Here is a 56981-nt window from a genome sequence, read left to right as displayed (position 1 = left end):
ATGCGCTCGCGGCCGATGCCGCGCGCCGCATAGGCCTCGATCAGCGCCCGCGCCTTGCCGAGCGTCGCCTCGGTGTCGAAGGAGAGGTCCGCGTCGACCTCCGTCGAAACGCGGCCGGGCACGATGCCGGCGAGCTCGGCGCCGAAATTCACCGCTAGCCGGTCGCAGGTCGCGGCCGTCACCGCCGCCGGCGTGCCGGACTGCCGCCGGCCCCAGGCGATGGCCTCGTCGACCAGCGCCGCATAGGCGGGCGTCTCGGTCGCCTTCAGCAGCAGGGTCGGGTTGGTGGTGCAGTCCTGCGGGCGCAGGCGCCGCACCGCCTCGATATCGCCGGTGTCGGCGACGACGACGGTCATGGCGCGCAGCTGGTCGAGCTTGGAAGGCATGATTCAGGTCTTTCTCAACACGTTCGGGCGCGTGCGGGCTCCCCCGGGCTGGGCAGCGGGCGCGGATCGCTCGGTGCCACAATAGACGCGCCCGGCAAGGGGACAAGCCCCGCGCGCCGCTGCGGGTTCCCTCGCGTCGCCGCCATGGGCTTTTGACAAACGGACAGGTGACGGGAGCCCGCTCGCTGGACTACGATGGCAGCGCAGGGCCCAGGATGGATTTCTCGATGGATGTGTCTCGAATCGCGATCCCGCGAACCGAGCCGGATCGGCGCGAGCGTGCAACGCCGCGCCTGTTGATGTACAGCCACGACACCTATGGTCTCGGGCATATCCGCCGCACGCGCGCCATCGCCAACGCGCTGGTGGCCGCCGACAGCGCGCTCTCCATCCTCATCGTCTCCGGCTCGTCGCTGGCCGGCAGCTTCAATTTCGGCAGCGGCATCGATTTCGTCCACGTCCCCGGCGTCGCCAAGAACGAGGGCGGCGACTACACCAGCGCCAATCTGCGGCTCGGCATCGGCGAGGTGACGGAGATCCGCGAGGCGCTGATCCGCCAGACCGCCGAGGCCTTCCGCCCCGACATCTTCATCGCCGACAAGGAGCCGGCCGGGTTCCGCGGCGAATTGCTGCCCACGCTCAAGCTGATGGGCGCCATGGGCACGCGCCGCATCATCGGTATCCGCGACGTGCTGGACGATCCCGAATCGCTGCGCGGCGAGTGGCACGACAAGGGCGCCATCCGCACCCTGACCGACCATTACGACGACGTGCTGGTCTACGGCCCGGAGCCGTTCTACCGCCCGCTCGACGGCATCCCCATGCCCGCCGACATGCGCTCGCGCATCGTCTACACCGGCTATCTGCGCCGCTCGGTGCCGGGCGGCGTCGCCACCATGCGCTACCCGCGCGCCACCAAGGGCCCGTTCATCCTCGTCACCACCGGCGGCGGCGCGGACGGGGCCGGGCTGATCGACTGGGTGATCTCCGCCTATGAGGCCGATCCGACCATCCCGCTGCCGGCGGTGATCGTGTTCGGCCCGTTCCTCTCCTCCACCCAGCGCCTCGCCTTCATGGAGCGGATCGAGCGGCTGCCGCGCGTCGACGCCATCTCGTTCGACACCAAGCTGGAACGGCTGATGAGCCGGGCCACCGCGGTGGTGGCGATGGGCGGCTACAACACCTTCTGCGAGGTGCTCTCCTTCGACAAGCCGACGCTGCTGGTGCCGCGCTCGCGCCCGCGCCTCGAGCAGACCATCCGCGCCCGCCGCGCCCATGAGCTCGGGCTGGTGCGGATGCTGGCCGATCCGGCCGAGGCCGGCGGCACCCGCGATCCCGCCGAGATGTCCGGCGCCCTGCGCGCCCTCGCCGACCAGCCGCCGCCCTCGCGCGCCGCCATGCCCGGCCTGCTCGACGGGCTGAACGCCATCTCCCGCCACCTCGCGCCCTATCTCTCCGTGCCCGCGCGCAAGGCGGGCTCGGCCGCGACCGCCGGGGGCTGAGTTGGCCGAGCCATCGAGCGGTCCGCAGGACGGACCCGACGGCGCGCCGCCCCGGCGGCTGGCGGTCGTCCTCAAGGGCTATCCGCGCCTGTCCGAGACCTTCATCGCCCAGGAACTGCTGGCGCTGGAGCGACGCGGCCACGCGCTCGACATCTGGTCGCTGCGCCGGCCCACCGACCGCCTCACCCACCCGATGCACGATCAGATCGGCGCGCGCCTGTTCTACCTGCCCGAATATCTCAAGGACGACCCCCGCCGTGTGCTGCGCGGCGCGCTCCACGCCTTCCGGCTGAACCTGTCGGCGCTGCTGCCGGTCTTCCTGCGCGACCTCGCGCGCGATCCCACCGCCAACCGGATGCGCCGGCTCGGCCAGGCCTTCGTGCTGGCGCGCGAGATCGATCCGGCCGCCGCGCATCTGCACGTGCATTTCCTGCACACGCCCGGCTCCGTCGCCCGCTACACCGCGCTGCTCACCGGGCGCGGCTTCTCCTTCTCCGCCCACGCCAAGGACATCTGGACCACGCCGGACTGGGAGCGGGCGGAGAAGATCGCCGACGCCGACTGGGGCGTCACCTGCACCCGCGACGGCTGGAACGAGCTCGCCCGCGTCGCCGCCCCCGCCCATCGCGGGCGGCTTCAACTCGTCTATCACGGCCTCGACCTCGACCGCTTCCCGGACCCGCCCGCGACCCGTCCGGCGACCGACGGCCGCGATCCCGCCGCGCCCGTCACCATCGTCGCGGTCGGCCGCGCGGTGGCGAAGAAGGGGTTCGAGGATCTCCTCGACGCGCTCGCGCGCCTGCCGGCGGATCTCCACTGGCGCCTCGTCCATATCGGCTCCGGCGAATTGCGCGTGCCGCTGCAGCGCCAGGCCGAGCGGCTCGGCCTCGCCGACCGCATCGACTGGCGCGGCAGCCGGGCGCAGGGCGAGGTGATCGAAGCGCTGCGCGCGGCCGATCTCTTCGTGCTGCCCTCGAAGCCCGGCGCGGACGGCGACCGCGACGGCCTGCCCAACGTCATCATGGAGGCCGCCACCCAGGCGCTGCCGATCGTCTCCACCCGCTTCGCCGGCGTGCCCGAATTCGTCGCGGACGGCGTCAGCGGCCTGCTGGTGCCGCCCGGCGACGCTGCGGCCCTCGCTGCCGCGCTGGAGGCGCTCGCCCGCGATCCCGCCCGTCGCCGCGCGCTCGGCGCGGCCGCGCTGGCGCGGGTGCGCGCCGACTTCTCGTTCGAGGCCGGCATCGCCCGGCTCGACACGTTGCTGCGGGCGAGCGGCGCCGGCCCCGCGCTGCGGCCGGCCGTGGTGGAAGCTCGCCCCGACGCCGAGGCCCTGTCCGGCGTCGAGCCGCGCCCGGCTGCCGGCGCGCCTTCGGGAGCGGCGCCCTAGCCGATGCGCGTCCTCTTCCTCGCCCCGCTCAAGCCGCCGGACGATCCCGTCCCCTCCGGCGACCGCACCATGGCGCGCCTGTTCGCGCGCCTGCTCGGCCGGCTCGGCTATGAGGTCGAGCTCGCCACCCGCCTGCGCGCCCATGTGCCGGTGCCCACGCCCGAGCGCTGGGCGGGCCTCACCGCCGCCGCCGCCGCCGAGACGGCCCGCCTGCTCGCTGCCGAGCGCGGGCGCACGCCGCCCGCCTGCGTCTTCACCTATCACAACTACTACAAGGCGCCGGACCTGGTCGGACCGGCGCTCGCCGCCGCACTCGGCGTGCCCTATGTCATCGCCGAGGCGGCGCGCAAGCCGAGCCGGGCGCAGGGCGCCTTTGCCGAGGGCCATCACCTCGCCGACGCCGCCATCGCCCGCGCCCGCCTGCTGCTGCTGCTCACCGCCCGCGACCGCGAGATGCTGGAGCCGGTCGCCCCGCCCGGCCAGCGTCTGGTCGATCTCAAGCCCTTCATCGATCCCGGCGACTGGCCCGGCGCCGGCGCGCCGGCGGCGACCGGCGAGGGCGCGCCGCGCCTCGTCACCGTGGCGATGATGCGCCGGGGCGACAAGCTCGCCTCCTACCGCCAGCTCGGCACGGCGCTGGCCCAGGTCGCGCACCCGGACTGGCGGCTCGACGTCGTCGGCGACGGGCCGGCCCGCGAAGAGGTCGCCGCCATCCTCGCCCCCTTCGGCGACCGGGTGCGCCTGCTCGGCGAGATGTCCGACCGCGCCGCGCTGGGGAGCCTGCTGCGTGCGGCGCGGCTGTTCGTCTGGCCCGGTGTCAACGAGGCCTTCGGCGCCGTGTTCCTCGAGGCCGCCGCGCACGGCCTGCCCAGCGTCGCCGCCGCCTATGGCGGCATTCCCGAAGTGGTGCAGCACGGCGTCACCGGTCTCTTGACGCCCGAGGGCGATACCGGGGCGCTGGCCGGCGCCATTGACCGGCTGCTCGCCGACGAGACCACCCGCGCGACCATGGCCGCCGCCGCGGCCGGCTTCGTCGCCCGCGAGCGCTCGCTCGAGGCCGCCGCGAGTATCGTCGCCGCCGCCTTCGCCGCCACCGGCATCCCCCGGCCGGATCAGGGACGGGGGAAGGCCCTCGACCTCGGGAACGACGCGGCATGAGTGCGCCGTCCCCGCTCCCGGCCGCGCCGCGGGTTATGCTGGTCGTCACCCATCTGCTCGGGATCGGCCACCTCGCCCGCATGGCCGCGGTCGGGCGGGCGCTGGCGGCTGAGGGCTGGCCGGTGACGCTGGTGTCCGGCGGCCGGCCGGCGCCGACCGTCGATGCCGGCGGCTGCGCGGTGATCCAGTTGCCGCCGGTGCATTGCCTCGGCACCGATTTCACCACCTTCCACACGCCGGAGGGGCTGGCGGACGCCGCCTATCTCGACCGTCGCCGGGCGGCGCTGCGGGCGGCGTTCGACGCCGTCGCGCCGGATGTGCTGGTCACCGAATTGTTTCCGTTCGGCCGCCGCGCGCTGGCCGCCGAGTTCGAGGCGCTGCTCGCCCATGCCGCCGCCCGCCGGCCGCGCCCGCTGGTGCTGGCCTCGATCCGCGACGTGCTGAACCCGTCCTCGCGCCCGGATCGCATCGCGGAGGCCGAGGCGCGCCTCGCCGCCCATTATGACGGCGTGCTGTTCCACGGCGATTCCGCGCTGGTGCCGCTCGCCGCCTCCTGGCCGGTCGGCCCCTCGCTGGCGCGCCGGCTGATCGAGACCGGCTACGTCCATGACGGCGCCCGCGCGCTGGAGGCCGGCGGCACCGTGGGGGCGGACGAGATCATCGTCTCGGGCGGCGGCTCGGCCGCGGGCCTGCCGCTCTGCCATGCTGCGCTGGAGGCCGCCGCGCGACTGCCCGGGCACCGCTGGCGGCTGCTGGTCGGTCATGGCGTGGCGGCCGAGGCGTTCGCGGCGCTGCTTGCCGCGGCGCCGGCCAATATGGTGGTCGAGCGCGCCCGGCCGGATTTCCCCGCTTTGCTCGCGCGCGCCGCGCTCTCGGTCAGCCAGGCCGGCTACAACACGGTGCTGGACCTCGCCGCCGCCGGCGCCCGCGCGGTGCTGGTGCCCTTCGCGGCGGGCAAGGAACAGGAGCAGGGCATCCGCGCCGCCGAACTCGCCCGGCGCGGCCTCGCGCGCGTGCTGGACGAGGCGGCACTGGACGGGCCGGCGCTGGCGGCGCAGGTCGCGGCCGGGCTGGCGCTGCCCCCGCCGGACTGGAGCGCCGTGCGCCGCGAGGGCGCGGCGCGCACCGCCCCGCTGATCCGCGCCGGGCTCGAACGGCGGGCCGATCGCGATGCCGCATGGCGCGAACTCGACGCCGCGCTGGGAGAGGCCGAGGTGGCGGGCCGCACGGTCGACCTGTGGTGGCGCGACGACGACGCCATCGCCCCGACCCCGGCGCTCGACCGGCTGCTGGCCCGCGCCGCCCGCTTCGGCGTGCCGCTGGCGCTCGCCACCATTCCGTCGCGTGCCGGCTCCGCGCTCGCGGACCGGCTCGACGGCGCGCCCGATGTCGACCTGCTGGTGCATGGCTGGGCGCATGCCGACCACGCGCCGGCCGGCGCCAAGAAGGCCGAGTTCGACCACCGGCCGGTGCCGGCGATGCTGGAGGAGGCGCGCGAGGGGCTGGCGCGGGGCCGGACGCTGTTCGGGGACCGGCTACTGCCGGTGTTCGTGCCGCCGTGGAACCGGATCGGGCGCCCGCTCGCCGCCCGGCTGGGGGAGGTGGGCTATCGCGGCCTGTCGACCTTCGGCCCGCGCGGGCGAGGGGCGCAGGGGCGAGCGAAGGAGGGCCCGCTCGCGCCGGGACTGATCGAGGCGGATACCCATCTCGACCCGATCGCCTGGCGGGCGGGCGGCGGGCTCGACGAGGAGGCCATGCTGGTCCGCCGCCTCGTCGGTCTGATCGGCCCGACCGGTCCGATCGTCCACCCGATCGAACCGGATTCCGCACCGATCGGTCCGATCGGCCTGCTCACCCATCACCTCGTCCACGACGCCTTCGTGGATGCCTTCCTCGACCGGCTGCTGGCGCGTCTTTGCGCCTCGCCGGCGATCCGCTGGCGCGCGGCGCGAGCGATCTTCGCGTCGCGCGAGGAGGGGCCAACTGCCTGAAAGCGCGGGTTATTCCGGCTTGCGGTAGAGGAAGTAACGGTCCTTCGGCGCGCCCTCCGGCAGCGCCAGCACCTCGAACCCGTCGAGCGTCAGCGGCAGGTCGGACATGACGATGCCGCCCGGCGCCATCAGCGGCGGGATCACCCGCGAGGCCATCTGCGCGGCCAGGCGGTTGGAGTCCTTGTTGAAAGAGCCGATGTCCGAATTCGCCAGCACCACCTTCCCGCCGAGCTTTTCGTAAAGCGGGGGAAGGGTTTGCTCGATCTCGCCGAGGACGAGATAGGCCGGATCGGGCTGGCAGTCGGCATAGGCGTCGTTCGCCCGGTCGAACACCCAGATCTCGCGCTCCGGCAGGTGCCGGCGCAGATGGTCGAAGGTGCGGCCATGGCCGAGGCCGAGCTCCGCCACCGGGCCCGGCCGGTTGGCGATGTAGTCGAACGCATAGGCGAGGCAGGCATGCTGCGCCTGCAGCCGGAACAGGGTTTTCTCGAGCCGGGACAGGCTGTTGGCGGGCGTCGACATGAAACCTCGAAGGCGGGGGACGGGAAGGGGCGCAGCGCGAGGGGCGCGCCGCGCCGTCTCAATGGTACGGATCGGCCGCGTCGCGCAACCCGTCGCCGAGGAAATTGAAGGCGAGGATGACGAGGATCACCGGCACCACCGGCAGGATCAGCCACGGGTACAGCACCACGATATTGATGTTCTGCGCCTCGTTCAGCATCACGCCCCAGGAGGTGATGGGCGGGCGCAGGCCGAGGCCGAGGAAGGAGAGCGCGGTCTCGCCGAGGATCATCGAGGGGATGGTGATGGTCGCCGAGGCGATGAGATGGCTCATGAAGCCGGGCACGAGGTGACGGAACACGATGCGCGGCGTGCGCGCGCCCATCAGCTGCGCCGCGACGACATAATCGTCCTCGCGCAGCGACAGGAGCTTGGAGCGCACCGCCCGCGCCAGCCCGGTCCAGTCCATCAGGCCGAGGATCACCGTGATGCCGAAATAGACCAGGAGCGGGCTCCAGGTCGGCGGCAGGATCGCGGAGAGCGCCAGCCATAGCGGGATATGGGGCAGCGACTGGATCACCTCGATCGCCCGCTGCACCAGCAGGTCGAAGATGCCGCCGTAATAGCCGGCCAGCCCGCCGATGACGATGCCGAGCGCGAAGCTGATCGAGATGCCGATCAGGCCGATGGTGAGCGAGATGCGGGCGCCGTAGATGAGGCGCGAGAGCATGTCGCGCCCGAGCCGGTCGGTGCCGAGCAGGAAGGCGGTGCCCCCCTCCGCGGCGCAGAACAGGTGGCGGTCACCCTCGATCAGGCCCCAGAACATGTAGCTGTCGCCGCGGCAGAAGAAGCGCAGCGGCTGGATCACCGCCGTGTTCTCGCTGTAGTCGCGGTGCAGGTTGGTCATGTCGAGCTTGTAGTTCGTTCCGTAGACGAACGGCCCGACGAAACGCCCCTCATGGAACAGGTGCAGGCTCTGGGGCGGCATGCGGATGAAATCCGTGTGCCGCGTCTGGTAATTGTAGGGCGCCAGGAACTCGCAGAACAGGATCGCGACGTAGGCGCACAGCAGGAAGATGCCGGAGGCCAGCGCCAGCCGGTGACGCTTGAACTTCCACCACATCAGCGTGAGCTGCGAGGCGAGATAGACCTTTTTCTGCGCTTCGGTCAGGGCCTCCGCCGTATAGGGATCGAACGGCGCGGCCGAGACGTAATGGGCGAGGCTGGCGCCCGACGGCGGCAGGGTGAGCGTGTGAGTCTCCTGCGTCATTTCGTGCTCCCGCCCTGAAGCCGGATGCGGGGATCGAGGAAGCCCAGCGCGATGTCGGACAGCAGCACGCCGATCACCGTCAGGCAGGAGAGGAACAGCAGGAACGAGCCGGCGAGATACATGTCCTGGCTCTGCAGGGCCCGGAGCAGCAGCGGCCCGGTGGTCTGCAGCGACAGCACCACGGCGGTGAGCTCGGAGCCGGAGACGATGGAGGGCAGCACGTCGCCGATATGCGAGACGAAGAAATTCAGCGACATCCGCAGCGGATATTTGCGCAGCGCCTTGCCGGGCGGCAGGCCCTTGGCCTTGGCGGTCACGTAGTACTGCCTGCGCAGTTCGTCGAGCAGGTTGGCGCGGATCGAGCGCACCATCGAGCCCGTGCCGCCGGCGCCGATGATGAGCACGGGGATCCACAGATGGGCGAGGATCGACTGCGCCTTCGCCCAGCTCATCGGCTGGTTGAAGTACACCGGATCCATCAGGCCGCCGATCGAGAGCCCGAACCAGACATTGGCGAAATACATCATCACCAGCGCCAGCAGGAAGTGCGGTATGGCGATGCCGATCAGGCCGATGAAGGTCAGCCCGTAGTCGCCCCAGCTGTACTGATGGGTGGCGCAGTAGATGCCGATCGGGAAGGCGACCAGCCAGGTCACGATGATGGTGGTGAACGAGACCAGCACGGTGAGGCCGAGGCGCTCGCCCACCACCTCGTTGACCGGCATCTCATACTCGAAGGAATAGCCGAAATCGCCGCGCACGAAGCCGCTGACCCACAGCCAGTAGCGCTCGATCACCGGCTTGTCGAAGCCGTATTCCTTCTTCAGGAATTCGACCCGGCTCATGTCGGCCTTCTCGCCCTGCGCCGCCATCTCGGCGACATAGGTCTCGAAATAGTCGCTGGGCGGCAGCTGCATCACGGTGAAGATGAGGGCGCTGGTGACGAGCAGCGTCGGCACCATGATCGCGATGCGCCGCAGGATATAGCGCAGCATGCTCAGTTCCCCTGCCCGGCATTGTCGAACCAGAACGTATCCGGGTTGTAGATGCCGAAATAGGCGCCCGGTTCATAGCTGTAGATGCCCACGGGGGGCACGTTGTGGAGGTGGTTGGAGACCACGACCGGCTGCGCCGTGCGGTTGATGATGCCGATGGTGAACACCTGATCGGCGTTGATCTCCAGCATCTGCCGCCAGATGTCGGCGCGTTCCTCGGTCGTGGTCGAGCGGCGCCATTGCTCGTGCAGCTTGGTGAGCGCGGCCGCCTCCGGCGTGCCCGGCGCCTCGCCCTCGCGCCCGCCGCTGTCGACATACTGGCCCCACATCGGCCACTGGAACTGCATCGAGTTCATCGGCGCGAGTTGGCCGGGGTCCATGTCCGGGCCGGGCGTCGCATTGTCGAGCCCCATGGCGACCGACATCATCACCGTGCCTGCCGCCACGCCGCGGCGCAGGATGCCGGTCTGGGTCGCCCGGGGGTAGAGCGCGACGCCGATCTTGCGCCAGTCGAACGCGACCAATTCGAGGATGTCGGTCTCCTCGGTGCTCTCGCCGGCGGTCTCGACGGTGATCTCCATCCGCCGCCCGTCGGGCAGCAGGCGGATGCCGTCATGGTCGCGCTTGCTCAGCCCGGCCTCGTCGAGCAGCCTGTTGGCGAGCGCGGGGTCGTACTGCGCCCATGCCGTGTCGTACTCGGACTTGTAGAGCGGGCTGCCGGGAATGACGGTGTTGGCGCCCTCATGGGCCAGGCCGAAGAAGATCACCTGGTTGATGTCGTGGCGATTGAGACCGACCGACAAGGCGCGGCGCACGCGCACGTCCCGCAGCACCGCGCGCCAGCCGGGATCCGCCGCGTTGAGATTGGGCACGATCGAGACATAGGCGCCCTCGCCGCGCTCCCACAGGCGCACCGTGTAGTTCTGGCGTTGCTCGGCCGCCTTCAGGAAGGTGTAGTTGTCGAACCGCAGATAGCGGGCCTGCAGATCCGACCCGCCGGCCCCGACCTTGGCGGGAACGAGCGAGGAGGTGCCGATCGACAGCGTCAGCCGGTCGATATAGGGCAGCTGGCGCCCATCCTCGTCGACCCGGTGGAAATAGGGATTGCGCTCGAACACGAACAGCTCGGCCGGCGGCTTGGTCATCGGCCGCCACGGCCCGAGCGTCGGCAAATCAGGGTTTTCAGGGCGATAGGCGCGGGCGCGGCGGTCGTGCAGGGCACCCCAGTCCTTCACCTTCGCCTCCTTCACCAGCTTGGCGAGCTGGTCCGGATCGGCATAGCGCTTGTGGAACTGCTTGAGATAATGCGCCGGCATCATGATCTCGAGCGGCTGCGTCGCCGCGATCGCCGGCAGGAAGCCCGGATTGGGCGCATCCCAGGAGAAGCGGACCGTGGTCGGGTCGACCACCTCCATCTTCGGCGGCTTGCCGTCGACCATCAGCTGCGGGGGCAGGCCGCTGGGGCTCAGGCGCTCATTGTTGGCGATGTCGTCCCACCAGTAGCGGAAATCCTCGCTGGTGAAGGGATGTCCGTCCGACCAGCGGTGACCCTCGCGCAGCTTGAGCGTGAAGATGCGGCCTTCCTCGACATCGACGCGCTCGAGGATGTCGGGCACCAGCTCGCCCTTGAGGTTGAACACCATCAGCCGCGTGTAGCCGTAGATGGTCACCATGCGGATGTCGCGCTGGTCGCCCATCAGCATGCGCCAGGTGCCGCCATACTGGCCCGGTTCGCCGCCGGCCGCGCGCACATCGATCACCCGCGGCTGCTGCGGCAGGCGCTCGGCGAGCGGGGGAAGGGTGCCCGCCTTCACCGCCGCGGCGAGGGACGGAGCCTGGCGCGCGCTCTCCGGCACGTCGGCCTGCGCCGCGAAGCTCAGGCCGAGGAAGGACAGGAATGCCAGGGCCTTGAGCTTGAGCATGGCGGGTCTATGCCGTGAGTTCGCGGACGGTGCAGGATGCCGCAGCCAGCACGATATGGCCACCGCCGAGGTCGATGGGTGCGAGGCCGCCCGGCGCCCCGGGACGGAAGACCTCCGGCCAGGTGGCGGGATCGGACGCCCCGCCGCCGGAGACCGCGATGTCGAAGTCGAGCGGCCGGTCGAGGTCGGGCAGCGGCACCGCCCGCAGCAGCGCCCGCGTGTAGGGATGCGCCGGGGTGCGGAACAGCGCATTCCGCGGCGCGATCTCGACGATGCGCCCGCGCGCCATCACCGCGATGCGGTCGGCCATGTAGTGGACCACCGCGAGGTTGTGCGAGATGAACAGGTAGGTGAGCCCGAGCTCGGCCTGAAGATCCTTGAGCAGGTTCAGGATCTGCGCCTGCACCGAGACGTCGAGCGCCGAGACCGGCTCGTCGCAGATGATGATGTCCGGGTTCAGCGCGAGCGCGCGGGCAATGCCGATGCGCTGGCGCTGGCCGCCGGAGAAGCTGTGCGGGTAGCGGCCGAGGAACCGCGGGTCGAGCCCGACGCAGTTCATCAGCTCGACCGCGCGCTCCTTCTGTTCCTCGGGCGTGCCGCGGTTCTGGATGATCATCGGCTCGCGGATGATGTCGAGCACGGTCATGCGCGGGGACAGCGAGGAGACCGGATCCTGGAAGATCATCTGCATGCGCGGGCGGAAGGCGCGCAGCTCGCTCTTGCCGAGCGCCAGCACGTCGACCGGCCCCTCGGCGCCGTTGAAGACCACCGATCCGGCATCGGCGGCGCGGGCGCGCATGATCAGGTTGCCGACCGTGGTCTTGCCCGAGCCGGATTCGCCCACGAGCCCGAGGCACTCCCCGCGCGCGATGTCGAAGCTGACATTGTCGACGGCGACGAGGCCGAGGCCGGACTTGCGGCTGCCATAGGTCTTCAGCAGGTTGCGGGCGACGAGGATGGGCTCCCCGCCCGGCGCCGGGGCCGGCGCGACCGCCACCGGCGCGCGCGTCGGCGCGATGGCGCGCAGCGCCACCAGCCGTTCGCCCTCGGCCATGTCGAAATCCGGCGAGGCCTTGAGCAGGGCCTTGAGATAGGGATGCTGGGGCCGGCGGAAGATGTCCGCCACCGTGCCCATCTCCATCACCTCGCCCTGATAGACCACCACCACCTCGTCGGCGACATTGGCGACCACGCCGAGATCGTGGGTGATCATCAGGATGGCCATGCCGAATTCGCGCTGCAGGTCCTTCATCAGCTTGAGGACCTGCGCCTGGATGGTCACGTCGAGCGCGGTGGTGGGCTCGTCGGCGATCAGCAGCGCCGGATGGCAGATCATCGCCATGGCCAGCATCGCCCGCTGGCGCAGGCCGCCCGACAGCTCGAACGGGTAGCGGTCATAGGCGGAGTGCGGGTCGCGGAAGCCGACCAGCCCGAGCATGGTCTCGGTGGTCGCCCGGCCTTCGGCGCGCTTGTCCGGCCGGTGCAGCCGCAGCGCCTCCTCGATCTGGTTGCCGATCGTATGGACCGGGGAGAGCGAGGACATCGGCTCCTGGAAGATCATGCCGATGCGGCCGCCGCGCAGGCTGCGGATCGCCGCGCCGTCGCGCGGCAGCGGCACGATGTCGATGGCATCGCCGGATTTCGCCGGGTCGTTGAACAGGATCCGCCCGCCGGTGACGAAGCCGGCGCTCGGCAGCAGGCCCATCACCGCCTGCGAGATCACCGTCTTGCCGGAGCCGGACTCGCCGACCAGGGCGACCGTCCGCCCGGCCGGCACCCGCAGGGAGACGCCTTTCACGACCTCCTGCAACTGGCCGTGGAGCGCGAAGGCGATGCGCAGATCCTCGATGCGCAGGACGTCGGGGTGGGTGACGGAAAGCACGTCCTCAGGCCCCCGCCGCATCGATCGCCCAGGTCGCCAGCGAGCGCGAGGTGATCCGCTGCAGCGCGGCGCGGTCGGCCACCGGGTAGACGGTCAGGCTCTCGTCGTGCCCCTCGATCATCAGTTCGCGCTTGGGCTCGCCCGCGAAGTCGTATTTCGAGGCCTGCACCGTGTCGGCGGAGATGACGCAGTCGACCAGGAGATCCTTGGTCGCCGTCTCGAGGCCGACGGCGACGGTGACCGTGCTGCCCATCGCCATCATCGAGGCCGCGCGCATGCCGTCGCTGATGCGCGCCAGCACGACCGGGCCGGTGTGGATGCCGATGCCGGCCCGGATGGGGATCGGCAGCGCCCCGACCATTTCCTGATTCAGCAAGTCCAGCACCCGTGTCATGTCCCGCGCCGCCTTGATGGCGTTGCGCGCCGCCCGGGAACGATCATCGGCCATTTCGAACACGGCTAGCAAGCCGTCTCCGTACATTCGATCCATTCGACCGCCATGGCTCTCGACCACCTGCGTCATCTCGGCGGAGAAGCGATTGACCAGCACGGCTATCTCATAGGGAAGACGGCTGCGTGTCAGCGTGCCGAAGGCGCGCAGGTCGAGGCACAGCACCGTCGCCTCGCGCTCCACCGCCCACTCGCTGATGTCCTCCTCCGGCACCGCGTCGGTCTGGTGGCCGAGCACCGGCATGAGGATGCGCAGCTTGACGTCGGAGGTCGGCCGCAGCTGGCACCCCAGCCGCACATTGGGCGGCGCGCCGACGCGCGCGAGCAGCGCCCGCTCGGCGGCGAAGGGCTCGACCAGATCCTCCGCGCCGGCCAGCACGTGGACGCGGCAGGTGGAGCAGCGCCCGCGGCCATGGCAGACGGACGGGTGCGGGATGTGGTGCATGCGGCTCGCCTCGAGCACCGAGGTCCCGCGCGGCACCTTGACCGGCCCGAAGCCGCGATAGGTGATAGTGATGGTCTGCGCCGCCCGCCGGCGCACATAGCCGAAGGCCAGCAGCGCGAGGGTGATCCCCCCGAACGCGGCCAGCCCCTTGTCGATCCGGGCCATCGCCCGGGTCACGCCGCTGCGCTGCACGTCGCTCAGGCCGGCCGGCGGGGTGGGGACGCGCGCCGCCTCGCGGCCCCCGGCCACGAAACCGGCGAGCGACAGGCAGGGGATGAGCACCGCGGCGATCAGCCCGGCCGTGCGCCAGGAGCCGTACCAGCGGCGGAAGCGGAAGGCGTGGTGCAGGCCGATGATGCCGTGGCTCCAGCTCACCAGCAGCAGCACCGTCTGTGAGCCCGCCAGCGCCGGCCAGAGGCCGTAGAGCACGGTGCCGTAGCTCTCGTCGCCCTGGAACCAGGTGCCCGCCACGCGCGTCTGCGCGATGTGGCCGGCCACCAGCAGCGGGATGGCGAGCCCGGAGGCGATCTGCCAGAGCTCGTCCCGGGGCATCCGCCAGGTCTGCCGGCGCACGATGCGGTAGGTGGCGAAGCCGATGTGGATCAGTGCCGCGCCGTAGAGCAGCACGGTGCCGGGCATCGACTTCCACAGCGTCCATCGCCAGGCCTGAACCGCCTCCATCGCCTGGACGCCGAAGATGCCGACGGCGTGGTTGATGAGATGGGTCAGGACGAAGACGAACAACACCAGCCCGGACCACAGCCGCGCGCGGCACGCCCAGGGCTGCTCGCCCAGCTTGGCACCGGCGCTTTCGCCGGCGTCGATCGAACTCAAGGCCACATCAGCACCTTCCGCGCGCCCTTCAGCGGGCCGCGACAACCGGCCTCGAGGCGTCGACCGCCGTCGCACCGGCCGGCAGTTTCTGGACGAGACTCGCGCAGATCGTGTTGAGATCCATGATCTGGCGGCCGAGTTCGCGCATCACGGCGACATTGAAGGCCGGCGATTCCTCCACCAGCCGCAGGAACGCCTCGCGATCGACCCTGAGCGCGGTGATCTCGGTCTCCGCGGTGATGGTCACCATGCGCTTCTGGTCGCACAGCACACCCGCCTCGCCCAGCAGGGCGCCGCGCACATGCTCGGCGAAGTCGATGGTGCTGCCCGCCGTCTCCAGCGACACCTTGAACTGGCCGTCCAGCACCACGTAGATCGCGTCGGACGGCTCGCCCTGGCGGTAGATCGTCTCGCCCGGCCGGAACACGATCCGGTCGCCGATCATGGCGAGCAGCTTCAGCTTGGATGTTTCGACCTGACGGAACATCCGGAACTTGCGCAGGGCGTCAACTTCATCGTCGATGTTCATGCTCCAACCTCCTGCGGAGCGGGCTGAGCGGTGTCGTCGCCGGCCGCCGGCTGCGGGTCGGGCTCCTCCCGGCGGCGGCTGGAGACCAGTTTCGACCCCTCGAAGCTCAGCACCAGATCCGCGTCGATCGCTTCATCCTCTTCGGACATGGAGACGATGATTGTCCGGTTCTTCATCGCCTCGCAAATGTTTTTCAGGATCATATGGGCTTCGGACGGCGAAAAACCACTCAACGCGCCATGCAGGACGAGCATGTCGGGATGGCGCAGCATCGCGCGGGCGAGCTGGATCGTGGCGCGCTGCTGAGGCGACAGCAGCCGCCCGCCAGGACCCGCCTCCTCGTCGAGGCCCTTCGCCACGACGAAGGTGCCGAGCCCGCATTCGTCGAGCACCTGCGCGGCGACGCCGAGCAGGCGGTGACGCTCATGCGCCTTGCCGTAGCGGATGCGGCCGAACAGCAGGTTGTCGCGGATGTTGGCGGCCGGCATCAGCCGGCTCGGATCGTAGAACTCGATCTCGTGCGCCGCGCTCGCCGGCAGGAACTGGCGGAAGCTGGTGCGCGCCCGCAGGATCCGGGCGGTGAGGTTGGCATCGATCAGGCTGAGCCGGTGGCGCGGCTCGACATACATCAGCGCGTAGCCGATCAGCTTGTCGCGGATGTCCGGCGGCAGCCGGGCATGGTCGCCGCGCTGGCGGCCGGACTGGATCTGCCGCCAGAGTTCGTCCACCTCGCCGCCCTCGATGAAGGAGTAGCGCTCGCGCAAGGGATGGTCGGGGGCGAGCCCCTGGAATACGTCCGCCACCGTCTCCAGCATTTTGAGGCCGATCGCGGCGAGCGGTCCGGTGAGCGCCTCGGCGGCGATGATCGAGCGGACGAAGCCGTCGCTGGCCAGCTTGTCGGCGGCGAAGCGCTGGCCCACCGGCACGCCGAACAGCATGTTCTCGCCGATGGTCGCGTTGGTGTTGTAGGTGTCCGGCTCGAACGGCTCCACCAGTTCGATCACGCCGCGCTCGCGGAACAGGTCGGGGATGCGGGCGCGCACCTCGAGCAGGCGCTGGGCGGTCTGCGCGTCGATGTCGTCGCCGAGCCGGCTCGACAGGCCGATCCGGAAGATGTCGTCATAGCCGCGCACGATGCGCAGGGCGGTGATGATCGCCTGGTCGAGCTCCTCCGGGCCGGACACGCCGATGGCGGCGTAGTCGATCCAGTCCGAATCCGGTGACACCACGGGATTGTCGGTGAGCCGGGCCTCGACGCGCCAGGCGCGGTCGAGCCCCCCGTCGGCCTCCTCGTGCGGCACGGCGCGGCGCACGAAGTAGCACAGATTCTCGCGGATCGAGCCGGACATCACGAACGGGTCGCTCGAGGCATAGACCAGCGTGGACGAGGCCATCTGGTCGCTCATGCCCGACAATTCGCGATCGCCGATGGTCACGCTTCCCTGATAGTCGCTGATCTGGCGCCCCAGCACGCCCAGCAGCACGTCGCGCCCGCTTCCGGCCGGGCCGACCACGGCGATGTGGGCGGGCCGGCTCAGCACGGTCGACAGCCGCTCGAGCTGGACCACGCCGCGCCCGTTCACCACCCGCAGGCCGACGATGGTGATGGGGGCGTCCGGCGCCGGCGGCGTGCCCTCGGCGGCCGGTTCGGGTTCCTCGGGCAGCAGGAAGTCGCGGGCGAACTGCCCGACCACCTGCTCGTATTTCACCGTGACGTCGGCGCGCTGCTGGTCCCAGTCGATCAGCTCCTTGATCGGCCCGGGCAGATCGCGATAGGCCGCGATCACCGCCACCAGCTGGCCGATGTCGAGCTTGCCCTTCAGCGCCAGATAGCCGCCGAGGATGTAGAAGACGAAGGGGGTGAGCTGGGCCAGCAGGTTGTTGAGGTATTTCACCGCGAATTTGCGGCGGTAGAGCCGCATGCGGATGTCGAACAGCGTGCCGAGCCGCTTGCCGATCTCGGCGCTGCTGTAGCGGGTGATGCCGTAGGCGTGCAGCGCCGGCGCCGCCTCGATCATCTCGCCGATGCGCCCGGCGAGCAGGCGCGATTCCAGCTGGCGCTCGCGGCCGAGCCGGATCTGCTCGCGCCGCAGGTGCGGGATGACGACGCCCTGCACGGCGATGAGCGCGAACGCCATGCCGCCCAGCCACAGGTTCTGCGTCAGGATGAAACCCATCGCGGTGATGGCCTGGGTGCCGAGGAAGGCCGGGGTGATGAACGCCTCGCCGAAGAAGCCGCCGATCGGCTCGACCTCGTCCTTGATCATGCTGCTGATCTCGGCGGGCTTGATCGAGCGCACATTCTCCGGGGGAAAGCGCAGCACGCGCGCGAACAGGTCGAAGCGCAGCCGCCGCAGCATCCGCTCGCCGAGGATGCCCTTGCGGATGTTGATGACGTATTTGAACCAGCCGTTCACCAGCGTCAGCGCCAGGAAGGTCAGGCTGAGGGCGTAGAGATAGGGCAGCTGGGTCAGCAGCGTGCCGTCGCTGATCACATAGGTGTAGCCGCCGAGGAAGTCGGGCAGCGACAGCGAGAAGTCGAAATAGCGCGCGGTGGTCTTGCCGTCGGCGAAGGCGCTGCCCTGGATCGCCTCGTTGACGATGCGCTTGGGGATGTCGAGCGACCACCAGTAGAACGGCAGCGAGCCGACCACGAAAAGCAGCACGATGATCTGCTCGCGCCGGCTGTGCTGCCAGACGTATCGGAAAAAATCCGCGGACAAGTTCGTTGCGCCTCGCTGCCGAGCGGCTAATCATTAAGCCCCGGATAAATGGGTGCAACTACCATCGGGCGCGAGGGGTTCACCGCCTTATGATCACGGCTTCGGAAGGGGATCTGATGAAACGCTCGCGCCTGCTCGCCTGCTCGATGCTGCTCGCGCTCGCTTTGCCGGCGGGTGCGCTCGCCGACAGCTCCCAACTGCGCCTCAGCGACAGCCTCGACGGCCCCGATTTCGCGCCGGGCGGGGGCCTCTACTACAAGCGCAACAAGGAGCAGGGTGCCGGCAGCGCCACCTTCGAGGTGACGGTGGAAGGCCGGCGCGCGGTGGAGCTGGCGGTGCGGCCGCAATGCCCGGGCGGCGACACGCTGTGCAGCGAGCGCGCCGAGGTGTGGGAGCGGCCCGAGGTCCTCGCCGGCTACGACAAGCCGGTCTGGTACGCCTTTTCCATGCGGCTCGACCAGCCGGTGCCGGAGATCCGCCACCGCTACGTGATGGCGCAGTGGAAGCGCGAGATCATCCCGGGGGCCGAGGGCGACTACAGCCCGTTCCTGGCGCTGCGGCTGCTCGACGGCCGGCTGGCGGTGACGATCGACACCGATACCGGCCGGTTCGAGCCGATCGGCACGGCCGAGCGCCCCAAGGCCTGCCTGCCCGGCGAGACGCCGGCCACCCAGCCCGACCCGTACCGCCAGTTCCGCTCGCTGGTCGCGGTGGAGCCCTCCGCCGCCGCCATCGACGATGCCGGCTATGTCGGCTGCACCGCCGATATCCGCGTCACCAGGCGTCAGGGCGTGCTCCCCGCCGCCTCGTCCGGCTGGATCGACTTCGTGTTCCTCACCAAGCCCGGCCCCAAGGGCGACGGCCGCATCGAGATCGCGGCGAACGGCATGTGGGTCGCCACCGTCGAGGGGCGGATCGGCCATGAGGGACCGGGGCTCGGCGAGAACCAGTACTTCAAGTTCGGCCCCTACCGCGCCGGCCGCGACGACACCTGGCGCATCTTCTACAACAACTTCCGCCGCGGCCCGTCCTGCACCGACGTCGCGGCGCCGGAGCTCTGCGCGACCATCGCCGGCGCGCCGGTCAACCGCATCGTCCAGCAGCCCTGAGCCCTAGCGACGGGCGCCGCCGGCCTATTCGGCCGGCGCCACGTCCCGGCGCGCGGGCACGGGCGCCATGCTTTCGAATACGCCGTCGCGCCGCACCAGCGCGTGGAACAGCGCGGCGGCCACGTGCAGCAGGATGACGCCGAAGAAGACGAAGGCCAGCACCGCGTGCCCCTGCTGCAGCAGCGCGTGCAGCCCGTCGCTCTGCGGCAGGATGGACGGCAGGCGCACGCCGCCATAGAGCACCACCGGATAGCCGCCGGCCGAGAGCATCCCCCAGCCGATCAGCGGCATCCCGATCATCAGCGCATAGAGCCCGTAATGGGAGAGATGCGCGCCGAGCTTCATCAGCGGCGGCAGCGAGGCCGGCAGCGGCGGCGCGCCGGAGACGAGGCGCACCGCCAGGCGGATGAGCGCCAGCGCCAGAATGGCGATGCCCAGCGTCTTGTGGGTGGCGAGCAGCGGCACGTATTTCGGCATCACGGTCGAGACCATGCCGACGCCGATGAACAGCATGGCGATGATCGCCACCGCCATCAGCCAGTGCAGCGTGCGCTGCAGGACGGTGAAACGCGTCGATGGAGCCGTCATCGCGTCCTCCTCACGGCTTCGCGGGTGCGGCGCCGGGCGCCTGATAGGGATAGTCCTTCCACTCGGCGGTGCGCAGGTTGAAGGAGCGCGCATAGGCGGCGGAGCGGGCGGCGGGGAAGGGGTCGTCGGAGACGCTGATGCCGTCCGGCAGGATGGTCGGATCGAAATTGATGTCGCGGCAGGGGCCGTCGCGCTCGTCCTCTACCTTGCTGACGATGAGCGTGCCCGCCTCGACCGTGCGGCGGCCGTCCGGCCACGCCTTGGTGGGATCGTTGGTCGGGTCGCCCGCATCGGCGACGGTGAGGACCAGCGTCCAGCGCTGCGGGGCCGCCGCGACGCGGGTGGCGATCTCCTGTTCGAGATGGTTCGGCCCGAGCTTGGCGAAATCGTCCTTGCTCATCGGCTCGGCCGCCTGCTCCGGGCGATAGGACCAGCGCACCGCGTGGGTGGCGCCGGCCGCGTCGGTGAAGAGGAAGGCGTTCAGGCTGTTGAAGCTGTCCTGTGCATAGCTCGCCATATAGGGCGCGCTGCCGGCCCAGCCCGCGAAGGCGCCGAATTCGGGATGGGCGGCGATGAAGTTCTTCATCGCGTCCGGCTCCTTGCTGTGCGAGGCGGTCAGCAGCCCGTAGAACGCCTCGGGATCGGCGACCGCGAAGAAAGGCGGATCGATCATCGCCGCGCGCCAGACCTGCTTGCCGGGCGTCGTGATCTCGAGGCCGAGCCCGCGCACCCGCACCGTCGCGTCCGGCGCGTTCGGATCGGGGGTGCCGAGATTGAAGCGGCCGATCACCGGATAGCTGCCGGTCGCGAAGGCTTCCGCCCGCGACAGCGCCGCGCCCTGGCCGTTCGATTCGAACGTGCCGGTGAAGCAGATGCCCTTGGCATGGTTGCGCCGGTGGCCGAGAGCCGGCCCGCCCGGCGGCGCGAGGCCCGCCACCAGCTTGTCGGGGGAGAGGCGGTCGGGCGACAGGAAGCCGCCCGTATAGGCAAAGGCGACCGCCGCCGCACCGACGATCCCGGCGATGAGGACGAGCGATCCGAGTGCGAAGCGGGTGGAGGGTGTAGGTGGCGGCGCCATGACGGTCTCCCGATGCGAAGCCCGCGCGGCAAGCGCAGCGGACCGACATCGGATGACTGTGCGCTCATGGGCGCAGCGAGTCTTCACTCATCTACGCAGTTTTACGCAATCGCATGGCGGACGAGGTTAAACGCATCCGCCGCACAGGCGGCACGTCGACGCCGCCCGGCATTTTCGTGGCGGGGCCGGGCGGGGCGGCGGGGCCCTGCCGCCGGCGAGCCTGGCGCGTGCGGGACGCGCCAGCCGCCGGAGCGGGAACGGTCAGAGGTTGGCGGCCTTCTTCACCGCATCCTTCGCCTTGCCGATGGCCTGCTGGCCTTCGCCCTTCAGCTCCTGCGCCACGCCTTCGGCTTCGAGCTCCTTGGAGCCGGAGACCTTGCCGGCGGCCTGCTTCACCTTGCCGGCGGCTTCGTTGGCGAGTCCCTTGACCTTGTCTGCCGTGCTGCCCATCGGGGTTCTCCATACTCACCGCTCATCTGCGGCTCGCAGGCATAACGCGGTCGAAGCGGTTTCGTTTCAGCGCGAACGGCGAAGCAATGCGGTTTCCCCGCCGCCGGCGGGAGCCTAGCCCTCATGCGCCGGGGCTGGCGGGCGCCCGCCATCACAGGGTTCGGCCGCCGCCTCGGGCGAGGCGCTCCGCAGAGCCGTGCAATAAGCTGGGAAGTCTCGGGAATTTTTGGTCGGAGTGGCAGGATTTGAACCTGCGACCCCCTCGTCCCGAACGAGGTGCGCTACCAGACTGCGCTACACTCCGAGTGTGGGCGCCCCTCTAGCACGGGGCGAATGCGGATCGCAAGCGTCATCCGCCGCCCTTTTCGATCCTGTCCCCGGCCGTGTCGGCGCCGGTCGCGGCCCTGGGCTCCCGCCGGCCGGGCGACATCAGCGCGGGCGCGGCGGCGCCGGCGCGAGCGGGGCTTCCTCGGTATCCTCCTCCGGCTCGGCGGCGCCGGGAATCACATAGCCGCCGGAAAGCCAGCGGTTGAGGTCGACATCGGCGCAGCGGCGCGAGCAGAACGGCCGATAGGACGGGCTCGCGGGCTTGCCGCAGATGGGGCAGGGCTTGTCGCCGCCGGCGGGGCTCGGGGTGGAGGCCATCCGCTCAGGCCCCGCCCGTCCAGCCCGCATGCACGGGGAAGCCCTCGCCCGCCAGCATGGCGACGGTCTCCGTCAGCGGCAGGCCGACCACGCTGGTATAGGAGCCCACCAGCTTGACCACGAAGCTCCCCGCGAGGCCCTGGATGGCGTAGCCGCCCGCCTTGCCGCGCCATTCGCCGGCGCCGAGATAGGCGGCGATGTCCTCGCGCGAGAGCCGCTTGAAGCGCACCCGAGTCTCGACGAGGCGCGTGCGCACCGCCCCCTTCGGCGTGATCAGCGCGATGCCGGTATAGACGCGGTGGGCGCGCCCCGACAGCAGGTGCAGGCAGTCGGCGGCCTCGTCGCGGATCTCGGGCTTGGGCAGCACGCGCCGCCCGATGGCGACCACCGTGTCGGCGGCGAGCAGATAGGCCCCGGCGATCTCCGGGCTCTGCGCATGACGCGTGCGGGCGGCTTCCGCCTTCTCCCGCGCGAGGCGCAGGGCGAGGCGTCGCGGCAGTTCGCCGCGCTCGGGGGTCTCGTCGATCTCGGCGGGCAGCAGCATGTCGGGCTCGATGCCCGCCTGGCCGAGCAGCGCGAGCCGGCGCGGCGAACCCGACGCCAGCACCAGTTTGGGTCGGCCGGTCACGCGATAACTCCGTTCGGAACGAGGGTCGGGGAGGGAACCGCGGCGCGGCCCGGCGGGGGCGGCACGGCGCGGAGCGGGCGGGGGTGCGCCGACGCGGGGGCCGGCGGACCGGGCCGCACGCTACGCCAAACGCCGTGCGCTGTGAACACGGGGGCCGGCATCATCGCGGGCGGAACCGGGCGCGGATGCGCATTTCGAGCTCGTCGCGCACGGCGCGGTAGGCGTCGAGCCGCTGCTCGCGATTGCCGGAGACCAGCGTCGGATCGGGCGTCGGCCAGTATTCCACGTCGATCGCGTTGGTGCGGGTGAGTTCGAGCGCGCGGTGATGGGCGTCGGGCGAGAGGGTGATGACCAGATCGAAGCCGAGGCCCTCGAGTTCCTCCAGTTCCTCCAGCGTCTTGGGCCGGTGGCGGCCGAGTTCGAACCCGGCCTCGTCCAGCGCGCAGGCGACGAAGGGGTCGTTCTCGCCCTTCATCACGCCCGCCGATTCGACATAGAGCGAGCGGCCGAACAGGTGGCGGGTCAGCGTCGCCGCGATCGGCGAGCGCACGCAGTTCTGGCTGCACATGAACAGCACGGATTGCGGTCGCGCCTGGCGCCCCGGAGCATCGAGCATGAGCCCCGCTGCCGCCATGCTCAGCCTTTCCAGTGCAGCGCGCAGACAAGCGTGAACAGGCGGCGGGCCGTGTCGAAATCCAGCGCGAGGCGCTCCTTCAGCCGCTCGCGCAGGATTTCCGAGCCCTCGTTGTGGAGCCCGCGCCGGCCCATGTCGATCGCCTCGATCTGCGAGGGCGTCGCGGTGCGGATGGCGGCGTAGTAGCTCTCGCAGACGAGGAAATAGTCCTTCACCACCTTGCGAAGGGGCGAGAGCGAGAGGTGATGGGTGACGACGTCGGCGCCGCTCTCGCGGGTGATGCGCAGCACCAGCCGGTTCTCCACCAGCGCGATGTCGAGTTGGTAGGGACCGGGCTCGGGATCGCCGAGCGGGGCGAAGCTGTTGTTCTCGATCAGGTCGTAGATGGCGATGGCCCGCTCGTGCTCGACGTCGCGGCCGGCATGGCCGATCGAGGCGGGGTCCAGCGTGATCCCGATCAGGCGGCGGCTGTCGGGGTGGGGATCGTTGCCGGCCATGGCGGCTCCGTCAGAGGTTGAGCCGCGCGGCGACGGACAGGGCGTGCGCGTCGAGCCCCTCGGCGCGCCCGAGCGCGATCGCCGCCGGCCCGAGCGCGCGCAGCTGCTCGGCACCGCACTTCAGGATCGAGGTCCGCTTCATGAAATCGAGCACGTTGAGGCCCGAGGAGAAGCGCGCCGAGCGCGCGGTCGGCAGCACGTGGTTGGAGCCGCCGACATAGTCGCCGATCGCCTCGGGCGTATAGGGGCCGAGGAAGATCGCCCCGGCGTGGCGGATGCGGGCGGCGAGCCCCTCCGCATCGGCGGCGAGGATTTCCAGATGCTCGGGGGCGATGCGGTCGACCAGCGCCGGCGCCTCGTCGAGGCTCGCAAGCCGCACCGTGGCGCCGAATTCGTCCCAGCTGGCCCGGGCGATCGCCGCGCGCGGCAGGGTGGCGAGCCGGGCCTCGACCGCGGTGATCACCTGCTCGATGAGGGTATCGTCGTCGCTGAACAGGATCGACTGCGCGGCGGTGTCGTGCTCGGCCTGGGCCAGCAGGTCGGCAGCGATCCAGTCCGGGTTCTGCTCGCCATCGGCCAGCACCAGCACTTCGGAGGGGCCCGCCACCATGTCGATGCCGACCGTGCCGAAGACGAGGCGCTTGGCGGCGGCGACATAGGCGTTGCCCGGCCCGACGATCTTGGCGACGGGGGCGATGGTCTGCGTGCCATAGGCGAGCGCCGCCACCGCCTGCGCCCCGCCGATCCGGTAGATCTCGTCGACCCCGGCGATGCGCGCGGCCGCCAGCACCAGCGGGTTCAGCGCGCCGTCCGGCGCCGGCACCACCATGGCGAGGCGCCCGACGCCGGCGACCTTCGCCGGCACCGCGTTCATCAGCACGGAGGAGGGATAGGCGGCGGTGCCGCCGGGCACATAGAGCCCCACCGCGTCGACCGGCGTCCAGCGGTGGCCGAGCTCGACGCCGATGGCGTCGGTCCAGCGCGCATCGCCGGGAAGCTGGCGGGCGTGATAGGCACGGATGCGCTCATGGGCGAGGCGCAGCGCGTCCAGGGTCTCCGGCGGGGCCGCCCGGAACGCGGCGTCGATCTCCGCATCGGAGACGCGCAGGCCGACCCGGCCGAGATCGACCCGGTCGAAGCGGGCGGAATAGTCGACCAGCGCCGCGTCGCCACGCGCCCGCACCTCGGCGATGATGGCCCGCACCGCCTGCTCGACATCCGCCGACGCCTCGCGCTTGGTGCCGAGAAAGGCGGTGAAGCGGTCGGGGAAGTCGGCGGCGCGTGTATCGAGGCGGAGCGGCATGGCGTGTCCTGACGCGGTCCCCGTCGCGGGGCCGGCGCATCGGCGTTGCGGGCGGCACGGGCGTGGCGACGATGCGCCGGCGCGACCCGTTCCGCGACGTTCTATGACAACCGCCGCCGCCGATGACAAGCGCCGCACCCGCGGTGCGGCCCGCAGGCCGGCGTCAGGGCGCCGGGACGTGGCAGGGCACGCCCTTGGCGTCCCAGGCCGGGCCGAGATCCTCGAGGCCGACCTCGAGACATTCCACTTCGAGCTGCACCTCGCCCCCGCCCGAAAACAGGAACGACACCGTGCCGGAGGGCGCCTGCGCCTCGTCGAACTGCACGGCCAGCAGGTTCAGCACGCCCTGCTTCTGCGCGAGGTCGATGCCGCGCACCCGCGCCGACAGCACCCGCTCCAGATGCATGCCCGCGCGCCGGCGCACGCAGGGCGTCCGCCCGTTCGGCGCGCCGGTCACCTCGGCCTGCACGGCGGCTTCCCAGTCGAAGCGGTTGGCCACCAGCGCGAAGCGCTTCTCGCGCGGCAGATAGGCCATGTCGCCCACCGTCATCACCGCATCCTGCAGATGCGCCGACAGCACGGCAAGGTCCTCGGCATCGAGGGCGATGAGCTTCAGTCTGTCCACGGCTACCCTCCCGGGCCGGTCATCCCGGTCGCTGCGATTGTCCGAACGCTCCGGGCAGATGGCGACGGCACCCGGCGGCCGCAAGGGCACGCCGGCGCCGTGCGTAATCCACCTATCCCGCCAGCCGCTCGATCTCGGCGCCGCAGCGCGAGAGCTTCTCCTCCAGCCGCTCGAATCCGCGGTCGAGGTGGTAGACGCGGTGGATCATGCTCTCGCCCTCGGCGGCGAGCGCGCCGATGACGAGCGAGACCGAGGCGCGCAGGTCGGTGGCCATCACCGGCGCGCCGGTCAGCTTCTCGACGCCCTCGATGGTCGCGGTCTCGCCGTCGAGATGGATCTGGGCGCCGAAGCGGGCGAGTTCCTGCACATGCATGAAGCGGTTCTCGAAGATCGTCTCGGTGATCGTCGAGGTGCCGCCCGCCCGCGTGGTGAGCGCCATGAGCTGCGCCTGCAGGTCGGTCGGGAAGCCGGGGAACGGCTCGGTGGTCACCGTGACCGGGGCGATGCCGGCGCCGTTGCGCTTCACCCGCAGCCCCTCGTTCGAGGCGATCACCTCGGCCCCCGATTCGCGCAGCGTGACCAGCGCGGACTCGAGCAGGTCGGCCCGCGCCCCCGCCAGCATCACGTCGCCCCCGGTCATCGCCACCGCCATGGCATAGGTGCCGGTCTCGATGCGGTCGGGCAGCACCGCGTGCCGGGCGCCCTTCAGCCGCGCCACGCCGCGGATGCGGATCGTGGAGGTGCCGTGGCCCTCGATCCGCCCGCCCATGGCGTTGATGCAGTCGGCGACATCGACGATCTCCGGCTCGCGCGCGGCGTTCTCGATGATGGTCTCGCCCTCGGCGAGGCTGGCCGCCATGATCGCGGTGTGGGTCGCCCCCACCGAGACCTTCGGGAACACGATGCGCCCGCCCTTCAGCCCCTTCGGGGCGCGGGCGATGACGTAGCCCGCCTCGATCTCGATCTCGGCGCCGAGCGCGCGCAGCGCGTCGAGGTGGAAGTCGACCGGCCGGGTGCCGATGGCGCAGCCGCCCGGCAGCGAGACCTTCGCATTGCCCATGCGCGCCAGCAGCGGCCCGATCACCCAAAAGCTCGCCCGCATCTTGGAGACGAGGTCATAGGGCGCGGTGGTGTCGACGATGACGCGCGAATCGATCTCCATGGTCTGGCCGGCATAGGCGTCGTCGCCCCGGCGCTTGCCGTTCACGGTGATGTCGATGCCGTGATTGCCGAGGATGCGCTGGAGCTGGGCGACGTCGGCGAGCCGCGGCACGTTCTCGAGGACGAGCTTCTCCTCGGTCAGCAGGCCGGCGATCATCAGCGGCAGCGCGGCGTTCTTGGCGCCGGAAATCGGGATCGTGCCGTTCAGTTCGTTGCCGCCGACGATTCGGATGCGGTCCATGTGCGCGAGCCTCCTCGGGCTGTCCTGCCGCCGCGCCGGGGCGGGGCGTCGATTGTGTCGTTCCGGCGGGGCCGGCGTTCCGTCTATTCCGGGTCGGGGGAGGGGAGCGGCCGATCGGGGGGCGGTTCGCCCGGCCCGGCGTCCGCCGCCCGGGTCCGACCCCTGGCCTGCGCCTTGCGGCGCTTGAGGTTCTCGCGCAGCGCCTGCGCCAGCCGTTCGGCGCGCGCCTTCGCCTCGTCCTCGCTTCCGCCCATCGCCCGTTCCGTTGCGCCGCCCTCGGCCCGCGCCGCCGGCCGCGACCCGCAATCCTCCACCACTAGCGGGGCGTGCGCGCGCCGGCAAGCGCGCCCTGCGTGCGCTCCGCCACCGCCGGCGGCCGGGCGTTCAGAAGCGGTATTTATATCCCAGCTCGATGGCGTTGTAGGAGACCTCGCCGTCGCTCCAGTCGCGCTCCACCCGCACCGTCACGGTGTTGTTGTCGTCGATCTTGAACGAGAAGCCGGTGGCGAGCTCGGGGGTGTTGTAGTCGTTCTCGGTATCGAAGGCGTTGCGGTAGCGCGCCATCACCGCGTTCCACGTCACCACCGGCGTCAGGGTGACGTCGAGCGCGGCATAGAAGACGTAATAGGGAAAGGACGGGTTGTCCGCGTTCTGGAGGTGCTCGCCGACACCGCCGCTGACGCGCAGGCTGAGCCCTTTCACCAGATCGAACGCGGTGCCGGCCGTCCCCTCGACATTGGTCTTCCACGCGTCGCTGTGGGAGGTGTCGTAATATTTCACCGAGCCGCCGAGGATCAGACCGTTGTCGAAGGCGTGCGACAGGCTGGCCTGCCAGTCGGTGGATTTCGATTCGTTGAAGTCGTCGGGCACGCGCTCGGTGGTGACGGTAAAGCCGATCGTGGTGCTCCCGGCCCGCGCCGGGGCGGCCGGCAGCGCCAGCGCGGCGACAAGCCCCCCTATCGCAAGGCGGGCCGGTTGTTTCAGGCGGAAGGGCATCGCTTGGCGTCTCCGGCAGGTGACCCCGACTTTAATGGTCCCGCCCGTCCCCGGGCACCGGCGGGACGCGCCCGCGGGCACGATTTCCGCCCGGTGTGGCCGGTCGGTCGCGTCTTCCCTTAGGGAAAACACGGTGGCCGCGCCGATGCGGGCTTCCTAAGCTTGCCGCGCCGCCGCGCCGCGAGGAGACCGAATGAGCCAGCCCACCGCCATCGAGCCGATCGCCCCTGCCGGCGCCGCCCCATACGCTGCCGATGCCGGAGCGATCGACGACTGGCACGCGCAGGCCCATGACGCGGTCGCCCGCCGGCTCGGCGTCACCCCGGAGGGACTGAGCGGCACCGAGGCGCGGGCGCGGCTCGGCGCCCATGGGCCGAACCGCCTGCCCGAGCCGCCCCGCCGCCATCCGCTGATGCGCTTCCTCGCCCAGTTCGACAGCGTGATCATCTATTTCCTCATGGCCGGTGCGCTGGCGGCGCTGCTGCTCGGCCATCGCGTCGATGCCGGCGTCATCATCGCCGTGGTGCTGGTGAACGCGCTGGTCGGCTTCATCCAGGAGGGGCGGGCCGAGGCGGGGCTGGCGGCGATCCGCAGCATGATCGCGCCCCGCGCCCGGCTGATCCGCGACGGACGCCCCGCCAGCGTCGCCGCGGAGGAGCTGGTGCCGGGCGACATCGTGCTGCTGGAGGCCGGCGACCGCGTGCCGGCGGACCTGCGCCTTGTCCGCGCCCGCGGCATGCTGGTCGACGAGGCGGCGCTGACCGGCGAATCGGTCGCCGCCGCCAAGCGCGAGGAGCCCGCCGCCCCGGCCGCGCCGCTCGGCGACCGCCACTCCATGGCCTATTCCGGCACGCTGGTGGCGGCCGGGCAGGCGCGGGGCATCGTCGTCGCCACCGGCCGGCACACCGAGATCGGCCGCATCAGCACGCTGATCGCCGCCGTCGAGCCGCTCGCCACGCCGCTCTTGCGGCAGGTCAACGCCTTCGGCAGCCGCTTCACGACGCTGGTGGGCGTGTGCGCGGTGCTGCTCTTCGTCTTCGCCGTCGCCGTGCGGGACTATGGCTGGAGCGAGGCGCTGATGGCGGTGGTGGCGCTCGCCGTCGGCGTGGTGCCGGAAGGGCTGCCCGCCGTCATCACCGTGACGCTCGCCATCGGCGTGCGCCGCATGGCCGCCCGCAACGCGGTGATCCGCCGCCTGCCGGCGGTCGAGACGCTGGGCGCCACCTCGGTGATCTGCTCGGACAAGACCGGCACGCTGACCCGCAACGAGATGACGGTGCGCCGCCTCGTCCTCGCCGACGGCCTCGTCGAGGTCGAGGGCGCGGGCTACGCGCCGGAGGGCCGGCTGCTCGGGCCGGCGGCGGGCGATCCGGGTGCGCTCGCGCTCTGCCGCGCCGGCCTGCTCTGCAACGACGCGCAGCTCCGCCTCCACGACGGGCGCTGGAGCGTCGAGGGCGATCCGATGGAAGGCGCCCTGCTGGCGCTGGCGGCGAAGGCCGGGCTCGACCCGGCCGCCGAGCGCGCCGCCTGGACCCGCCTCGACGAGGTGCCGTTCGACGCCGCGTACCGCTTCATGGCCACGCTGCACCGCGATCCCGAAGGCGGCACGCTCATCGTCGTCAAGGGCGCGCCCGAGCCGGTGCTGGCGATGAGCGGCGCCGATGCCGCGCGGTGGGAGGCGGCCATCGCGGCCGCGGCCGGCGAGGGCCAGCGCCTGCTCGGCTTCGCGATGAAGTGGCTCGCCGCGCCGCCCGCCCGGCTGTCGATGGCCGACATGGCCGGCGGCTTCGAGCTGCTCGGCCTCGCCGGCTTCGTCGATCCCCCGCGCGCCGAGGCGGTGGCCGCCATCGCCGAATGCCGTTCCGCCGGCATCGCGGTGAAGATGATCACCGGCGACCACGGCGCCACCGCGCTGGCCATTGCCCGCCAGCTCGGCATCGCGGAAAAGCCCCACGCCGTCACCGGCGCCGATCTCGACCGCGTGCCCGACGCCGATCTCGCCGCGCTCGCGCGGGACACGCAGGTGTTCGCCCGCACCAGCCCCGAGCACAAGCTGCGCATCGTCCGCGCGCTGCAGGGCACCGGCGCCATCGTCGCCATGACCGGCGACGGGGTGAACGACGCGCCCTCGCTGAAGCAGGCCGATGTCGGCATCGCCATGGGCCGCAAGGGCACCGAGGCGGCCAAGGAGGCCGCCGAGGTGGTGCTGCTCGACGACAATTTCGCCTCCATCGTCGCCGCGGTCAGCGAGGGCCGCACCGTCTACGACAACATCCGCAAGATGATCGCCTGGACCCTGCCGACCAATGGCGGCGAGGTGCTCGCGGTGATCTTCGCCATCCTCGCCGGCCTCACCATGCCGATGAGCGCGACGCAGATCCTGTGGATCAACCTCTTGCTCTCCGCGACGCTGGGCCTCGTGCTGGCCTTCGAGCCGGCCGAGCCGGGGGTGATGGCGCGCCGCCCGCGCCGGCCGGACGCGCCGCTGCTCTCGCCCTTCATGCTGTGGCGGATTCTGTTCGTCTCGTTCCTGTTCCTGGTCGCGGCAGTCGGCCTGTTCGAGTACGTGACCCGGCGCGGCGACAGCGTCGAGCTCGCCCGCACGATGGTGGTGAACGCCATCGTCGTGCTGGAGATCTTCTACCTCTTCAATGTCCGCTATCTGCACGGCCGCTCGATCACCTGGCGGGGCGTGCTGGGCACGCCCGCCGTGCTGCTGGCGGTCGGCGTGGTGGTGGTGGCGCAGTTCGCCTTCACCTATTTGCCGCCGATGCAGGAGATCTTCGACACCCGCCCGGTGGCGTTCTCGGACGGCGTGCTCGTCGTCGCCGGCGGCGTGGTGCTGCTCGCCGTGCTGGAGGCGGAGAAGGCACTGCTGCGCCGGCTCGGCTGGTTCGAAGAGCTGAAGTAGCGCGCCTATTGTGCCGCGCGCTGCTCGTAGCCGAGATGCCGGTTGAGCTTGGCGAGCAGTTCCTCCGCCGCGTCGGCGATCACCGTGCCGGGTGGGTAGATCGCCTCGGCGCCGGCACCATAGAGCGCGTCGTAATCCTGCGGCGGCACCACGCCGCCCACCACCACCATGATGTCGGGGCGCCCCTCCGCGGCCAGCGCCGCCTTGAGCTCTGGCACCAGCGTGAGATGCCCGGCCGCGAGCGAGGAGACGCCGATCACGTGCACGTCGTTCTCCACCGCCTGCCGCGCCGCCTCCTGCGGGGTGGCGAAGAGCGGCCCGATATCGACGTCGAAGCCGAGATCGGCGAAGGCCGAGGCGATCACCTTCTGGCCGCGGTCGTGCCCGTCCTGGCCGACCTTGGCGACCAGGATGCGCGGGCGCCGGCCTTCGTTCTCCTCGAACGCCCGCACCGTGTCGAGCACCCGCGCCACCTTGTCGCCCATCGCCGCCGCCTCCCGCGTGTAGACGCCGGAAATGGTGCGGATCTCGGCGCGGTGGCGGCCGAACACCGTCTCCAGCGCGTCCGATATCTCGCCCACCGTCGCCTTGGCGCGGGCGGCGTCGATGGCGAGCGCGAGCAGATTGCCCCCGCCCGCCGCGCCGTTGGTCAGCGCGGTGAGCGCGGCCTGCGTCGCCTTCGGATCGCGCTCGGCCCGCAGCCGGTTCAGCTTGTCGATCTGCGCCGCGCGCACGGCCGAATTGTCGACCTTGAGCACGTCGATCGGCGTCTCGAAATCCGGCTTGTACTTGTTGACGCCGACCACAGTCTGCGCGCCGGAATCGATCCGCGCCTGCGTCGTGGCGGCGGCTTCCTCGATGCGCAGCTTGGGGATGCCGGCCTCGATCGCCTTGGCCATGCCGCCCAGCGCTTCCACCTCCGCCATGTGGCCGAGCGCCTTCTGCGCGAGATCGGCGGTGAGCTTCTCGACGAAGAAGGAGCCGCCCCACGGGTCGATGGCGCGCGTGGTCCCGCTTTCCTGCTGCAGCACGATCTGGGTGTTGCGGGCGATGCGGGCGGAGAAGTCGGTCGGCAGCGCCAGCGCCTCGTCGAGCGCGTTGGTGTGCAGCGACTGGGTATGGCCCTGCGTCGCCGCCATCGCCTCGACGGTGGTGCGCATCACGTTGTTGAACACGTCCTGCGCGGTGAGCGACCAGCCCGAGGTCTGCGAATGGGTGCGCAGCGGCAGCGACTTCGGGTTCTGCGCGCCGAGGTCCTGCATCGCCTTCGCCCAGATCAGCCGGGCGGCGCGCAGCTTGGCCACCTCCATGAAGAAGTTCATGCCGATCGCCCAGAAGAACGACAGGCGCGGCGCGAAGCTGTCGATCGCCATGCCGGCGCGCTGCCCGGCGCGCACATATTCGATGCCGTCGGCGAGCGTGTAGGCGAGTTCGAGGTCCTGCGTCGCCCCCGCCTCCTGCATGTGGTAGCCGGAGATCGAGATCGAGTTGAAGCGCGGCATGTTCGCCGCCGTGAAGGCGAAGATGTCGGAGATGATCCGCATCGAGGGCGCGGGCGGGTAGATATAGGTGTTGCGGACCATGAACTCCTTGAGGATGTCGTTCTGGATCGTCCCCGAGAGCTTGGCCGCCGGCACGCCCTGTTCTTCCGCCGCCACCACATAGAGCGCCAGCACCGGCAGCACCGCGCCGTTCATGGTCATCGACACGCTCATCTGGTCGAGCGGGATGCGGTCGAACAGCGTGCGCATGTCGTAGATGGAATCGATCGCCACCCCGGCCATGCCGACATCGCCGGCGACGCGCGGGTGGTCGCTGTCATAGCCGCGATGGGTGGCGAGATCGAAGGCGACCGAAAGCCCCTTCTGCCCGGCCGCGAGGTTGCGCCGGTAGAAGGCGTTGGAATCCTCCGCCGTGGAGAATCCGGCATATTGCCGGATGGTCCAGGGCTGGGTCGCGTACATGGTCGGGTAGGGCCCGCGCAGGAACGGCGCGATGCCGGGGAAGGTGTCGACGAAGCCGAGCCCGTCGATATCCGGCGCGCCGTAGACCGGCTTCACCGCGATGCCCTCGGGCGTCGCCCAGCCGGCGCCGCCGGCGGGAGGGGCGGGCAGCACCGGGGGCTGCCAGTCGAGCGCGGCGAAGTTCGGAATGCGGCTCATCGTCAGCTCCCCCACGCTCCCGCTCCGGCGGGACGATCGATGCCTCAGGCCCGGCTCGCGACCCACGAGCCGGTGCAGTTCTCGGCCTTGGCCTGCCAGTCGCCGGAGGCGCTGTCGCCGCGCACCAGGCCGTTGGCGCTGACGCTCTTGCCGGCATGGGCGATGTTCATGTTGATCAGCCCGGCCGGGTTGATGCCGCCGGTCACCTTGACCGGCCACATGCCGGCATAGCTGATCTTGCCGTCCTTCACCGACAGCTTGAAATCATAGTTGGTGGCGCATTTGCCGGCCTCGGCGGAGGTCTTCACCCGCCACAGCCCGTCATGCTGGCCCGCGGCCATGGCCGGTGTCGCACCGGCAAGAACCACGAGCCCCAGAACTGCCGTTACACGACGCATCCGGCTCTCCTCATCCAATCGTTCCGTCATGGAGGTAATCCGTTCGGACCGATTTTGTTCCCCTTTGCAGGCGAAATGGTGTCTGGATGGCGTCTAGCGGAGGCCCACCCGCGCCTGCGCCCGGGCCAGCATGTCGATCAGGTCGGTGCCGAGGCCGACGAATTCGTCGACCCCCGCCGCCCGCAGCGCCGCCGCCTCCCCCTCGCCCGGCCGGCCGGCGAGGTAGAGCGCGGTGGCACCCGCCGCCTTGAGGGCACGGGCCGCCGCCTCGCCCTCGCCGGCATAGATCTCGTCGCTCGAGCACAGGCAGGCGAGCCGGGCGCCCGAGGCGCGGAAGGCCTCCGCCAGCGCCGCGGGCGATGCGTAGGTGTCGCCCCCCGTCGCCGCGATGCCGCCCGCCTCGAACAGCCCGCGTGCGAAGCCGGCACGGGCAGTGAAGGCGGCGACGCTGCCCAGCGTCGCGAGGAAGACGGTCGGCGGGGTTGCCGCCCGTTCGGCGGCAGCGCGCAGCCGCTCGAACGGCTCGGCGATGCGGGAGGGCGCGAGCGGCTCGCAGGCGAGCGCGCCGTCCGCCGGCGCGGCCGGGGCGTCGGCGCGCGCCGGCGTCAGCACGGCGACGGTGCCGGCGCCGAGCTGGGGAAATTCGGAGGTGCCGGTGATCGGCTGGCGGCGCGTCGCCACCGCCGCCGCGCGGGCGGCGCGGGTCGCGGCGAGCTGCGTCTGCCAGTGGCCCGAGGCCAGCGCCTCGACCATGCCGCCCGCGCGCTCGATCTGGCGGAACAGCTCCCACGCCGCCGCCGCCAGCGCCTCCGTCGCCTCCTCGATGGCACCAGCCCCGGCGCCGGGATCGGCGACGCGGTGGACGTTGGATTCCTCGATCAGCATCACCTGCGTGTTGCGGGCGAGACGACGGGCGAAGGCATCGGGCAGGCCGAGCGCCTCGGTGAAGGGCAGCACGGTGAAGCTGTCCGCCCCGCCGGTGCCGGCGGCGAAGGCGGCGATGGTGCCGCGCAGCAGGTTCACATGCGGATCGCGCGTCGTCAGCGAGCGCCACGCCGTCTCCGCATGCAGGGCGAGCGGGGGCGCTGTGTCGAGGCCGCAGGCCGCGAGCGCCCGCGCCCAGAGCAGCCGCAGCGCGCGCAGCTTGGCGATGGTGGCGATCTGCTCGACATCGGCGGTCAGCGTCGCCTCGATCAGCGGCACGGCCTCCTCGAGCGTGAGGCCTGCGGCCTCGAGCGCGCGCAGATAGGCGATGGCGGTGGCCAGCACCGCGGCGAGTTCCTGCGCGTCGCCGGCGCCGGCGGCATGGTGGAGGCGCCCGTCGGCGCGCACCATCGGCGCGCCATAGCCGCGCGAGCGCAGCGCCCCCACCGTCTGGCCGAGCCGGGTGGCGAGCGCCTCCCAGTCGAGCATCGAGCCGCCCAGCGCGGCGAAATCGCCGATCGGGTCGAGCCCGAAGCGCAGGTCCAGCGAGGCGGCGTCGTACCCGTGCGCCTCGGCATAGGCGGCCAGCGCCAGCGCGACGTCGCGGGCGCGGAACTGGCCGGCCTCGACCCGCAGCGTGACGAGGTCGAGCATCACCCCTTCGAGCACGCGCGTCAGCGTGTCGGTGGTCGCCGGCAGGCCGAAGCCGCGCGCGGAGGGCGCCGAGGCGAACACCAGCGCCGCCCCGTCGGCGCCGCCGTTCAGGTCGGCGAGGAGCTGGGCATTGGCCGCGTCCGGGTCGTCATGGTCGATCCGCGCGATCACCCGCCACGGCGCCCCCGCCGCCCGGCCGGCGATGGGCTGAGCCTGCGGCCGGCGGGCGGGCAGCGCGTCGAGCGCGAGCCCGTCCAGCGTGCGCGTCACCATGCGCTTGTCATAGGCGCCGCCCTTCAGCACGCCCGCGACCAGCGCCAGCCAGTCCGCGCGCGTCGCGGGCGGGAAGGCGGCGGAGAGCGCCGCGACGTCCATCACGCGAATTCCAGGATGACGGCGTCGACCGCGAGGCTGTCGCCCGGCTTGGCCAGCACCTTCCTGACGGTGGCGTCGCGCTCGGCGCGCAGCACGTTCTCCATCTTCATCGCCTCGACCACCGCCAGCGTCTCGCCGGACTTCACCTCCTGTCCCTCGGAGACCGCGATCGAGACCACGAGGCCCGGCATCGGGCAGAGCAGCTGCTTGCCGCTGTCGGCGGCCACCTTTTCCGGCATCAGCGCGGCGAGAGCCGCCTCGCGCTCGGTATAGACGAAGGCATCGACGGCGATGCCGCGATGGGCCAGCGCCACGCCGTTGAGCAGCGCGCGCACCTGCACGCTCACCACCTCCTCGTCGACCGTGCCGTGCCACACCGGCTCGCCGGGCTTCCACGCCGAGCGCAGCTGGTGCGTGCCGGCGGGCTTGCCGGCGGCGTCGAGGAAGGTGACGAGGAATTCGCCCGCGGCCCGGTCGATCTCGCAGGCGAAGCTCTGATCGCCCAGCTTCACGATGCGGCGATGCTCGAACACCACCGGGCGCCCGGCCATCTGGCCGGAAATGCCGCGCTTGCGGGCGTTCATCGCGTTGTCGATGACGCCTGCCACCGCCGCCAACCTGAGCGCCAGCGGCCCTTCCGCTGTGCGCGGCTGGAAGCCGCCGGCATATTCCTCGGCGATGAAGCCGGTGGAGAGCCGCCCCTCCTGCCAGCGCCTGTGCGCCATCAGGGCGGAGAGGAAGGGGATGTTGTGCTGGATGCCGTCGATGGCGAAGGCGTCGAGCGCGTCCGCCTGCGCCTCGATCGCCGCGGCCCGCGTCGGCGCGTGGGTGACCAGCTTGGCGATCATCGGGTCGTAGAACAGCGAGATCTCGCCGCCCTCATAGACGCCGGTGTCGTTGCGCACCGTCACGCCGTCCCGCGCGCTCTCCGCCGGCGGACGGTAGCGCGTCAGCCGGCCGATCGAGGGCAGGAAGTTGCGGTAGGGATCCTCGGCATAGACGCGGCTCTCCACCGCCCAGCCCTTCAGCGTCACGTCCTGCTGGCGGATGGCGAGCGGTTCCCCGGCGGCGACCCGGATCATCTGCTCGACGAGGTCGATGCCGGTGATCAATTCGGTCACCGGGTGCTCGACCTGCAGGCGGGTGTTCATCTCGAGGAAGTAGAAGGACTTGTCCTGCCCGGCGACGAATTCCACCGTGCCGGCGCTGTCGTAGTTGACGGCCTTGGCGAGCGCGACGGCCTGCTCGCCCATCTTCCGGCGGGTCGCCTCGTCGAGCAGCGGCGAGGGCGCCTCCTCGACCACCTTCTGGTTGCGGCGCTGGATCGAGCATTCGCGCTCGCCGAGATAGATGACGTTGCCGTGCTTGTCGCCCAGCACCTGGATCTCGATGTGGCGCGGCTCGACGATGAACTTCTCGACGAAGACGCGGTCGTCGCCGAAGGAGGACTTCGCCTCGGAGCGGGCGCGGTCGAACCCCTCCTGCACCTCGGCGCGGGAGTTGGCGATGCGCATGCCCTTGCCGCCGCCGCCGGCGGAGGCCTTGATCATCACCGGATAGCCGATCTCGTCGGCGATCCTTGCCGCGTGCTCGGCGTCCTCGATGATGCCGAGGAAGCCGGGCACTGTGGAAACGTTCGCCGCCGCCGCCGCCTTCTTCGATTCGATCTTGTCGCCCATGGCGTTGATCGCGCCCGGGTTGGGGCCGATGAACACGATCCCCTCCGCGGCGAGCGCTTCCGGGAACGCGGCGCGCTCGGAGAGGAAGCCGTAGCCCGGATGCACGGCTTCAGCGCCGGTCTGCTTGCAGGCGGCGATGATCCGGTCGATCAGCAGGTAGGACTGCGCGGCGGGCGGCGGGCCGATATGCACCGCCTCGTCCGCCATCTCGACATGCAGCGCGTCCTTGTCGGCATCGGAATAGACCGCCACCGTCTTGATGCCCATCTTCCGCGCCGTCTTGATGACCCGGCAGGCGATCTCGCCGCGATTGGCGATCAGGATCTTGGAGAACATTTGCGCCTTCCTACTATCGGATCTGCATGGCGGAAACGTCGATTTCACAGTACTCCCAAAATTCAACATCGTTCGGGATAAAGTGGCTGTAGTTTTTAATGTAGTATTGTGCAAGCGTCTGGTCGCGTCGGCTATGCTTTAAAACAAACATGATTTTTCTAAAATCCTGCGGCGCTCCTATAAAATACAGCATTGCCTCATTCCATACAGTAATCTTGGCGCTTGGCGTATTTCCACTAACTGTCCACTTATGGGATTTGCACTCAACCAAGATGGCTGGGTCAGCGCTGCCAAGATCAAATTTATGGAGCTTTTTCTGAGGTCCGATTCCAATCGGACAGGGGAAGCGAGGTTCTAGGAAAATTCCTTGTGCTTGGAAGAATGCTCGAGAAATTCTCTCGAAGTCCGCTCCAGCGTGAGCATTGCTGGCGGCGCCGACTCGCTGAAAGCTGATGTCTGTCATCACACCCTCACAGCGGCAGGTTGTCGTGCTTCTTGGCGGGGGCCTCGATCTTCTTCGAGCGCAGCATGGCGAGCGCCCGTGCTACCCGCTTGCGGGTCGAGCGGGGCGTGATCACCTCGTCGATATAGCCGCGCTCGGCGGCGACGAACGGCGAGAGGAACCGCTCCTCATATTCCTTGGTCTTGGCGGCGATCTTGGCCGGGTCGTCCATCTCCGAGCGGAAGATGATCTCCACCGCGCCCTTGGCGCCCATCACCGCGATCTGCGCGGTCGGCCAGGCATAGTTGACGTCGCCGCCGACATGCTTCGAGGCCATCACGTCATAGGCGCCGCCGAACGCCTTGCGGGTGATGACGGTGACCAGCGGCACGGTGGCCTGCGAATAGGCGAACAGCAGCTTGGCGCCGTGCTTGATCAGCCCGCCATATTCCTGCGCCGTGCCGGGCAGGAAGCCGGGCACGTCGACGAAGGTGACGATCGGGATCTCGAACGCATCGCAGAAGCGCACGAAGCGGGCGGCCTTGCGCGAGGCGTCGGAATCCAAGACGCCCGCCAGCACCATCGGCTGGTTGGCGACGAAGCCGACCGTGCGGCCCTCGATGCGGCCGAAGCCGGTGACGATGTTCTTGGCGAACGCGCCCTGGATCTCGAAGAAATCGCCCTCGTCGGCGACCTTTCCGATCAGTTCCTTGATGTCATAGGGCTTGTTCGGGTTGTCCGGGATCAGCGTGTCGAGCGAGGGGTCGAGCCGCTCGCCATCGTCGAAGCTCGGCCATTCCGGCACGCCGGCCTGGTTGTTGGCCGGCAGGAAGTCGATCAGCCGGCGCATCTGCAGCAGGCACTCGACGTCGTTCTCATAGGCGCCGTCGGCGACCGAGGACTTCGAGGTGTGCACCTTGGCCCCGCCCAGCTCCTCGGCGGTAACGGTCTCGTTGGTCACCGTCTTCACCACGTCGGGGCCGGTGACGAACATGTAGGAGGTGTCGCGCACCATGAAGATGAAGTCGGTCATCGCCGGCGAATAGACGTCGCCGCCCGCGCAGGGGCCCATGATCACCGAGATCTGCGGGATGACGCCGGAGGCGGCGACGTTGCGGCGGAACACCTCGCCATAGCCGCCGAGCGCGGCGACGCCTTCCTGGATGCGCGCCCCGCCGGCGTCGAACAGGCCGATCACCGGCGCCCGCGTCTTCAGCGCGAGGTCCTGGATCTTGACGATCTTCTCGGCATGCGCCTCGGACAGCGAGCCGCCGAACACGGTGAAGTCCTTGGCGAAGACGAACACCTGCCGCCCGTTCACCGTGCCCCAGCCGGTGACCACGCCGTCGCCGGGGATGCGGGTCTTCTCCATGCCGAAATCGGTGTTGCGGTGCTGGACGAAGGTGTCGAACTCCTCGAACGAGCCGCTGTCCAGCAGGAGTTCGATGCGCTCGCGGGCGGTGAGCTTGCCGCGCGTGTGCTGGGCGTCGATGCGCTTCTGCCCGCCGCCGAGACGCGCCTCGGCGCGCCGCTGTTCGAGCTCGTCGAGGATGTGCTTCATGGCGGGGACCCGATGTGGACTGGATGCCTTCTAGGATGTTGCAGGGCAAAAGATAAGCTGTGAAAATGCGGAACGTGAAACTGTAAAAAATTCACAAATTCGAACCGGCGCCGCTGCGGCGCCCTCTCCGAGCCGCCGGGAGCGCGGGTCCATGTCGAACCTGTCGAAAAAGGTATTCGCCGGTCACGCCGTGCGCAATCTCCGCGAGAAGTTCGGCCTGACCCAGGTCGACTTCGCCCGCCGGCTGTCGCTGTCGCCGAGCTATGTCAACCAGATCGAGAGCAACCAGCGCCCGGTCACCGCCGCCGTGCTGCTCGCCATCGGGCGCACCTTCGACATCGACATCACCCGCTTCGAGGCCGACGATTTCGAGCGCATCGTCGCCGACCTGCGCGAGGCGCTGGCCGACCCGGTGTTCCGCGGCATCGAGCCGGGGCTGCAGGACCTCAAGAACGCCACCACCCACGCGCCGAGCTTCGCCCACGCCTTCCTGCGGCTCTACAGCGCCATGCGCCGGCTGGTGGAGCGCCGCGCCGCGCTCGACGATGCGCTGGCCTCGGCCGCGCTGGCCGGCGGGACGGCGCGCGAGGCCGACGGCGAGGCCCGCAACCTCGCCCCTTACGAGGAGGTGCGCGACCATTTCCACTACATCGACAACTACGTCGACGGCCTCGACCGCGCCGCCGAGGAGCGCGCCGCCAGCCTCGACCTGTTCGGCCGCGACGACGGTGTGAGCGTGCTCGCCGCGCATCTGAAGGAGCGCCACGCCATCGCGGTCGACATCGAGCCGGTCGGTGCCGCCGAGGTGCCGCTGCTGCGCTTCGATCCGCGCCGGCGCACCGCCACCCTCGCCGCCGCGCTCGACCGGCCGAGCCGCGTCTTCCGCCTCGCCACCCTGCTCGCCCGCGTCGAGCAGAGCGAGCGCATCGACGCCCATGCCGACGGCGCCGGCTTCCGCAGCCTCGCCGCCCGCGACGTCTGCCGCCTCGCGCTGCAGAACTACTATGCCGGCGCGCTGATGATGCCCTATCGCCGCTTCGCCGCGCTCGCCCGCGAGCTGCGCCACGATCTCGACCGGCTCGCCCTCGTCACCGGCGCCAGCCTGGAGCAGGTGTGCCACCGCCTCTCCACCCTGCAGCGGCCGGGCGAGAAGGGGGTGCCGTTCTATTTCCTCAAGGTCGACCGCGCCGGCAACGTCATCAAGCGCCATTCGGCGACCCGCTTCCAGTTCGCCCGCTATGGCGGCGCCTGCCCGGTGTGGAACGTGCACGAGGCGTTCGAGGCTCCAGCCCGCACGCTGGTGCAGGTCGGCGAGATGCCGGACGGGGTGCGCTATCTGTGCCTCGCCCGCGGCACCGCGCGCCCGGCCCAGCGGCACGGGCGGCGCGAGCGCCGCTTCGCGCTCGGCATCGGCTGCGAGATCTCCTATGCCGGCGAGGTGGTCTATGCCGACGGGCTCGACCTCAAGGCACCGATCAACATCGCCCCGATCGGCGTCAACTGCCGGCTCTGCCCGCGCGCGGCCTGCGTCGAGCGCGCCTACCCCCCGCTCGACCGCGAGATCGTGCTCGATCCCGACCGGCGCGGCATCGTGCCCTTCACCGTGCGCGAATGATCAGGCCGAGGCGAGGCCGGGGTGCAGCCGCGGCACGCTGCGCCAGACCTCGTCCGGCACCACCTCCCAGCCGAACCGGCCGCCGAGCAGGGCGAGGAGGTCGCGCAGCAGGTTCTCGCGGTGCTCCTCCTGTAGGAACATGCGCGCGGAGACATAGTAGGAATAGCGCAGCGCGGCATGGGCGCGGCGCGCGTCGAGCCCGCCGATCACCTGCGCGATGACCGGCGAGCCGGCCTCGTTGAGCGGCGTGGCGAAGGAGCCGAACTGCGCTTCCGCCAGCGGGTGCACGGCATAGAGCCGGGCGCAGGCGCGGTCGAGCGCGGGCCGGTCGCCGGCGGCGAGATGCGCGACGCAGGCGAGCGTCATCAGGTAGACGTGGAACTGCGAGCCCGGTTCGGCCAGCTCGATGCCGTGCTCGTAGAGCTCCAGCGCCGCCGCGATCTGCCCCTCGCACATGCGCACCTGCCCGAGCGTCGAGAAGGCCGGCGCGAAGGCGGTGCTGTGGGCGAGGGCGTGCTCGGCGAGCTGGCCGGCCAGCTCGTGATAGCCGCGCCCGACGAACAGCAGCAGCTTGGCGGCGGCCAGCGTCAGGATCGGGTCGTCGTCGATGCGCGGCAGGCTCATCAGCACCAGCCGCTCGATCTCGTCCTCCGCCACCGCCGTTTCCGCCGGCTCCGAATGCGGGGCATAGGGGCTGAACAGCAGCCGCGAATAGAGCGACATGCCCAGCGCCAGCGCCGCTTCCGGGTCGTCCGGACGCTCGGCGAAGGCGCGGGCGGTCTGCGCCTCGGTCTCCAGCCAGCTTTCCGGCTGGCGCGTCAGCAGCCGGGCGGCATCATGGAGGCGCAGTTCCATCGGCACGTCGGTCGGCGCGGCGTGGCGCTCGCGGGCAAAGGAGAGGTGCCGCCACAGCGCGGACTGCACGCTTCCGGCCAGCGCGTCGGCGGGGCCGGCGACATCGCGCGCGAGGTCGAGCCGGGAGGCGCTCAGCAGGCGCCCGCCGCCGCCTTCCCGCAGCACGGCGGCGCAGGCGATTTCGGCGCCGTTGCGGTAGAAGCTCAGCTCCAGCACGAAGCGCGCCCTCGCCGCGGGCTCGGTCCCCTGCTCGCGCAGCTCGACCACATTCTCCGCCGGCAGCGCCCGGGCGAGCCCGGCCCTCAGGCGGGCGAGGAAGTCGCGCGGCTCGGCAAGGCCGGCGAGCCGCGCCAGCCCGTAGCACGGCCCGATGCGCAGGAACGCCTCGCTCGCCGCCGGCGCCTCGGCATGGGGATCGGCGATCCACAGATAGCCCTCGCCATAGCGCGTGGCGATGAAGCGCGGCGCGCGGGCATTGTCGCCGAGCTTGGCGCGCAGCCGGTTGATGACGAAATCGATGTTGCGGTCGGAGCTGTCGGAACCGATGCCGGCCACGGCGTCGAGCAGCTGGTTTCGGGTCATCACCCGCCCCGGCGTGCGCGTGAAGGCCAGCAGCAGGGCCCGCTCGGAACGGGTAAAGCGCACTTCGCCGCCATCAGGGCGGGTGGCCGCGAGGAAATCGGGATCGAAGGTCAGCGCGCCAAAGCGCAATCCCACACCCATGCCAGATCTCGCTGCACGCGTCCTGCTGCGCGCCCGTCTCGTCCGGGCGGTGCGCCCGGCCGGCCGCTGCGCCCACCGGGAGAGCGTCGGCCCGGCGCGCAAATAATCCTACAACATTTGCAATTCACTTCTACCGGCCGAGGGAGCGATTTGCGGCGCTCCCGAGGGGGCGGCCCGGTGCGGGCCGGTACGGGCATGAGCGCGGGGGCATGCGGCTTCGTCCGCCTTCGGGACGGCCTCGTCGCGACGCTGCTGCTGGTGGGCCTCGGCGGCGCGCAGGCCGCCGACGGGACCGGCCCGGTCCGGGTGACCGGGCCGGTCCCCGTCGATGTCGAGCTGGTGATCGCCGCCGACGTGTCGACCTCGATGGACCGCGTCGAGAAGACGCTGCAGCGCGACGGCTTCGTCGCCGCCTTCCGCGACCCGGAATTCATCCGCGCGGTGGCGCGCGGCCGGCTGCGCCGGATCGCGGTCACCTATGCCGAATGGGGCGGCACCGGCCGCACCCGGGTGGTGGTGCCCTGGACGGTGATCGACGGCGCGGCCAGCGCGGAAGCCTTCGCCGACAGCCTCGCCGCGACCTTTCCGGGCCGCCTGCCGGGCGGCACGGCGGTGGGCGAGGCGATCGCCTTTGGCACCCGGCTGTTCGAGGAGAACGAGGTCGCCGGCGCCCGGCGGGTGATCGACATTTCGGGCGATGGCATCGGCAATCGCGGCACGCCGGTGGAGATCGCCCGTCGCGCCGCGCTGGTCCGCGGCATCACCATCAACGGCCTGCCGATCGTCTATCCGCGCCCGCTCGACGCCGCGCTCGGCGGCGAGGAGAACTGGCCGCCGGAGGAGCTCGTCGCCTATTACGAGCGGGAGGTGATCGGCGGGCCCGATGCCTTCGTCGAGCCGGTCGCCGCCATCGACCTGTTCGCCGACGCGATCCGCCGCAAGCTGATCCGCGAGGTGGCCGGCGCGGCGCCGATCGGCACCCTCGCCGCCACTCCTTGAGAGCGTTCAGATATCCAGCGTGGTGTCGCGCTCCCACTGGGTCAGGTGGCGCGCATAGGCGTTCCACTCCTCGGTCTTCAGCTTGATGAAGCCGTCGATCAGCGGCGCGCCGAGCGCGTTGCGCAGCACGTTCGACTTCTCCAGCGCCCGCAGCGCGTCGAGCAGGTTCAGCGGCAGCTTCTTGGCGCCGCGCACCTTGTGCCCCTCGGTGTACATGTTGATGTCGAGCCGCTTGCCCGGGTCGCGCTGGTTCTGGATGCCGTCGACGCCGGCGGCGAGCACCGCGGCGGGCAGCAGGTACGGGTTCGCCGCGCCGTCGGCGAGGCGGAACTCGAAGCGCCCGGCATCGGGGATGCGGATCATGTGGGTGCGGTTGTTGCCGGTATAGGTCACCGTGTTGGGCGACCAGGTGGCGCCCGAGATGGTGCGCGGCGCGTTGATGCGCTTGTAGGAGTTCACCGTCGGGTTGGTCAGCGCGCACAGCGCCTCGGCCGAATGGATCAGCCCGCCGATGAAGTTGTAGCCGAGCGCGGAGACGCCGAGCTCGCCCGCCTTGTCGGCGAACAGGTTGGTCGCGCCGTTCCACAGCGAGACGTGCATGTGGCAGCCCGAGCCGGTCAGGTCGATGAAGGGCTTGGGCATGAAGGTGGCGCGGAAGCCGTGCTTTTCGGCCAGCGTGCGCACCATGTACTTGAAGAAGACATGGCGGTCGGCGGTGACGAGGGCGTCGTCATAGTGCCAGTTCATCTCGAACTGGCCGTTGGCGTCCTCATGGTCGTTCTGGTAGGCACCCCAGCCGAGCGCCAGCATGGAATCGCAGATCTCGCGGATCACCGCGAAGCGCCGCATCAGCGCCGACTGGTCGTAGCAGGGCTTGATGGCGGTGTCGTCGGCGTCGGAGATCTTGGTGCCGTCGGGATTGGTGAGGAAATACTCGCACTCGACGCCGGTCTTCATCTGGAAGCCGAGCGAGTCGGCGCCGAGCAGCGTGGTCTTCAGCACGTTGCGCGGCCCCTGCGCCACCAGCTCGTCGTTCATCACGAGGTCGGAGGCGAGCCAGCCCACCTCCGGCTGCCAGGGCAGCTGGATCAGGCTGTCGGGGTCGGGCACCGCGAACAGGTCCGGGTCGGCCGGGCTCATGTCGAGCCAGGTGGCGAAGCCGGCGAAGCCCGCGCCGGCCCTCTGCATCTCGCCGATGGCCGCCGCCGGCACCAGCTTGGCGCGCAGGGCGCCGAACAGGTCGACATAGGAGATGAGGAAATACTTGATGCCGCGTTCCTTGGCGGCATGGGCGAGATCGTTGGCCATCACGTCGGTCCTGTTCCCCTGCGGCCCGTTCGGGCTCGTGCGGTGCATTCAAGAAAAGGGCCGCCCGCAGGCGGCCCGGTCGTCATCCTGGCTCAGAAGGTGCCGCTCTTGCCCGGAACCCAGTCGGTTCCCGCCAGCGGCACCTGCGCCATCGCCGCCGCCTCGAGGGTCAGCGCGGCGAGATCCTCCGGCTCCAGATTGTGCACATGGCTCTTGCCGCAGGCGCGGGCGATGGTCTGCGCCTCCAGCGTCAGCACGGCGAGGTAGTTGGCCAGCCGGCGCCCGGCGGCGACCGGGTCGAGCCGCGCCATCAGCGCCGGGTCCTGGGTGGTGATGCCGGCGGGATCGCGCCCCTCGTGCCAGTCGTCATAGGCGCCCGCCCTCGAGCCGAGCGCCGCATATTCGCTCTCCCAGCGCGGATCGTTGTCGCCGAGCGCGACGAGCGCCGCCGTGCCGATCGACACCGCGTCCGCGCCGAGCGCGAGGCACTTGGCCACATCCGCGCCGTTGCGCACGCCGCCGGAGACGATGAGCTGCACCTTGCGGTGCATGCCGAGGTCCTGCAGCGCCTTCACCGCCTGCCGCACGGCGGCCAGCGTGGGGATGCCGACATGTTCGATGAACACTTCCTGCGTCGCCGCCGTGCCGCCCTGCATGCCGTCCACGACCACGACGTCGGCGCCCGCCTTCACCGACAGCGCGGTGTCGTAATAGGGCCGCGCCGCGCCGACCTTCACATAGATCGGCTTTTCCCAGTCGGTGATCTCGCGCAGCTCCTCGATCTTGATTTCGAGGTCGTCCGGCCCGGTCCAGTCCGGGTGGCGGCAGGCCGAGCGCTGGTCGATGCCGACGGGCAGCGTGCGCATCTTGGCGACGCGCTCGGTGATCTTCTGGCCGAGCAGCATGCCGCCGCCGCCGGGCTTGGCGCCCTGGCCGACCACGATCTCGATGGCGTCGGCCTTGCGCAGATCGTCCGGGTTCATGCCGTAGCGCGAGGGCAGATACTGGTAGACGAGGGTCTTGGAGCTGAGCCGCTCCTCCGGCGTCATGCCGCCGTCACCCGTGGTGGTCGAGGTGCCCATGGCCGAGGCGCCGCGGCCCAGCGCTTCCTTGGCGTTGGCCGAGAGCGAGCCGAAGCTCATGCCGGCGATGGTGACGGGGATCTTGAGGTGGATCGGCTTCTTCGCGAAACGGGTGCCGAGCACCACGTCGGTGGCGCATTTCTCGCGATAGCCTTCCAGCGGGTAGCGCGACATCGAGGCGCCGAGGAAGACGAGGTCGTCGAAATGCGGCAGCTTGCGCTTCGCCCCGCCGCCGCGGATGTCGTAGATGCCGGTCGCCGCGGCGCGGCGGATCTCCGAGAGCGTGTACTCGTCGAAGGTGGCCGAGGCGCGGGGCGTGGTGCGCGGCGTGTTGGAATGATCGGTCATCGCGCGCCTCAGTAGCTCGACACGTTGTCGACGTGGAAATGATAGAGGCTGCGGGCCGAGCCGTAGCGGCGGAAGGCGCTGATATCGACCTCGCCGAGGATGCCGGCGGCCTTCAGCTTCTCGGCCAGCAGCGCGCGGTGCTCGTCGCGCATCTCCTTCTCGACGCAGTCGGCGCCGAGGCTGGCGACGGAACCGCGCACGAACAGCTTCGCCTCGTACAGGCTGTCGCCCAGCGCCTCGCCGGCGTCCCCGAGCACGACCAGCGAACCCGCCTGCGCCATGAAGGCGCTCATATGGCCGATCGAGCCCTTCACCACGATGTCGACGCCTTTCATCGAGATGCCGCAGCGGGCGGAGGCGTTGCCGTCGACGATGATCAGGCCGCCATTGCCGGTGGCGCCCACCGCCTGGCTGGCATCGCCGGTGACATGGATGCGCCCCGACATGATGTTCTCGCCGAGCCCGACGCCGGCATTGCCGTTCACCCGGATCGCGGCCTGCTTGTTCATGCCGCCGCAGTAATAGCCCACGGGGCCGTCGACCTCGATGGTGACCGGGGCGTCGACGCCCGCCGCGATGGCGTGCAGGCCGCGCGGGTTGAGCACCTGCCAGAGCGTGTCGTTGGTGTCCGGCGCCAGCGCGTGCAGCGCCGCGTTCAGCGCGCGCACGCCCTGATCGGCGAGATCGACGACATGGGCGCTCGCCGACGGCGCGGCGGGGTTCAGGGTGAGGCTGCTCATGCGGCGCGATCCCAGAAATAGACCTTGGCGGGTTCCGGCTCCCAGAGTTTCGCGGAGCCGATGCCCGGAAGGTCGGCCAGCGCCCGGTATTCGGAGCCGAAGGCGACGTAGCGATCGGTTTCGGCCATCACCGCCGGCTTGCAGGCGATGGGGTCGCGCAGCACGCCGAAGCCGCTCTCGGTGCCGACGACGAAGGTGTAGAAGCCGTCGAGATCGGCCAGCGAGTGCTCCAGCGCGCCGCCGAGGCTGTCGCCCTTGTTCATGCGCGAGGTGAGGTAGGCGGCGGCGACCTCGCTGTCATTGTCGGTGGCGAGGCGCAGGCCCTCGCGCTCCAGCTCGCGGCGCACGCCGCGGTGGTTCGAGAGCGAGCCGTTATGGACGAGGCACTGGTCGGCGCCGGTCGAGAACGGGTGGGCGCCGTCGGTGGTCACCGCGCTCTCGGTCGCCATGCGGGTGTGGCCGATGGCGTGGGTGCCGGCCATGCTCTCCAGCCTGAAGCGGCGGGCGACCTCGATCGGCAGGCCGACTTCCTTGTAGAGCTCCATGCGCGTGCCGGCGCCGACCACGGTGATCTCGGGGGCGAGGCGCCTCAAGGCGGCGCGGGCCGCGGCCTCGTCGGCGCCCGCGACGGCGAGGACGCCATGGGTGTCACGCGGCTCGATGCTGCCGGCGATGCCCGCTTCCGCGCGCAGCCGCGCGGCGAGGGCGGGGAAATCCGTGCCCGCCGGCCCGCGCAGGGTCAGCTTGATCCGCCCCGGGGCGCCGGCGCCGTAGACCGCGAAGCCCGCGGAATCCGGCCCGCGGTCGCACATCACGTCGAGCATGGTGGAGAGAAGCGATCCGAGCTCGGGTTCGAGCTTCGGGTCCTTGATGAACAGTCCGACGATGCCGCACATGGCCCGGCTCCCGTGTCGCTGACGGCGGTCATGCGACGTCCGCACCTTCTTAGGGCCGGGCCCGGGAGGCGTCAATCAGAAGAACAAAAAATTCTTCTGAAGAAATATTCCACGCCGCGGCACGGGCGTCCGGTGCGTCCCGCCCGCGCACCAGCCTTCCCCCGCCGCCCGTTCGGCTGGTATGACGCAAGGATGACCCGCCCGCCCGCCCGCGCCGATGCCGCCCGTCCCTCGACCGCCCCGCGCGCCGGCGCCGGGGAGGAGAGAGAGGCCGGGCCTCCGATGGGCGGGACCGAGCCGGCCGAGGAGGCGCTTGCCACCGGCTCGAACGCGCCGCGCGTCGCCCATATGACGCTCGAGCAGGCGATCGGCGCGCAGATCCGCCAGCAGCGCCGGCGGCTCGACATCACCGGCGCCGAGCTCGCCTCCACCGCGGGCATCTCGCCGGGCATGATGTCGAAGATCGAGAACGGCCAGATCTCGGCCTCGCTGGCGACGCTCAACGCCGTCTCGGCGGCGCTCAACCTGCCGATCTCCGCGCTGTTCGCCGGCTATGAGGAGCGGCGCGACTGCTCCTTCGTCAAGGCCGGGCAGGGCGTCTCGATCGAGCGGCGCGGCACCAAGGCCGGCCATCACTACCAGCTGCTCGGCCATTCGCTCGGCTCGGACATCGTGGTCGAGCCCTTCCTCATCACCCTGACCGAGGAAGCCAACCCCTACACCGCCTTCCGCCATAGCGGCATCGAGCTGATCTACATGCTCACCGGCAAGGTGGTGTACCGCCACGCCGACCAGACCTACCTGCTGGAGCCGGGCGACACGCTGTTCTTCGACGCCGGCGCCCCGCACGGCCCCGAGGAACTGCTCGTGGTGCCGATGACCTATCTCTCCATCATCATCTACCCGAAGGAATAGGCCGCCGCCGCCCGGCGTGCTTCCGGCGCGGGAGGGGGCGGCACCGTCGCGGCCGCGACCTCTTCGCTTTTCGCATGCCTCGCGGGCCGGCGATGCGGGCCGATGGCGCGAATGCGGGTTCAAGCCCCCGCCCGCCCGGTATATGACGGGCGCCATCGCGCGGGCGCGGCCGGCAGGCGCGCCCGATCCCGTTTCCGCCCGGGCTCCGGCCCGGCGGCGCCCACGGAGCCCATCCGACGATGTCCCTCGAAACCGCCGCGGTGCCGGCGGGCGGCGTTGCCGTCGCCAATCCGCGCTCCCGCGTCATCCTCGCCAGCCTGATCGGCACGACGATCGAGTTCTACGACTTCTACGTCTACGCCACCGCCGCCGTGCTGGTCTTCCCGCATCTGTTCTTCCCGTCGGGCAACGACACCGTGTCGCTGCTCGCCTCGCTCGCCGTGTTCGGCGCGGCGATGGTGGCCCGGCCGCTGGGCGCGATCGTGTTCGGCCATCTCGGCGACCGGCGGGGGCGCAAGGCGACTCTGGTGGGCGCGCTGCTCACCATGGGCCTCGCCACCTTCCTCATCGGCCTCCTGCCGACCTACGACATGGCCGGCTGGATCGCCCCGGCGCTGCTCGTCGTCCTGCGCCTCGCGCAGGGCTTCGCGCTCGGCGGGGAATGGAGCGGGGCGGCGCTGGTCGCCACCGAGAACGCCCCCGCCGGCAAGCGGGCGGTCTACGGCACCTTCCCCCAGCTCGGCGCCCCGATCGGCTTCATCGTCGCCAACGGCCTGTTCCTGATCATCGCCGCGGCGATGCCCTCGGACGATCCCTCCCGCCCCTCGCAGGAGTTCCTGGACTGGGGCTGGCGGCTGCCCTTCCTGTTCTCCGTGGTGATGGTCGCGGTCGGGCTGTGGGTGCGGCTGAACCTCGTCGAGAGCGCCGCCTTCGAGCGCGCCCGCACCGCCGGCAAGGTCCGCAAGCTGCCGCTCGCCGCCGCCTTCCACGGCCACTGGCGCGAAATCGTGCTCGGCACCTTCTACATGCTCGCGACCTATGTCCTGTTCTACCTGATGACCACCTTCTCGCTGAGCTACGGCCGCGCCGCGCCGGGCGGGCCGGTGCCGGGCCTCGGCTACGACTACCGCAGCTTCGTGCTGATGATGATCGCCGGCGTCGTCTTCTTCGGCGTCTTCACCCTCTTGTCGGGGCCGTGGGCGGATCGCTGGGGCCGCCGCCGCACGCTGATCTGGATCACGCTGGCCATCATCGCCTTCGGCTTCGTCTGGGTGCCGATGCTGGCCGGCGGCTTCGCCGGGGTGATGGCGTGGCTGATCCTCGGCTTCGCGCTGATGGGCATGACCTTCGGGCCGATGGGCGCGCTGCTGCCGGAGCTGTTCCCGGCCAATGTGCGCTACACCGGCTCGGGCATCGCCTACAACGTCGCCTCCATCCTCGGCGCGGCGGTCGCCCCCTTCATCGCGGTGGCGCTGTGGCGCTATGGCGAGGGCAGCCCGTTCTGGGTCGGTGTCTACCTCTCCGCCATGGCGACCATCACGCTGATCGCGCTGCTGCTGGGGCCGGAGACGAAGGACGTCGATATCGAGCACTGAGGAGCCGGAGCGCGGGCGCCACGCCGCCCGCGCCGGTCAACGCGCCCGTCAGCCCGCCGCCCGCTGCCGCTTCGCCGCGGTGAGCGTGTTGGCGAGCAGGCAGGCGATGGTCATCGGCCCCACCCCGCCCGGCACCGGCGTGATCAGCCCGGCCACCCCCTGCGCCTGCGCGAAGGCGACATCGCCGACCAGCGTCGTCTTGCCGGCCTCGCCCGGCACGCGGTTGATGCCGACATCGATCACCGTGGCGCCCGGCTTGATCCAGTCGCCGCGCACCATTTCCGGCCGCCCCACCGCCGCGATCAGGATATCCGCCCGCCGGCATACGCCCGGCAGGTCGCGGGTGCGCGAATGGGCGATGGTCACCGTGCAGTCCTCGCGCAGCAGCAATTGCGCCACCGGCTTGCCGACGATGTTGGAGCGCCCGACCACCACCGCCTCCAGCCCGGCGAGGCTGCCGAGATGGTGCTTGAGCAGCATGACGCAGCCGAGCGGCGTGCAGGGCACCAGCGCGTCCAGCCCGACGGCGAGGCGCCCGGCATTCACCACATGGAAGCCGTCGACATCCTTCGCCGGGTCGATGGCGGCGAGCACCCGCGAACTGTCGATATGGCCGGGCAGGGGAAGCTGCACCAATATGCCGTTCACCGCCGCGTCGGCGTTGAGGTCGGCGATCAGCGCCAGCAGATCGGCTTCGGGCGTGTCCGCCGCCAGCCGGTGCTCGAACGAGGCCATGCCGGCCTCGGCCGTCTGCTTCGCTTTGTTGCGCACATAGACCGCGCTGGCCGGGTCCTCGCCCACCAGCACCACGGCGAGGCCGGGCCGGTGACCGGTCTCGGCCGTGAAGGCGGCCACCTCGCCCTTCAGCCGCGCCCGCAGTCCCTCGGCGAAGCCCTTGCCGTCGATCAGCCGGGTCTCGATCACGCGCATGTCTCCTTGCTGTCGCACGCCGGGCGGGCGGCTTCTAACATGTCTTCGCCGGCCCCCGGCGGAAGTCGTGGATGGCCGGAACAGGTCCGGCCATGACGCCGCCGCGGACGGAGTCGTTTCTCCCACCATCCGTCATCGCCGGGCTTGACCCGGGGATCCACGTTGCGGCCCGGCCATGATGGCGGCGCACCGCAGGGTGTCTACCCTCAGTCGCGGAACACCACGGTCTTGCGCCCGTTCGGCAGCACCCGGTCGTCGAGATGCCAGGCGAGCGCGCGCGCCAGCACCCGGCGTTCGATGTCGCGGCCCTTGCGCACGAGGTCCTCGGCCGAATCCTGGTGGCTGATGCGCTCGACGTCCTGCTCGATGATCGGCCCCTCGTCGAGGTCGGAGGTGACGTAGTGCGCCGTGGCGCCGATCAGCTTCACGCCGCGCTCATGCGCCTGGTGATAGGGGCGGGCGCCCTTGAAGCCGGGCAGGAAGGAGTGGTGGATGTTGATGCAGCGTCCCGAGAGCTTGGCGGAGAGCCCGTCCGAGAGCACCTGCATGTAGCGGGCGAGCACGGCGACGTCGGCGCGAGTCTCCTGGAACAGCGCCCAGACCTGCGCCTCCTGCTCCATCTTGGTCGCCTTGGTGATGGGCAGGTAGTGGAACGGCGCGCCGGCGAAATCGAGATGGGCATAGGTCTCGCGCGGGTAGTTGGCGACGATGGCGGCGATCTCCATCGGGATCTCGCCGATGCGCCAGCGATAGAGCAGGTCGGCGAGGCAATGGTCGAACTTCGAGACCAGCAGCATCACCCGGCGTTTCTCGGCGCGCGGGCGCAGCTGCCAGTCGAGGTTCAGGCCCTGCGCGACCGGCTCGAAGCCGGCGCGGATCGCCGCGAGGCTGGCGTCCCCGCTGGTCGGGTTGAACACCACGCGCATGAAGAAGCGCTTGCTCTCGGTGTCGTCGAACTGCTGCGCCTCGAGGATGTTGCAGCCCTGCTCGAACAGATAGGTGGCGACGCCGGCGACGATGCCGGGGCGGTTCGGGCAGGAGAGCGTGAGGACGATCTGGTGGGTCGGGTCGGTCATGGCGTCATCTCGACAGGGGGCGGGACCGCGAGGCGGCGCAAGGCTGCGCCGGGTCCGCGCGCCGGACACGGAAACGGGGGAGGTGAAGGAACGCGCGCCCCGCGCCGCGGTCAACCTCGTCCGGTCAGATTGCCGGACAGCGCGTCGTCGAGCCGCAGCCCGAACTCGGCGGCGCTGGCGACGACGAAACGGACGAAGCCGGACGCGACGCTGCGCCCGACCAGGAAACGGTAGGCCGGCGCGGCGTCCAGCTGCCAGAAGGTGACGCCGATCAACGCCGCGGAGGTGACGGCGGCGTCCCCGGCGGCGAAGGCGAGCGGGTCGAGATCGATGGCGACACCCTTGGCCAGCGCCTCGCGCACGCGCGGGCCGGACAGGTCGATGGCGACATTGGCGTCGCTCTGCTCGGTGATCGCGGCATGGGCGTCGAGCGCTGCCGCGAGCTCGGCCGCGAGGCCCGGCCGGTCCGCCGCCACCGCCAGCCAGCGGCCCGGCCCGGTGCCGACGAAATCGACGCCCGTTCCGGGGCTCACCTTCGGCCCGTCGACGAGCTGCGCGCCGAACGCGGCGGCGACCGCCGCGGCGAGCGCCGCGCCGGCGCCCTTGCGCGCCGCCAGCGTGGCGACGGCGAGATCGTCGCGCAGGGTGGCTAAGACGCCCTGTGCACCGGGCAGCCCATAGCGGCCCGCCGGCGGCACGTCGGTCGGCCTCAGGCCGGGGAATACGGCATCAGACACGCAAGCGCTCCCCTTCCGGATCGACGAGGCCGGGCGCGCGCACCTCCACCTCGACATCGCCCCCGCGCACCGGATCATAGGCGCGCACCCGCTCGCCGATACGGCGTTCGCCGTCCGCAAGCAAGCCGAGCCCGATCCAGTGCCCCAGCACCGGCGAATGGGCGACGCTGGTCACGTGGCCGAGATCCTCCAGCCGATCGGACGGACTGGACTGACCGGTCGTTTTGCGGGACGGATCGGACTGATCGTCCACCTCACTGCACTGATCGGTCACAGCCACGAGATGGGCGCCGGCCCGCAGCCGGGCGGTGCGATCGATCGGGACGAGGGCGACGAGACGGGGCCGCGCAGGGTCGGTGAGGCCCGGCCGGGCGGCCATGACGCGGCCGATATAGTCCTTCTTGGAGGAGGCCATCCGCCCCAGCCCGAGATCGCTCGCCGTGGTCTGCCCGTTCAGTTCGCTGCCCGAGACATGGCCCTTCTCGATGCGCATCACGCCGAGCGCCTCGAGCCCGTAAGGCGTTATTCCGTAAGGCTTTCCGGCCTCCATGAGGGCCTCGGCGAGAGCGCCGGCATGGCGCGCCGGCACCGCGATCTCGTAGCCCAATTCGCCCGAGAAGGAGACGCGGAACAGCCGCGCCGGTACCCCGTCGAGCACGCGGGCCTCGGCGACGCCCATATAGGGCAGGGCGGCGTTGGAGACGTCGGCCGGGGCGTCGACGATACGCGCCAGCACCTCGCGCGCCCGCGGCCCGGCCAGCGCGATCTGTCCCCATTGCTCGGACACCGAGGCGATCTGCACATCCAGCTCCGGCCACAATACCTGGAGGCAGAATTCCAAGTGCTGATAGACCTTTACGGCATTCGCCGTGGTCGTCGTCATGAGGTAATGGGTGGGCCCGAGGCGCGCGGTGGTGCCGTCATCCATGACGAAACCGTCCTCGCGCAGCATCACCCCGTAGCGCACCTTGCCGACCGCCAGCGTCGAGAAGGTGTTGATGTAGACCCGGTCGAGGAAGGCGCCGACATCCGGCCCCTGCAGGTCGATCTTGCCGAAGGTCGACACATCGATGATGCCGACCGACGCGCGCACCGCCGCCACCTCGCGATTGACCGAGACTAACCAGTCCGACTCGCCGGGGCGAGGAAAATACTGCGCCCTGAGCCACGCCCCGCTCTCGATGAATACCGCGCTATGGCGCGCCGCCCAGTCATGCGTCGGCGTCAGCCGGGTCGGGCGGAAATCCTTGCCGCGATGGTGCCCGGCCAGCGCCGCGAGCGCGACAGGCGTATACGGAGGGCGGAAAATCGTGGTACCCGTGGCACTTATGCCCGCGCCCGTCAGCTCGGCCATGATCGCGAGGCCGGTGACGTTGGAGGTCTTGCCCTGGTCGGTCGCCATGCCGAGCGTGGTGTAGCGCTTCAGGTGCTCGACCGAGCGGAAGCCCTCCTTATGCGCGATGCCGATGTCCTTGGCGGTGACATCGTTCTGGAAGTCGACGAAGGCGGCGCCCTTCGAATCGGCCACATGCCAGAAGGCCGATACCGATGGTTCGGCATCTTCGGCAGGCGGAATGTCTGGCAGGCTTCCCGAGAGCCCGGCATCGGCCGCTGCCCGCAGTCCCTGTTCGGCCCCTTGCGACAGTGCCGCCGCCAGGCTGAACCGCCCCGCCGCCGCTCCCGCGACGCTCATGCCCGGCGGCGTCGCGCCCGGCGTGAACGCCGCGAGCGCCTCGTTCCACACCGGCCGGCCGCCGTGATGGCAGGTGAGATGGACGTTGGGCGACCAGCCGCCCGACATGCCAAGTCCCTGCACGGAAAGGCGTTCCCGCCCGCTGGACGTTGCTACATCCACGCCGGTGAGGTCGCGTCCGTGCGTGCCCGTCACCCGCCCGCCGGGAATGACGCGGATGCCGAGGCGTGTCGCCTCAGCCGCGAGCGCAGGTGGCACGGCCGGGCGCACGTCGATGATCGCCGCGACCTTGCCGCCGGCCTGCGCCGTGTCGAAGGCGGCCCGCCAGAGGCCGTCATGATTGCCGAAGAAGGCGATAGGATCCCCCGCCGCGACCGCGAAGCGGTTGGCATAGGCCTGTGCGGCCCCCGCCAGCATCACGCCGGGCCGGTCATTGCCGCCGAACACGATCGGCCGCTCGGTCGCCCCCGCCGCCAGCACCGCCCGCGTCGCGTTGATCCGCCACAGGCGCTGGCGGGGCTGGAAGGCCGGCGGTTCGGCCAGATGGTCGGCGACCCGCTGCAGCGCGCCGTAGGTGCCGCCGTCATAGACGCCGAATACCGTGGTTCGGGTCATCAGCCGGACATTGGGCAGGCTGCCAAGCTCGGCAGCCACCTGGTCGGCAAAGGCGCTGCCGCTCATCGCGCCGACACTATGCGTCTCGGCGTTCAGCCGCCCGCCGGGCCGGAAATCCTCATCCGCCAGGATCACCCGCGCACCCGTGCGCCCGGCGGCCAGCGCCGCCATCAGCCCGGCCGGTCCCGCGCCGATCACCAGCACGTCGCAGAAGGCATTGGCCTTTTCGTAATGGTCAGGATCGGCTGCCTCGGCCGCGCGCCCGAGCCCGGCCGCGCGTCGGATGACCGGCTCGTACAGCTTCTCCCAGAGCGCCGCCGGCCACATGAAGGTCTTGTAGTAGAAGCCGGCGCCGAGGAACGGCGCGAGCAGCCGGTTGACGCTGAGCGCGTCGAAGGCCAGCGAGGGCCGCCGGTTCTGGCTCTGCGCGACGAGCCCGTCGTAAAGCTCGGCGACGGTGGCGCGGGTGTTCGGCTCGCGGCGCCCGCCCGTGCGCAGCTCGACCAGCGCGTTCGGCTCTTCCGGGCCGGCGGTGAGGATGCCGCGCGGGCGGTGATACTTGAACGAGCGGCCGACGAGGCGGACATCATTGCCCAGCAGCGCCGAGGCCAGCGTGTCGCCGGCGAAGCCCTGATAGGCCTTGCCGTCGAAGGTGAAAGAGAGCGGGCGGGTGCGGTCGATCAGGCCGCCGGCGTGAAGGCGGCTCATCGTGCGCCCTCCGCCGGCCGCGCGAGGCGCGCGCCGCCGATCGCGTGGGTCAGCGTATCGCGCTCGACCCGGATCCACTGGCGGCAGCCCGAGCTGTGGAACCAGAGCTCGACATGGGCGCCGGCCGGATTGTCGCGCAGATAGACGTAGTCGACGAAGCGGTCGGCCGCATCGGGCGCCGCCGGATCGGGCCGGGTCAGCGTGCCGTCGCCGAGATAGGCGAATTCATGCGCGTCGCGGGGGCCGCAATAGGGGCAGGGAATGCGCATCAGTGCAGGTTCGGCTGCGCGCCGACTCCCTTTTCGTCGATGAGATGGCCGCCGCGGAAGCGGTCGAGCCGGAAGGCGGTCGCGGTATCGTGCGGCTCGTCCTTCGCGATCAGATGCGCGAAGCACCAGCCCGAGCCGGGCGTCGCCTTGAAGCCGCCATAACACCAGCCGGCATTGAGGTAGAGGCCCTCGACCGGCGTGTGGTCGATGATCGGTGAGCCATCCATCGACATGTCCATGATGCCACCCCAGTGGCGCAGCAGCCGCAGCCGGCCGATGCGCGGCATCAGCGCCATGCCGCCCTCGGCGACATCCTCGATGACCGGCAGGTTGCCGCGCTGGGCATAGGAATTGTAGCCGTCGATGTCGCCGCCGAAGACGAGGCCGCCCTTGTCGGACTGCGAGATGTAGAAATGCCCGGCGCCGAAGGTGACGACACCGTCGATCAGCGGCTTCAGCCCCTCGGAGACGAACGCCTGCAGCACATGACTTTCGATCGGCAGGC

Annotated in this window: 48 protein-coding genes and 1 tRNA gene (2 of these 49 only partly in view); 10 read left to right on the top strand and 39 right to left on the bottom strand. The window is 70.7% G+C overall.

The genetic code is table 11. The features are described from left to right. A protein-coding gene (gene tal / locus ACEUEL_RS17075; RefSeq protein ID WP_405707763.1) for a transaldolase crosses the window boundary here: on the bottom strand, positions 1–386 show its beginning. 586 nt of this gene lie to the left of the window's left edge; the window shows 386 of its 972 coding nt (coding positions 1–386); it begins with the start codon at positions 384–386; its stop codon lies beyond the left edge, outside the window. Positions 387–613: 227 nt separating this feature from the next. Here tal and ACEUEL_RS17070 point away from each other — a divergent pair, with 227 nt between their 5' ends. Genes ACEUEL_RS17070 through ACEUEL_RS17055 form a run of 4 tightly spaced genes read left to right on the top strand, consistent with a single transcriptional unit; the run spans position 614 to position 6424 of the window. Continuing rightward, entirely contained in the window at positions 614–1888 is a 1275-nt protein-coding gene (locus ACEUEL_RS17070; RefSeq protein ID WP_405707761.1) for a glycosyltransferase family protein, read from the top strand. Between the two features lies 1 nt (position 1889). Then, complete coding sequence (locus ACEUEL_RS17065) at positions 1890–3275, top strand: glycosyltransferase (protein ID WP_405707759.1); 1386 nt, start codon at positions 1890–1892, stop codon at positions 3273–3275. A gap of 3 nt (positions 3276–3278) precedes the next feature. Continuing rightward, positions 3279–4433, top strand: coding sequence for a glycosyltransferase family 4 protein (locus tag ACEUEL_RS17060; RefSeq protein ID WP_405707758.1), 1155 nt, complete (start codon positions 3279–3281; stop codon positions 4431–4433). Next, positions 4430–6424 (top strand): glycosyltransferase, encoded by a 1995-nt coding sequence (locus tag ACEUEL_RS17055; RefSeq protein ID WP_405707756.1) that lies wholly within the window; start codon positions 4430–4432, stop codon positions 6422–6424. The genes ACEUEL_RS17060 and ACEUEL_RS17055 overlap by 4 nt, the downstream gene beginning before the upstream one ends. A 9-nt stretch (positions 6425–6433) precedes the next feature. Here ACEUEL_RS17055 and ACEUEL_RS17050 read toward each other — a convergent pair whose 3' ends face one another. From ACEUEL_RS17050 to ACEUEL_RS17015, 8 genes are read right to left on the bottom strand one after another with little or no spacing between them, the layout of a single operon-like run. Next, entirely contained in the window at positions 6434–6946 is a 513-nt protein-coding gene (locus ACEUEL_RS17050) for a class I SAM-dependent methyltransferase (RefSeq protein ID WP_405707754.1), read from the bottom strand. A 58-nt stretch (positions 6947–7004) separates the two neighbouring features. Continuing rightward, complete coding sequence (locus ACEUEL_RS17045; RefSeq protein WP_405707752.1) at positions 7005–8195, bottom strand: ABC transporter permease; 1191 nt, start codon at positions 8193–8195, stop codon at positions 7005–7007. Further along, positions 8192–9190 carry an ABC transporter permease gene (locus ACEUEL_RS17040; RefSeq protein WP_405707750.1) on the bottom strand — a complete coding sequence of 333 codons (999 nt, stop codon included), beginning with the start codon at positions 9188–9190 and terminating at the stop codon, positions 8192–8194. The genes ACEUEL_RS17045 and ACEUEL_RS17040 overlap by 4 nt, the downstream gene beginning before the upstream one ends. A 2-nt stretch (positions 9191–9192) precedes the next feature. After that, positions 9193–11112: an ABC transporter substrate-binding protein gene (locus ACEUEL_RS17035; RefSeq protein ID WP_405707749.1), complete on the bottom strand. Its 1920-nt coding sequence runs from the start codon at positions 11110–11112 to the stop codon at positions 9193–9195. 7 nt (positions 11113–11119) lie between these two features. Then, entirely contained in the window at positions 11120–12994 is a 1875-nt protein-coding gene (locus tag ACEUEL_RS17030; RefSeq protein WP_405707747.1) for an ABC transporter ATP-binding protein, read from the bottom strand. Positions 12995–12998: 4 nt separating this feature from the next. Further along, positions 12999–14723: an adenylate/guanylate cyclase domain-containing protein gene (locus ACEUEL_RS17025; RefSeq protein WP_405707745.1), complete on the bottom strand. Its 1725-nt coding sequence runs from the start codon at positions 14721–14723 to the stop codon at positions 12999–13001. 28 nt (positions 14724–14751) lie between these two features. Beyond that, a complete protein-coding gene (locus ACEUEL_RS17020; protein ID WP_405707743.1) occupies positions 14752–15252 on the bottom strand; it encodes a cyclic nucleotide-binding domain-containing protein in 501 nt (166 codons plus the stop codon). After that, positions 15249–17975 (bottom strand): ABC transporter transmembrane domain-containing protein, encoded by a 2727-nt coding sequence (locus tag ACEUEL_RS17015; protein WP_405707741.1) that lies wholly within the window; start codon positions 17973–17975, stop codon positions 15249–15251. Before ACEUEL_RS17015 ends, ACEUEL_RS17020 begins: the two co-directional genes overlap by 4 nt. A 116-nt stretch (positions 17976–18091) precedes the next feature. Between ACEUEL_RS17015 and ACEUEL_RS17010 the strand changes: the two genes are divergently transcribed. Then, entirely contained in the window at positions 18092–19084 is a 993-nt protein-coding gene (locus ACEUEL_RS17010) for a heparin lyase I family protein (protein WP_405707739.1), read from the top strand. Between the two features lie 24 nt (positions 19085–19108). Here ACEUEL_RS17010 and ACEUEL_RS17005 read toward each other — a convergent pair whose 3' ends face one another. From ACEUEL_RS17005 to ACEUEL_RS16945, 13 genes are all read right to left on the bottom strand, one after another. Then, positions 19109–19672, bottom strand: a complete 564-nt coding sequence (locus ACEUEL_RS17005; protein WP_405707737.1) for a cytochrome b — start codon at positions 19670–19672, stop codon at positions 19109–19111. A gap of 10 nt (positions 19673–19682) precedes the next feature. Next, positions 19683–20750 carry a catalase family peroxidase gene (locus tag ACEUEL_RS17000; RefSeq protein ID WP_405707735.1) on the bottom strand — a complete coding sequence of 356 codons (1068 nt, stop codon included), beginning with the start codon at positions 20748–20750 and terminating at the stop codon, positions 19683–19685. A gap of 261 nt (positions 20751–21011) precedes the next feature. Next, a complete protein-coding gene (locus ACEUEL_RS16995) occupies positions 21012–21200 on the bottom strand; it encodes a CsbD family protein (RefSeq protein WP_405707733.1) in 189 nt (62 codons plus the stop codon). A 227-nt stretch (positions 21201–21427) separates the two neighbouring features. Then, positions 21428–21504 (bottom strand) — tRNA-Pro (locus ACEUEL_RS16990). A 125-nt stretch (positions 21505–21629) separates the two neighbouring features. Beyond that, positions 21630–21845 carry a DNA gyrase inhibitor YacG gene (gene yacG / locus ACEUEL_RS16985; RefSeq protein ID WP_405707732.1) on the bottom strand — a complete coding sequence of 72 codons (216 nt, stop codon included), beginning with the start codon at positions 21843–21845 and terminating at the stop codon, positions 21630–21632. Positions 21846–21849: 4 nt separating this feature from the next. Then, positions 21850–22473, bottom strand: a complete 624-nt coding sequence (locus tag ACEUEL_RS16980; protein ID WP_405707731.1) for a Maf-like protein — start codon at positions 22471–22473, stop codon at positions 21850–21852. Positions 22474–22633: 160 nt separating this feature from the next. Further along, a complete protein-coding gene (locus ACEUEL_RS16975) occupies positions 22634–23089 on the bottom strand; it encodes an arsenate-mycothiol transferase ArsC (protein ID WP_405708437.1) in 456 nt (151 codons plus the stop codon). A 20-nt stretch (positions 23090–23109) separates the two neighbouring features. After that, complete coding sequence (locus tag ACEUEL_RS16970) at positions 23110–23604, bottom strand: UPF0262 family protein (protein ID WP_405707730.1); 495 nt, start codon at positions 23602–23604, stop codon at positions 23110–23112. Between the two features lie 10 nt (positions 23605–23614). After that, positions 23615–24907, bottom strand: a complete 1293-nt coding sequence (gene hisD, locus ACEUEL_RS16965; protein WP_405707728.1) for a histidinol dehydrogenase — start codon at positions 24905–24907, stop codon at positions 23615–23617. Between the two features lie 163 nt (positions 24908–25070). Further along, a complete protein-coding gene (locus tag ACEUEL_RS16960) occupies positions 25071–25532 on the bottom strand; it encodes a DUF2948 family protein (protein ID WP_405707726.1) in 462 nt (153 codons plus the stop codon). Between the two features lie 112 nt (positions 25533–25644). Further along, complete coding sequence (gene murA, locus ACEUEL_RS16955) at positions 25645–26934, bottom strand: UDP-N-acetylglucosamine 1-carboxyvinyltransferase (protein WP_405707724.1); 1290 nt, start codon at positions 26932–26934, stop codon at positions 25645–25647. Positions 26935–27017: 83 nt separating this feature from the next. Next, complete coding sequence (locus ACEUEL_RS16950) at positions 27018–27188, bottom strand: hypothetical protein (protein WP_405707722.1); 171 nt, start codon at positions 27186–27188, stop codon at positions 27018–27020. Positions 27189–27318: 130 nt separating this feature from the next. Next, on the bottom strand, positions 27319–27930 hold the full coding sequence (locus ACEUEL_RS16945) for a hypothetical protein (protein WP_405707720.1): 612 nt from the start codon (positions 27928–27930) through the stop codon (positions 27319–27321). Between the two features lie 193 nt (positions 27931–28123). Here ACEUEL_RS16945 and ACEUEL_RS16940 point away from each other — a divergent pair, with 193 nt between their 5' ends. Beyond that, positions 28124–30841: an HAD-IC family P-type ATPase gene (locus ACEUEL_RS16940; RefSeq protein ID WP_405707719.1), complete on the top strand. Its 2718-nt coding sequence runs from the start codon at positions 28124–28126 to the stop codon at positions 30839–30841. 5 nt (positions 30842–30846) lie between these two features. Here the strand turns inward: ACEUEL_RS16940 and scpA are convergent, their stop codons facing one another. The 6 genes from scpA to ACEUEL_RS16910 form a co-directional block, all read right to left on the bottom strand. Beyond that, a complete protein-coding gene (gene scpA / locus ACEUEL_RS16935; RefSeq protein ID WP_405707717.1) occupies positions 30847–33003 on the bottom strand; it encodes a methylmalonyl-CoA mutase in 2157 nt (718 codons plus the stop codon). Positions 33004–33047: 44 nt separating this feature from the next. Further along, positions 33048–33401: a hypothetical protein gene (locus ACEUEL_RS16930; RefSeq protein WP_405707716.1), complete on the bottom strand. Its 354-nt coding sequence runs from the start codon at positions 33399–33401 to the stop codon at positions 33048–33050. Between the two features lie 93 nt (positions 33402–33494). Next, positions 33495–35354: a methylmalonyl-CoA mutase family protein gene (locus ACEUEL_RS16925; protein ID WP_405707715.1), complete on the bottom strand. Its 1860-nt coding sequence runs from the start codon at positions 35352–35354 to the stop codon at positions 33495–33497. Beyond that, positions 35354–37369 carry an acetyl-CoA carboxylase biotin carboxylase subunit gene (locus ACEUEL_RS16920; RefSeq protein ID WP_405707713.1) on the bottom strand — a complete coding sequence of 672 codons (2016 nt, stop codon included), beginning with the start codon at positions 37367–37369 and terminating at the stop codon, positions 35354–35356. The genes ACEUEL_RS16925 and ACEUEL_RS16920 overlap by 1 nt, the downstream gene beginning before the upstream one ends. A 13-nt stretch (positions 37370–37382) precedes the next feature. Further along, positions 37383–37832: a hypothetical protein gene (locus tag ACEUEL_RS16915; RefSeq protein WP_405707712.1), complete on the bottom strand. Its 450-nt coding sequence runs from the start codon at positions 37830–37832 to the stop codon at positions 37383–37385. 7 nt (positions 37833–37839) lie between these two features. Further along, positions 37840–39372: an acyl-CoA carboxylase subunit beta gene (locus tag ACEUEL_RS16910; RefSeq protein WP_405707710.1), complete on the bottom strand. Its 1533-nt coding sequence runs from the start codon at positions 39370–39372 to the stop codon at positions 37840–37842. Between the two features lie 151 nt (positions 39373–39523). On the opposite strand from ACEUEL_RS16910, the gene ACEUEL_RS16905 reads away from it, so the two are divergent. Then, complete coding sequence (locus ACEUEL_RS16905) at positions 39524–40987, top strand: helix-turn-helix domain-containing protein (RefSeq protein WP_405707708.1); 1464 nt, start codon at positions 39524–39526, stop codon at positions 40985–40987. Here the strand turns inward: ACEUEL_RS16905 and ACEUEL_RS16900 are convergent, their stop codons facing one another. Beyond that, entirely contained in the window at positions 40988–42565 is a 1578-nt protein-coding gene (locus tag ACEUEL_RS16900) for a winged helix-turn-helix domain-containing protein (protein ID WP_405707707.1), read from the bottom strand. It abuts the gene before it with no gap. 195 nt (positions 42566–42760) lie between these two features. Between ACEUEL_RS16900 and ACEUEL_RS16895 the strand changes: the two genes are divergently transcribed. Then, positions 42761–43564: a DUF1194 domain-containing protein gene (locus ACEUEL_RS16895; protein ID WP_405707706.1), complete on the top strand. Its 804-nt coding sequence runs from the start codon at positions 42761–42763 to the stop codon at positions 43562–43564. A gap of 6 nt (positions 43565–43570) precedes the next feature. Here ACEUEL_RS16895 and glnT read toward each other — a convergent pair whose 3' ends face one another. From glnT to ACEUEL_RS16875, 4 genes are all read right to left on the bottom strand, one after another. Then, entirely contained in the window at positions 43571–44872 is a 1302-nt protein-coding gene (glnT, locus tag ACEUEL_RS16890) for a type III glutamate--ammonia ligase (RefSeq protein WP_405707705.1), read from the bottom strand. Between the two features lie 92 nt (positions 44873–44964). Then, entirely contained in the window at positions 44965–46302 is a 1338-nt protein-coding gene (locus tag ACEUEL_RS16885; protein ID WP_405707703.1) for an FMN-binding glutamate synthase family protein, read from the bottom strand. Between the two features lie 8 nt (positions 46303–46310). After that, a complete protein-coding gene (locus tag ACEUEL_RS16880) occupies positions 46311–47042 on the bottom strand; it encodes a GltB/FmdC/FwdC-like GXGXG domain-containing protein (protein WP_405707702.1) in 732 nt (243 codons plus the stop codon). Further along, complete coding sequence (locus tag ACEUEL_RS16875) at positions 47039–47938, bottom strand: class II glutamine amidotransferase (RefSeq protein WP_405707700.1); 900 nt, start codon at positions 47936–47938, stop codon at positions 47039–47041. Before ACEUEL_RS16875 ends, ACEUEL_RS16880 begins: the two co-directional genes overlap by 4 nt. A 282-nt stretch (positions 47939–48220) precedes the next feature. On the opposite strand from ACEUEL_RS16875, the gene ACEUEL_RS16870 reads away from it, so the two are divergent. Then, complete coding sequence (locus ACEUEL_RS16870) at positions 48221–48853, top strand: helix-turn-helix domain-containing protein (protein ID WP_405708434.1); 633 nt, start codon at positions 48221–48223, stop codon at positions 48851–48853. Between the two features lie 239 nt (positions 48854–49092). Beyond that, entirely contained in the window at positions 49093–50448 is a 1356-nt protein-coding gene (locus tag ACEUEL_RS16865) for an MFS transporter (RefSeq protein ID WP_405707698.1), read from the top strand. A 48-nt stretch (positions 50449–50496) separates the two neighbouring features. On the opposite strand, the gene folD is transcribed toward ACEUEL_RS16865, so the two are convergent. From folD to ACEUEL_RS16835, 6 genes are all read right to left on the bottom strand, one after another. After that, positions 50497–51378, bottom strand: a complete 882-nt coding sequence (gene folD, locus ACEUEL_RS16860) for a bifunctional methylenetetrahydrofolate dehydrogenase/methenyltetrahydrofolate cyclohydrolase FolD (protein ID WP_405707696.1) — start codon at positions 51376–51378, stop codon at positions 50497–50499. A gap of 206 nt (positions 51379–51584) precedes the next feature. After that, the gene (purU, locus tag ACEUEL_RS16855; protein ID WP_405707694.1) at positions 51585–52454 is read right to left on the bottom strand and encodes a formyltetrahydrofolate deformylase; all 870 of its coding nucleotides are present in this window, start codon (positions 52452–52454) and stop codon (positions 51585–51587) included. Between the two features lie 110 nt (positions 52455–52564). Then, entirely contained in the window at positions 52565–53191 is a 627-nt protein-coding gene (locus ACEUEL_RS16850; RefSeq protein WP_405707692.1) for a sarcosine oxidase subunit gamma, read from the bottom strand. Then, a complete protein-coding gene (locus tag ACEUEL_RS16845) occupies positions 53184–56207 on the bottom strand; it encodes a sarcosine oxidase subunit alpha family protein (RefSeq protein ID WP_405707690.1) in 3024 nt (1007 codons plus the stop codon). The genes ACEUEL_RS16850 and ACEUEL_RS16845 overlap by 8 nt, the downstream gene beginning before the upstream one ends. After that, positions 56204–56476, bottom strand: a complete 273-nt coding sequence (locus tag ACEUEL_RS16840) for a sarcosine oxidase subunit delta (RefSeq protein WP_405707689.1) — start codon at positions 56474–56476, stop codon at positions 56204–56206. The genes ACEUEL_RS16845 and ACEUEL_RS16840 overlap by 4 nt, the downstream gene beginning before the upstream one ends. After that, positions 56476–56981, bottom strand: partial view of a sarcosine oxidase subunit beta family protein gene (locus ACEUEL_RS16835; RefSeq protein WP_405707687.1) — the end only. Its footprint extends 745 nt past the window's final position; 506 of the gene's 1251 nt are visible here — the last part of the coding sequence; its start codon lies beyond the right edge, outside the window; its stop codon occupies positions 56476–56478. The genes ACEUEL_RS16840 and ACEUEL_RS16835 overlap by 1 nt, the downstream gene beginning before the upstream one ends.

The organism is Ancylobacter terrae (assembly GCF_045108345.1).
Lineage (GTDB): Bacteria > Pseudomonadota > Alphaproteobacteria > Rhizobiales > Xanthobacteraceae > Ancylobacter.
This window is presented reverse-complemented; position numbering and strand designations above follow the sequence as displayed.

Bases quoted from the DNA above. Each gene is read 5' to 3' on its own strand.
- ACEUEL_RS17070 (WP_405707761.1), top strand. From the start codon at position 614: ATGGATGTGTCTCGAATCGCGATCCCGCGAACCGAGCCGGATCGGCGC.
- ACEUEL_RS16885 (WP_405707703.1), bottom strand. From the start codon at position 46,302: ATGACCGATCATTCCAACACGCCGCGCACCACGCCCCGCGCCTCGGCC.
- purU (WP_405707694.1), bottom strand. From the start codon at position 52,454: ATGACCGACCCGACCCACCAGATCGTCCTCACGCTCTCCTGCCCGAAC.
- murA (WP_405707724.1), bottom strand. From the start codon at position 26,934: ATGGACCGCATCCGAATCGTCGGCGGCAACGAACTGAACGGCACGATC.
- ACEUEL_RS16915 (WP_405707712.1), bottom strand. From the start codon at position 37,832: ATGACAGACATCAGCTTTCAGCGAGTCGGCGCCGCCAGCAATGCTCAC.
- ACEUEL_RS16875 (WP_405707700.1), bottom strand. From the start codon at position 47,938: ATGTGCGGCATCGTCGGACTGTTCATCAAGGACCCGAAGCTCGAACCC.
- ACEUEL_RS16910 (WP_405707710.1), bottom strand. From the start codon at position 39,372: ATGAAGCACATCCTCGACGAGCTCGAACAGCGGCGCGCCGAGGCGCGT.
- ACEUEL_RS16940 (WP_405707719.1), top strand. From the start codon at position 28,124: ATGAGCCAGCCCACCGCCATCGAGCCGATCGCCCCTGCCGGCGCCGCC.
- glnT (WP_405707705.1), bottom strand. From the start codon at position 44,872: ATGGCCAACGATCTCGCCCATGCCGCCAAGGAACGCGGCATCAAGTAT.
- ACEUEL_RS17055 (WP_405707756.1), top strand. From the start codon at position 4,430: ATGAGTGCGCCGTCCCCGCTCCCGGCCGCGCCGCGGGTTATGCTGGTC.
- ACEUEL_RS16880 (WP_405707702.1), bottom strand. From the start codon at position 47,042: ATGAGCAGCCTCACCCTGAACCCCGCCGCGCCGTCGGCGAGCGCCCAT.
- ACEUEL_RS16920 (WP_405707713.1), bottom strand. From the start codon at position 37,369: ATGTTCTCCAAGATCCTGATCGCCAATCGCGGCGAGATCGCCTGCCGG.
- ACEUEL_RS16925 (WP_405707715.1), bottom strand. From the start codon at position 35,354: ATGGACGTCGCGGCGCTCTCCGCCGCCTTCCCGCCCGCGACGCGCGCG.
- ACEUEL_RS16970 (WP_405707730.1), bottom strand. From the start codon at position 23,604: ATGGCCGGCAACGATCCCCACCCCGACAGCCGCCGCCTGATCGGGATC.
- yacG (WP_405707732.1), bottom strand. From the start codon at position 21,845: ATGGCCTCCACCCCGAGCCCCGCCGGCGGCGACAAGCCCTGCCCCATC.
- ACEUEL_RS17020 (WP_405707743.1), bottom strand. From the start codon at position 15,252: ATGAACATCGACGATGAAGTTGACGCCCTGCGCAAGTTCCGGATGTTC.
- ACEUEL_RS16865 (WP_405707698.1), top strand. From the start codon at position 49,093: ATGTCCCTCGAAACCGCCGCGGTGCCGGCGGGCGGCGTTGCCGTCGCC.
- ACEUEL_RS17050 (WP_405707754.1), bottom strand. From the start codon at position 6,946: ATGTCGACGCCCGCCAACAGCCTGTCCCGGCTCGAGAAAACCCTGTTC.
- scpA (WP_405707717.1), bottom strand. From the start codon at position 33,003: ATGAGCCGCATTCCGAACTTCGCCGCGCTCGACTGGCAGCCCCCGGTG.
- ACEUEL_RS16870 (WP_405708434.1), top strand. From the start codon at position 48,221: ATGGGCGGGACCGAGCCGGCCGAGGAGGCGCTTGCCACCGGCTCGAAC.
- ACEUEL_RS17035 (WP_405707749.1), bottom strand. From the start codon at position 11,112: ATGCTCAAGCTCAAGGCCCTGGCATTCCTGTCCTTCCTCGGCCTGAGC.
- ACEUEL_RS16900 (WP_405707707.1), bottom strand. From the start codon at position 42,565: ATGGGTGTGGGATTGCGCTTTGGCGCGCTGACCTTCGATCCCGATTTC.
- ACEUEL_RS17010 (WP_405707739.1), top strand. From the start codon at position 18,092: ATGAAACGCTCGCGCCTGCTCGCCTGCTCGATGCTGCTCGCGCTCGCT.
- ACEUEL_RS17060 (WP_405707758.1), top strand. From the start codon at position 3,279: ATGCGCGTCCTCTTCCTCGCCCCGCTCAAGCCGCCGGACGATCCCGTC.
- ACEUEL_RS16975 (WP_405708437.1), bottom strand. From the start codon at position 23,089: ATGCTCGATGCTCCGGGGCGCCAGGCGCGACCGCAATCCGTGCTGTTC.
- ACEUEL_RS17000 (WP_405707735.1), bottom strand. From the start codon at position 20,750: ATGGCGCCGCCACCTACACCCTCCACCCGCTTCGCACTCGGATCGCTC.
- ACEUEL_RS16995 (WP_405707733.1), bottom strand. From the start codon at position 21,200: ATGGGCAGCACGGCAGACAAGGTCAAGGGACTCGCCAACGAAGCCGCC.
- ACEUEL_RS16895 (WP_405707706.1), top strand. From the start codon at position 42,761: ATGAGCGCGGGGGCATGCGGCTTCGTCCGCCTTCGGGACGGCCTCGTC.
- ACEUEL_RS17045 (WP_405707752.1), bottom strand. From the start codon at position 8,195: ATGACGCAGGAGACTCACACGCTCACCCTGCCGCCGTCGGGCGCCAGC.
- ACEUEL_RS16905 (WP_405707708.1), top strand. From the start codon at position 39,524: ATGTCGAACCTGTCGAAAAAGGTATTCGCCGGTCACGCCGTGCGCAAT.
- ACEUEL_RS17040 (WP_405707750.1), bottom strand. From the start codon at position 9,190: ATGCTGCGCTATATCCTGCGGCGCATCGCGATCATGGTGCCGACGCTG.
- ACEUEL_RS16845 (WP_405707690.1), bottom strand. From the start codon at position 56,207: ATGAGCCGCCTTCACGCCGGCGGCCTGATCGACCGCACCCGCCCGCTC.
- hisD (WP_405707728.1), bottom strand. From the start codon at position 24,907: ATGCCGCTCCGCCTCGATACACGCGCCGCCGACTTCCCCGACCGCTTC.
- ACEUEL_RS16840 (WP_405707689.1), bottom strand. From the start codon at position 56,476: ATGCGCATTCCCTGCCCCTATTGCGGCCCCCGCGACGCGCATGAATTC.
- folD (WP_405707696.1), bottom strand. From the start codon at position 51,378: ATGCGCGTGATCGAGACCCGGCTGATCGACGGCAAGGGCTTCGCCGAG.
- ACEUEL_RS16930 (WP_405707716.1), bottom strand. From the start codon at position 33,401: ATGCGTCGTGTAACGGCAGTTCTGGGGCTCGTGGTTCTTGCCGGTGCG.
- ACEUEL_RS16945 (WP_405707720.1), bottom strand. From the start codon at position 27,930: ATGCCCTTCCGCCTGAAACAACCGGCCCGCCTTGCGATAGGGGGGCTT.
- ACEUEL_RS16950 (WP_405707722.1), bottom strand. From the start codon at position 27,188: ATGGGCGGAAGCGAGGACGAGGCGAAGGCGCGCGCCGAACGGCTGGCG.
- ACEUEL_RS17005 (WP_405707737.1), bottom strand. From the start codon at position 19,672: ATGACGGCTCCATCGACGCGTTTCACCGTCCTGCAGCGCACGCTGCAC.